The following is a 48408-nucleotide window of genomic DNA, read 5'->3' as shown; positions in this document are numbered from 1 at the left end:
TCGAGCCGCGTCGGCGCCGAGCCGGCTGGAAAGCCGGCGATCCCGGTCAGCCGCGGACTGGGAGCGCCGGCTTTCAGCCGGCTTCGCGTGCCGGGGGCTCGATGCCCCCGGCGCGCGATCTGCGGCGCGGGAGCCGGGCGGTTGGCCGTGCCGCGCCGCCGGGGTAGGCGAGCGCGCATGTGCCCGCTTATCAGCACAGACGCCGCCGATGCGGCATCGAGCCGCGTCGGCGCCGAGCCGGCAGGAAAGCCGGCGATCCCGGTCAGCCGCGGACTGGGAGCGCCGGCTTTCAGCCGGCTTCGCGTGCCGGGGGCTCGATGCCCCCGGCGCGCGATCTGCGGCGCGGGAGCCGGGCGGTTGGCCGTGCCGAGCCGCCGGGGTAGGCGAGCGCGCATGTGCCCGCTTATCAGCACAGACGCCGCCGACGCGGCATTGAGCCGCGTCGGCGCCGAGCCGGCTGGAAAGCCGGCGGTCCCGGTCAGCCGCGTCGGCGCCGCTCCTAGCCCCTAGCTCCTAGCTCCTAGCTCCTAGCTCCTAGCTCCTAGCTCCTAGCTCCTAGCTCCTAGCTCCTTCCTATTTGATGCGGCGCAGCAAAATTGTGATCCAGGCGGTTTCTCTCGGCCCAGTTCGTCAGTATCATCAAGTACTAATGCAAACGTCGTGGGCCGCTTCGATGCGGCCCGGCCGTTCCGGTGTCGCGGCGTCCCGCCGCCAACACCGTCCCCAACAATGAGTCAGCTCCGATGACGCAAGCCGTGCCGTACCAGTTGTCCCCCGTTCTCATCCGTGCCGGCGTCTGGAGCCTGATCGGCATGATCTACGCGCCGCTCTACCTGGTGCTGAGCGAGCTGTTGAGCGCACCGCTCGGCGTCGTCGCGATGCCGGCCGCAGCGGGCATCGCGGGCGGCATCGGCGCGGCCTTCTACGGCGCGCGCCAGCTCGCGCTCACCGCCAGCGTTATCGGCACGGGGCTGGCCGTGCTGGGCATGGCGATGGTCGGCCCGAACGTCTCGCCCTGGCTCTTGAGCCTCGCCGCGTTGGTGGTAAGTCTGGCCGTGGGGTTTCTCGTGCGCTTTCCGTGCCGCTGCACCGCGAACGTCGGGCTCAAGGTCGCGGCAGGGCTGTCCATGGGCGCACTCGCCGGCGGACTCCTGCTCACGGCAGACCTGCTCGCGGGCGTTCGGCTGCCGGCGCCGGCGGCCGTGGCCTTCCTGGTCTCCGTGACCGGCGTGCTCTACGTCAGCGTGCTCCTTGCGCGGCCGGCGCGGCCCACGCAGCGCGGGCGCTTCTGCGACCTGAACGAGGGCCTCATCATCGCGATCATCGCGGCGGTGGCCGCGAACGGGCTCACGGCCTTCGCCGGTATCTTCGCCATCGGTGAGGCCAGTGTGCTGACCATGCCGCTGCTGCGCGCGAGCGAGCTGCTGCCGGCGGCGCTGCTCGCGGCGATGTTCGCCGGGGCCGTCGCCGGAGGGTTGTTGGAGGTCTTCGAGTTCGACTGGGTGGACCGGGTTTAGGACGGCGAAGGCGCGGACCGACAAGGCCTTGAACCAAGGGCCAAGGGCCGAGGCGGGCGCCCCCGGGCCTGAATCCCTTGCTCTTGCGTCCGGCCGCGCGCACGCGCAACCTAAGCGCCCGTGACACCCGCCCTAATCGATCATCATCCCTCGTGAAGCGTTCCGGCAGCAGCCAGCGCTGGCTCGCCCGGCAGGCGAGCGACCCCTACGTGCGCCGCGCCAAGGCCGAGGGCTATCGTTCCCGCGCCGCCTACAAGCTGCTGGAGCTCCAAGAGAAGGACCGGCTCCTGCGCCCCGGCCTGTGCGTCGTGGACTTGGGCGCCGCGCCGGGCGGCTGGACGCAGGTGGCGGCGCAGGCAGTGGGGCGGCACGGGCGCGTGCTGGCGCTGGACCTGCTGCCGATGGCGCCGGTCCCCGGCGCCGACATCCTCACCGGCGACTTCAACGACCAAGCCCTCCTTGAGGCCGCGCTCGCCTGGCTCGGCGACGCGCCCGCGGATCTTGTGCTTTCCGACATGGCCCCAAACGTGTCGGGCATGAAGGCGGTGGACCAGCCGCGGTCCATGCTGCTCGTGGAGGTCGCGATCGACTTTGCCCGGCGGGTGCTGAAACCCGGGGGCAGTGTGGTCGTCAAAGCCTTCCAGGGAGCAGGCTTCGACGAGGCGCTGCGCGATTTGCGCGGCAGCTTCGACAAGGTGGTCTGCCGCAAGCCCGAGGCGTCCCGCAGCCAGAGCCGCGAATCCTATTTTGTGGCAAAAGGCCTTCGGGTCGGTTAGGGTTCCGCACCATCGCAACGCAACCAAGCCGTCGCCGGGCTACCACATGCCCGCGCCGGCGACTGATGAGGCACGCGCCGTGAGTGACATGGCAAAAAATCTGATTCTCTGGGTGGTCATCGCCATCGTGCTGATGTCCGTCTTCAACAACTTCACCGCGACGCAGTCCCAACCGCGCAGCGAGTCCTATTCGGACTTCATCGATCAGGTGCGCCAGGGCCAAGTCAGAGAAGTGACCATCTCCGGTCGGACCATCGAGGGCCTGACGGCGGGTGGCCAGCGCTTTACCACGTACAGTCCGGGCGACGATGGCTTGGTGGGCGACCTGCTCGACAACAACGTCGAGATCAAGGCCGCACCGCCGGAGAAGCCCTCCGTGCTCATGCAGATCCTGATCAACTGGTTCCCGCTGTTCATCCTGATCGGGCTCTGGATCTTCTTCATGCGCCAGATGCAGGGCGGGGCCGGTGGCCGTGGCGCCATGTCCTTCGCCAAGAGCAAGGCGCGCATGCTGAGCGAGGATCAGGTCAAGGTGACCTTCGCCGACATGGCCGGCGCCGAAGAGGCCAAAGAAGAAGTCGTTGAGGTGGTGGACTTCCTGAAGGATCCGTCCAAGTTCCAGAAGCTCGGCGGCAAGATCCCGAAGGGCGTGCTCATGGTCGGCCCTCCGGGCACCGGCAAGACGCTGCTCGCCCGCGCTATTGCCGGCGAGGCCAAGGTGCCGTTCTTCACCATCTCGGGCTCGGACTTCGTCGAGATGTTCGTCGGCGTCGGCGCCTCGCGCGTGCGCGACATGTTCGAGCAGGCCAAGAAGCACGCGCCCTGCATCATCTTCATCGATGAGATTGACGCGGTCGGTCGCCATCGCGGTGCCGGCCTGGGCGGCGGTCACGACGAGCGCGAGCAGACGCTGAACCAGCTTCTTGTGGAAATGGACGGTTTTGAGGGCAACGAGGGCGTCATCGTCATCGCCGCCACCAACCGGCCGGACGTGCTTGACCCGGCGCTGCTGCGCCCGGGCCGCTTCGACCGCCAGGTGGTCGTGCCGCTGCCGGATGTGCGCGGACGCGAGCAGATCCTGAAGGTGCACATGCGCAAGGTGCCGACGGCCGATGACGTGATCGCGTCCGTGATCGCCCGCGGCACGCCGGGCTTCTCCGGTGCGGATCTCGCCAACCTGGTCAATGAGGCGGCCCTGTTCGCGGCGCGCGCCAACAAGCGCCTGGTGGACATGGAGGATATGGAAAAGGCCAAGGACAAGATCATGATGGGCACCGAGCGGCGCTCCATGGTCATGTCCGACGACGAGAAGAAACTGACCGCCTACCACGAGTCCGGCCACGCCATCGTCGGCCGGATCGTGCCGGAGCACGACCCGGTGCACAAGGTGAGCATCATCCCGCGCGGCCGGGCGCTCGGCGTGACCCTGTTCCTGCCGGAGGACGACCGCTTCAGCTACAGCAAGCAGCGCTTAGAGAGCCAGATCTCGTCGCTGTTCGGCGGGCGCCTGGCCGAAGAGCTCATTTTCGGCGCGGAGAAGGTCACCACTGGCGCGTCGAACGACATCCAGCGTGCGACGGAGCTGGCGCGCAACATGGTCACGAAGTGGGGGCTGTCGGACAAGCTCGGCCCGCTCACCTACAGCGAAGATGAGCAAGAGGTCTTCCTCGGCCACTCGGTGACGCAGCACAAGACCGTGTCGGACGAGACCACGCACCTGATCGACAAGGAAGTGCGCAACTTCATCGACCGCAACTACGAGCGGGCGAAGAACATCCTGCTGGAGAACATGGACAAGCTCCACGCAATGGCGCAGGCGTTGATCAAGTACGAGACCATCGACGCCTTCCAGATCGGCGACATCATGGAGGGCCGCGAGCCGCGCCCGCCGAAGCAGTGGTCCGAGGACGCCTCGCCGCCGCCGAGTGGCAGCGCTGATGCGCCGACCGGGGCCAAGCCCGACACGGATCCGCGGCCGTCCGGTGGTCCCATCGGCGGTCCCGCCGGCGAGCATTGATCCCGTCTGAGATCGCGCCAGCCGCCGCAGCCGCGGTGGCCGGGCGCAGGGTGCTCGTCTGCGGTCCGCACCAGCTCGATCTCAGCACGCCCCGCGTCATGGGCGTGCTGAACCTCACCCCCGATTCCTTCTCGGACGGGGGTGTTTTTTTTGCCCCGGATGCGGCGCTGCGCCGGGCCGAGCGCATGCTGGAGGAGGGCGTCGACATCATCGATATCGGCGGCGAGTCCACGCGGCCCGGCGCGGCGGACGTATCGGCAGAGGACGAGATCGCCCGCGTGGTGCCGGTCGTCCGGGCGCTGGCCCGGCGTCTGCCGGTGCCGATCTCGGTGGATACCTCGAAGCCGGAGGTCATGCGCGCCGCGGCGGAGGCCGGGGCGACGCTGATCAACGACGTCCGCGCGCTGCGGGCGCCGGGTGCGCTCGGGACGGCGGCGGCGCTCGGCTTGCCGGTGTGCTTGATGCACATGCAGGGCGAGCCGCGCACGATGCAGGCGGAGCCGAGCTACGGCGACGTCGTGGCCGAGGTGAGGGCCTTCCTGGCGGAGCGCATCGCCGCCGCCGTCGCCGCAGGCGTGCCCGCGGAGTCGCTGCTGATCGACCCCGGCTTTGGCTTTGGCAAGCGCTTGCCGCATAATCTCGGCCTTTTGGCGCGCCTGCGCGAGCTCTGCGATCTGGACGTGCCGTTGCTGGTGGGCCTGTCGCGGAAATCCATGCTGGGCACGCTGACCGGCCGCGATGTCAGCGAGCGGCTGCCGGCCAGTCTTGCCGCGGCCGTCATCGCCGCCGAGCGCGGGGCGAAACTGCTGCGGGTGCATGACGTGGCCGCGACAGTGGATGCCGTGAAGGTGGTCGTGGCCGTGGCGGCGGCACAGGCCAACGCGTAAATAAGCTCCGCCTGCCGTGCGAGGGGAATCCGGTTGAAGCGCAAATACTTCGGCACTGATGGCATCCGTGGGCGCGTCGGCGACCCTTTCATCAGCCCGGATTTCGTTGTCAAGCTCGGTTGGGCGGCGGGGCGGGTGCTTGGCAATTCGTCCAAGGGCACGGTGCTGATCGGCAAGGACACACGGATCTCGGGCTATATGTTCGAGTCCGCGCTGGAGGCGGGCCTTGTCGCCGCGGGCATGGACATCCGGTTGCTCGGGCCCATGCCGACACCGGGTGTTGCCTACCTGACACGGACCTTCCGCGCCGCCGCCGGCATTGTCATCACGGCCTCCCACAATCCGTACGACGACAACGGCATCAAATTCTTCTCCGGCGACGGCGATAAGCTGCCGGACGCCGCGGAGCTCGCCATCGAGGCAGAGATCGACCGGCCGCTCGTCACCGTGCCGGCGGCAGAGCTCGGCAAGGTTAGGCGCGTCGATGACGCCGCCGGGCGCTACATCGAGTTCTGCAAAGGCAGCTTTCCGCAGGCGCTGTCGTTGAAGGGCTTGAAGATCGTCATCGACTGCGCCCATGGCGCCACCTACAACATTGCGCCCTACGTGTTCGAGGAGCTCGGCGCCCGGGTCAGCGCCATCGGCACCGCGCCGGACGGGCTCAATATCAATCGCGATGTCGGCTCCACCAAGCCCGAAGCGCTGGCGAGCCGGGTGCTCGAGGCGGGTGCTGACTTGGGCATCGCCTTCGACGGCGACGGCGACCGGCTCATGATGGTGGACGGGCACGGAGCCATCATCGACGGCGACGCGCTGATCTACATCATCGCCAAGTCGCGCCAGGCGGCGGGCTGCCTCGCCGGGCCTGTGGTGGGCACGCTGATGAGCAATCTTGGGCTTGAGCTCGCGCTGCGCCGGCTGGAGGTTCCGTTCGAGCGGACCCAGGTTGGCGACCGCTACATTATGGAGCACTTGAAGCGGACCGGCGGTGTGCTGGGCGGCGAGCCCTCGGGCCATATCATCTGCCGCGACCGCACCACCACCGGCGACGGCATCGTCGCCGCACTGCAGGTGCTGGCGGCCCTGGCGCAGCAGGACTGTTCCCTCGCCGAGGCGGCGGCGGCTGTTGAGCGCTACCCGCAGGTGCTGATCAACGTCCGCCTGGAGCGGCGCATGGACCCGAGCACGCTGCCCTCCGTGCAGGCCGCGGTGGCCGCGGCCGAGGCGGAGCTTGCCGATCAGGGGCGCGTGCTGCTGCGCCCGTCCGGCACCGAGCCCGTGGTGCGGGTCATGGTCGAGGGCATGGACCCCGAACAGGTGCAGGCGGTGGCGGAGCGGCTCGCCGACGTGGTGCGTGCCGAGGTCGGCGCCTGAGGGCGCACTGCGGCAGGCCGCCCCCGGCACGGCGAACGACAAGATCAGCACGCGCGGCCTCGCCCGTTGGGCCGGCGCGCAGTCCTCCGACAGGAGCTTTCGATGTCATCGACGACCTCCATCCATGGCATGTGGTCCTCGCGGCTGGCGTTCATCCTCGCCGCGACCGGGTCCGCCGTGGGTCTCGGCAACATCTGGAGGTTCCCCTACACCGCGGGGGAGTACGGTGGCGGTGCCTTCGTGCTGGTCTATCTGTTGTGTGTCGCCGCCATCGGCGTGCCGATCATGATGGCCGAGATCATGCTCGGCCGGCGCGGCCGCCAGAGCCCGATCAACAGCATGCGTGCGCTGGCGCGGGAGGAGGGCGCGAGTCCGTTCTGGCAGTTGCTCGGCTGGGTGGGCATCCTGTCCGGGTTTCTGATCCTGTCCTTCTACAGCGTCATCGCCGGCTGGACGCTGGCCTATGTGTTCCGTGCCGCGGGGGGGCTCTTTTCCGGCGTTGACGCCGCGGGCTCCGAGGCGATGTTCAACGCCTTGGTGGCCGATCCCGAGCGCCTGCTCGCCTGGCACACGGTCTTCATGGTCATGACCGCGCTCATCGTCGCCCGCGGCGTGTCGAGTGGGCTCGAGCAGGCCGTGCGCTGGTTGATGCCGGCACTTTTCGTGCTGCTGGTGGTGATGGTGCTGTACGCCGCGCAGGCCGGGGAGTTCCGGGCCGGGCTCGCGTACCTCTTCTATCCGGATTTCGCCAAGCTCGGCGCCCGTTTCGGCGAGGCTGTCCTGAGCGCCATGGGGCAGGCGTTTTTCAGCCTGAGCCTGGGGATGGGGGCCATCATGATCTACGGCTCCTATCTGAACAGCCGCGCTTCCATCGGCCAGAACGTGGGCATCATCGCGGGCATGGACACGCTGGTCGCGCTGCTTGCCGGCATGGCGATCTTTCCCATCGTTTTCGCGAACGGGCTGGAGCCTGGGAGCGGTCCGGGGCTGATCTTCCAGACCCTGCCCATCGCCTTCGGGCAGATGCCGGGGGGCAGCCTGTTCGGGGCGCTGTTCTTCGTGCTGCTGGTGTTCGCGGCGTGGACATCGGCGATCTCGCTGCTGGAGCCGATGGTGGCCTGGCTGGTGGAGAACCGCGGCCTCAGCCGCCCGCGGGCGGCAGCGCTCGCCGCTGCCGCGGTCTGGCTGCTCGGCATCGCCTGCCTCTTGTCGCTGAACCTGTGGTCGGATATCACGATCTTGGGCAGGGGCTTCCTGGTCTTGTTCAACGACCTGACCGCGAACGTGCTGCTGCCCCTCGGTGGCGTGGCCATCGCGATCTTCGCCGGCTGGATCATGCGCCGCGCCTCGAGCGCCGACGAGCTCGGCCTCGCGGGCGATGGCTTGTGGTACCTTGTCTGGCTGGTCCTGGTGCAGTTCGTCGCGCCCGCCTGCGTCGTGCTCGTATTCTTGAACGCGATCGGATTGTTCTGACGTGCCCGTCATCAAAAAAAGTGCTCTGGTGCGGCATTCCGCACAGCGAATGTTCGATCTCGTCGCCGACGTCGAGGGCTATCCGGACTTCCTGCCCTGGTGTCAGGCGGCAAAGCTGTTGTCGAAGACGGATGAGCAGATCTGCGGTCGCATCGAAGTGGCCCGGCTCGGCGTGCGGCAGCGGTTCTCCACCTGCAATCGCCTCGAGCCGCCGCATCGAATGCAGATCGACCTCATCGATGGTCCGTTTCGCAAGCTGACCGGCGCCTGGACCTTCAAGGAGCTGCGGGACGACGCGTGCAAGGTCGAGCTGGAAATGGACTTCGAGTTCTCCGGCCGACTGATCGACAAGGCCTTCGGCGGGGTGTTCGGGCAAATCGCGAACTCCCTCGTGGATGCTTTCTGCAAACGAGCAGACGAGGTGTACGGTGACTGACGAAACGCTGCGTGTCGAGGTGGCCTATGCGCGGGAGCACGCACAGGCATTGCTGCCGGTGCAGGGCGCGCCGGGTCTGACCATTCGCGAAGCCATCGAGCGTTCCGGCATGCTTGAGCGATTCCCTGAAATCGACCTTGCCACGAACAAGGTCGGCGTGTTCGGGAAGGTGGCGAAATTGGACATGGCGCTCGCCGATGGCGACCGTGTCGAGATCTACCCGCCGCTCATCGCGGACCCGAAGCAGGCGCGCAAGACGCGTGCGGCGGAGACCGCGGCGGGCGGGGACGACGGCTGAGCCGCGGCGCCCGCGCCGGGCCGGCCTGGCCCCCAAGCAAAGGGCCGAGGGCCAAGGGCCCAGGCGGGCTCCTCGGCCCTCGGCCCTTTTGCCTCACATTCGGCGCCATCAAGGGCCGGGTCCGCTCAGTTCCTCTTGTCCAGCCCCACCGCATCCAATGCGCGGCCGAACAGTCCGCGCCGCGCCTCCCAGTCGGGCACCTTGACGATGATCTCTGGGTTGTCCTCGCCAGGAATGCCCTCACCTCGGCCGACGGGAACGAAGCCCTGGATGCGCACCAATGCGTCGTCCTCAAAAAACAGCGTCAGCGGTCGCTTCTCTAGCGGCGCGTTGCCCCGCTTCATCGTGTAGGTATAGTCCCAGCGATTGGCGTGGAACATGTCGGTGAGCATCGGCGTGCCCAACAGGTAGCGCACTTGCGCGCTCGTCATGCCCAGTTCCAACTGGTCGAGCATCTCCTTGGTGACGATGTTCCCCTGCTGGACCGGCATCTTGTACACGAAAGGCAGGTCCGACAGCATGGAGCCACGGTACTCGTCCTGCTGCGTGTTGCGCGCGCAACCGAATTGTGCGGCAATACTAAGAATAAGGAAGATAGTAGAAATAATTCTCATCGGGTTGGTTCATCTGCTGCGGCTAGCTGCCAGCGTGCAAGCGCTCGGCCAGTTCAGGGCCGGCTTTGCGCGGGCCGCGGCAGCCGAGCCGCTGTGGGCGGGCGGAATGGATGGCCTGGAACGATTCACCAAGTCTATCGCAGGCGACGGGGCCCCAGCACGGGTCGCCGCCTCTTGCCGAGGTGCGATGCGATGATGGAGAACCAGCAGATCAAGCAGGCCGGGCTCAAGGTTACCCTGCCGCGGATCAAGATTCTGAACGTGCTCGAGACGAGCGAGCTCCGGCACCTGAGCGCCGAAGACGTCTACAAGGAACTGCTCGCGGCGGGTGAGGACATCGGGCTCGCGACGATTTATCGGGTGTTGACGCAGTTCGAGGGTGCGGGGCTCGTCTGCCGGCACCACTTTGAGGGTGGCCAGTCGGTGTTCGAGCTGAACCGTGGCGGCCATCACGACCACCTCGTCTGCGTCAAATGCGGTGCCGTTGTCGAGTTCATGTCCGAGATCATCGAGGAGCGTCAGCGGGCCATTGCCGCCGAGCACGGCTTCGAGATTCAGGACCATTCGCTGATCATCTACGGCATCTGCGGCAGTTGCCGCGCGCAGGCGTCGTGATGGCGCCATCGTTGCGCGTTCGCTGACGCAGCGCCGCGTAGGCAGCAGGCGAGCGTCGGTGCCAAGCCTCCCCGACATCCGTATCGACCTTGCCACGCAGACCTTGCGGTTGCGCCATGGCGCGGTGGAGCGCTGCTGCGAGGTCTCTACCGGGGCGAACGGCCCGGGCGAGTGCCGGGGCAGCGGCTGCACGCCACGCGGGCGACACCGGGTGCGGCTCAAGATCGGTGCCGGCTGCCCGCCGGGGGCGGTGTTCCGCGGGCGCCGCTGGACGGGCGAGGTGTACTCGGCCCGGCTCGCGGCGGCTGCGCCGGGGCGCGACTGGATACTGACCCGCATCCTGTGGCTCACCGGCACCGAGTCCGGCCGCAACCGCGGCGGCGACGTGGACAGTCTGCGCCGCTTCATCTATATCCACGGCTGCCCGCCGACGGAGCCGATGGGCGTGCCGCGTTCCCACGGCTGCATCCGGATGCGTGACGATGACCTGCTCGCGCTGTTCGACTCGGTGCTCGTCGGTACGCCGGTGGACATCTGCTGAGCACCCGTGCCCGCGGCCGTATTCACCCGCGCCGGTGCCGCCCTGCTGGTGGTTCTCGGCGTCTCGACGCTGGTGTTTCTGCTCATTCACCTGGTGCCCGGCGACCCGGTGGAGGCGATGCTTGGCGAGCGTGCGCAGGCCTCCGACCGGGCGGCGCTGCGCGCCGCGCTGGGCCTCGACCTGCCGCTCTGGGAGCAATATCTGCGCTATCTCGGCGGGCTCGCGCAGCTCGATCTGGGGGCGTCGCTCATCGACCAGCGGCCGGTGGCGGAGATCCTGGCGGAGCGCCTGCCGGCGACGCTCAGGCTCAGCGCCGCGGCGCTCGGGACGGCGCTCGTCATCGGTCTGCCGCTCGGGGTGCTCGCGGCGCGCTGGCGCGGCAGCGCGCTCGACGCCGGTGCGATGACCGCATCGCTGCTCGGTATCTCGATGCCGAACTTCTGGCTCGGCCCGCTCCTGATCCTGGTCTTCTCGCTGTGGCTCGGCTGGACCCCGGTGAGCGGGGCGGATGCGCCCGGGGCCATCATCCTGCCCGCGCTGACGCTGGGCACCGCGCTGGCCGCGATCCTCGCCCGCATGGTGCGCGCGAGTGTGCTGGAGGTGCTCGGCGAGGACTATGTGCGCACGGCGCGCGCCAAGGGCCTCGGCGAGCCGGCGGTGCTCTGGCGACATGCGCTGCGCAACGCCTGGCTGCCGGTGCTCACGGTCATCGGCATGCAGCTCGGTGGCCTGCTGGCCGGGGCCGTGATTACCGAGACCGTGTTCGCCTGGCCCGGCATCGGCAGCCTGCTGGTGGAGGCCATCAAGGCGCGTGACTTCCCGGTGGTGCAGGGCTGCGTGCTCCTGATCAGCGTCTGCTATGTGCTCGTCAACGCGCTCACAGACACCGCCTATGCCTGGATCGATCCTCGCGTCGGTGCGCGCTGAGCGTGCGGCGCCGTCGCTGCTGCGCCGGCTCCTGCGGGCGGCCCCTTGGCTGGTGCTAGCGGCCTGGCTGGCCGCGGCGCTCGCCGGACCCTTCGCGACGAGCAGCGCCAACGCCATCGACCTGCCGCGTATCCTGGCGCCGCCGTCGGCCGATCTGCTGCTGGGCGCGGACGATCTGGGCCGGCCCGTGCTGGCGCGGCTCCTGGCGGGGGCGGGGACATCCTTTGCGGTGGGACTCGGCGTCGTGCTCGTATCGGCGACCATCGGCGCGCTGATCGGCGGTGTGGCCGGATTTGCCGGCGGCTGGGTGGACCTCGTCGTCGTGCGCGTCATCGATGTCTTCCTCGCCTTCCCGGGCATCCTGCTCGCCATTGCGCTCGCGGGCATCCTCGGACCCGGGCTCGGCAACGTCGTCATTGCGCTCGCGGTGGTGAGCTGGGTGGGCTACGCGCGGCTCGCGCGCGCGCAGGTGCTGTCGCTGCGCATGCGCGATCACGTGCTCGCGGCGGTCGCCCTCGGCGTCGGCCCCGCGCGCATCCTGCTGCGGCATCTGCTCCCGCTCGCCGCGGCGCCGCTGATCGTCGAGGCGACCTTCGGCATCGCCGCTGCCGTGGTCGCCGAGGCCGGGTTGTCCTTCCTCGGGCTCGGCGTGCAGCCACCCGCCGCGTCCTGGGGCAGCATGATCCGCGACGGCGTCGCGCAGATGCTCATCGCCCCGCATCTGGTCGCCGCCCCCGGCCTGGCGCTGATGCTGGTCGTGCTCGCGGTGAACCTGCTCGGGGACCGGCTGCGCGACCGCCTGGACGTGCGCACGGCGCCGCGCTGACGTTCAACGCCCCGCCCCTCCAGCGTCCTTTGGAGATGACATCCAAGACCCCCGCGAGTGGGACGGCGCATGCGATGCGCCCCGCCAGGGTCCTGCCGCACCGCACAATCGGCGCACGCGGGCGCTTCGCGGCGCAACAGGATGGGCTCGGGTGATCTCGTCCGTTACTGCGCCGCGCCTGCATTCGGGCCAGCGATTGGAGCTTGCAGCCAAATGTGCCGGACCATGATGGGCCCTGGATCGTCCTTCGGGGCCGTGCGCCCAGGATAGCGGAACGACCTCTGATGCGTTGACTCGGCCTGATCGGCGCCAATGCCGGCGGCCCGGGGAAGGTGCCGGGTTCCGAGACCATCCGGCTGCCGGCTCGACGACTGCTTGAGAAAAGGCGTCAGATCGTCGGCGATGGTCGATCCGTCGCGCACGTAGGCGAGCATCAACGCCTCTTGCCTGGCCCAGGCATAGTCTCCTTCAACGAAGCGCAGGAGACCTTTACTGCAATACTTCGCCACCGTTTTCTCGCTGAGCGCAGCTATGATCTTGCACTCGATCGTCAACGGGTGAAGGAAACTGTCGCCGCGGGCGTTGAGCAGCACCGATATGTCGGGCCTCAGTTCCAACCGATCGCTTTTGTAGTTCAATGTTTCCACGCCGCGCTCGGCCCGATGGGCCAAAGCCGCGAAGCGCCGCAGGTACGGATCTTCATCCGCCAGTTGGCGATTGATCGCATTCACTATTGTTGCGTTGACCAACGGTTCGTCCGCGCCGGCTATCGTCTCCAGTTCAGTTTCCGAAAGGCCCTGCCAAACATACAGGAGCGCCTCCGCGATCGCCTCCAAATGCAGCCGGTGCAGTGGCCGAAGGGGCAGTTCTATCCCATCCGTAAGCTGACGCCAGGCTGCATTCTGCTCGGCTATTCTCGCCTTCTTCAAGTCCTAGACCCTCCACCGAGGTCGTCGAGGTGCTCCCACACGATTCTCTCGGCGAGCAGCCGGGCCTGGCTTGAGGTCCAGTAGCGACGCTGCTGTAGGCGTGCGATCAGGATCGATCTTGCCGCCGGTACCGGTGCAACGATCTCGGATGCCGCCATGCGGTCGGCAAGCCGGATGACCTGCTCCCAGTCTTTCCTGTCGTCGGTTGGCGGGGCCTGTCCCCCGGCCTCGACAGCCGATACCCGAAGGACGTTCCAAGGTCCCAACCCTTGCTGCGAAGGGATCGCCGCGACCACCAGATCGGCACCCAAGGGCTCCGCCCAGGGCCGGAGCTCCTCCTCCAACATCCGGGAGAAGGTCGAGACCTCGTCGGCGCTCGCCTGCTCCTGCGCCAGCTTTTGGTTTGCCGAGAACGGGAGATTGCAGGCCAAGGTGTCTTCGATGGACTGCACGTTGCGCTGCTGCAGGCCGAACAGGGAGAAAACCCAGGTATCCAGATTCGACCAGGACTCGTCACGGTTGTCCGCGGCGAGTTCTTCAAAAAGCAAGTCGATCCGCTTCATGTCTTCGGGCTGAAATCCGGCTAAGGGCGGAATCGGGATCTGATCGATGGTCGTCTCCTTCTCGATGGCGTCTCGTTCTACTGCAAACTTGCCGCTTGTGACAAGTGCGTGCCAAAGGGAGAAGTTGCTTTGCAGGAAAAGTGCGACGTATCTGGTAAGCTGCTGCGCAAGCGGATGTCCATGAGCACTGTATCCGTAATAGCTTTCGTTGTACACGATGTCCCGAGTTGAGACGGCCGCAGATATGCGGCGACGGGCCACGGGAGGTGCCTCTTGCACGATTGCCAGGGGAGCACGAAATAGCGAGCGCGGCCGAGGATCATGGAGACGGGCGAGCCGAAAGGGCTTAAGCATACTGACATCGATGGCAAGGCTGCGGATGCCGCCAACGCCGAGGTCCGGAAGACCATTTAAGTAGTCGGCGGGCACCCCAGGTAAGCCGTCTCCGCCCTTTCGAATACGGCTGCTCGGGCGTAGTCTTTGATAGCCATTTCTCGTAGAAGGGCTACCCCCCCGATCCGACGGGAATAGTTCGCGCCAATACTGTTTGAGCGTTGGATAGCCCTTGGCCTCGATGCGCGAAATCAGTTCCAAGTCCAGCCGCGTGCCGCGGAACAGGGTCTTGAGGATCGTCGGTCGCTCGACGATCTGTCGGGCGGAAACGATCTCGGCACTCGTCGGATCGACCCGCATAACTCCCGCACGGTTCAAACCTTGTTCAAGGCGCGGGCTCAGGAACCGAAAGCCCGAGCCAGGCGGGGGCACCCGGTTGCGCGCAAACAGCAGACAGAAGGGCGCGGAAATGCCGGGCCAGACATTGGTCTTGCGCAGATCTGCTCCGTTGACGACCCCGGTGATGTCGAGGGCAGAAAAGATGGCGGCGCGCGCCTCGGGCATACCGTCCCCTTGCTGGAATAGCATCCGAGCGGACAGGGCAAGGGCAATGCGACCATCGTCGCAGCACCATTCCATCGCGCGCCAGAGAAACGCCAGGTCCGGGACCTCATTGGGGAGCGGCGGCGACGGGTAGTTTGGACCAAGCCGTTCTTTCGCGATGTGTGCGATTCGATCGAGGACCTTCGGCCAGCCTTTCAGGCGTCCGGCGCCTGTCCATGGGGGATTGCCTACCACCACATCGTAACGACCGGCATGCTCCTCGCCGACCGCTGGCCCGAGGCTCCCCAGCCGAGCGTCCGAGTTGGTTTCTCCAAGGTCGCCAACCTTCCACAGAACGCGATCCCTGAGGTTGTCATCGAAACGCAACTTCGTCACCGGCTCGGGGCTTGGGTCCAGTTCGATCGCGCTGAGATAAAGCCCGAGTGCCGCGAATCGCAGGGCCGCCTCGTCGATGTCGAAACCGGTGAGCTGGGTATAGAGAATGTCCCGTAGCGTGCGGGTGTTCGGTCGTTCCCCGCTTGCCGCCCAGCGTTCGGCCACAAGCTGGCGAAAGGCGGTGATCAGGAAGACGCCGCCGCCGACCGCGGGGTCGAGCACCCGCGGGGGGCGAGTCCGGTCGACCGGTTCCTGTGCGGCCAGGGCACCGCGGACCAGTACCTCGGCGATGGGTCGTGGCGTGTAATAGCCGCTCTGCTTCTTCTGCTCCCCGGCGCGATGGCGGCGCAGGTAGCCCTCATAGGCCTGGCTCAGGACGCCGACCGGGATCTGCGAGAAGTCCAGATAGTCCCACTTTTGCTCCCAGCCGAGATAAAGCCGCCCCGCGGGCGCACGGCGCATGATGTCGGCCAGCGGTTTGCAGGCTTGCGCAGACATACGCTCCGGGAGGCCCGGGGTCAGCGGCAGGAAGTCCCCGTTGAAGGTCGTGTCCAGCCACGCGGAGGTTCTCGCTGCTTTGTGTGGATCGTCGAAGAGGCGGTGTTGTTCGCCGGGTTCGAAGACACCGGGAGGCATGAGATCGCGGTCGCAGAGAAAACGCGCAAACAGGGCGCGCCCGGCCAGCGAGATCGCGTCGCCGTGGTCAAGTTCAGCCGCGATGAGTTCCCTCAGCGCCGCGTTGAGCAGTGCGAGAATGACTTCACTGATCCAGTGCTTTTGAGCAACCAGGGCACGGGGGCGCTCGTTTGCGAGATAGGGCAGCACGATACCCTCCGCGACCGGCGCATCGATTCGGCTTCCATCAATCGGCCCGGACTCCAGCGCAACCTGGTGGACGATGAGACGCCCGGCCTGGATTACGCCGAGGTAATGGGCATCCCCGCGCAGGGCGATGCGGCGACGCATGCGGCTTAGGCGCGTCTGGTCGCCATCAATCATGTCCCCGTCCACGAGGAACATGAGCGGATTGCTCTGCCATTCGTAAACGCCGACGAGCGCGCTCAGGTCGGCGGTCGAATCCCTCCGGCGCGCGTCGGTGAGGGTGGCATAGGGCAGCAGCGCCGGATTGTCGTCGCCGTCGAAGGGGATGAGACCAGCCGGGTTGGCCCCGTAGCGGTCGGTGAGGATGTCCAGCCCGTTCATGATGGGCATGACTCGCGGGAGTCGGGAGCCCGGGGGCTCATCGGACCGCCCCCAGCGGCAGTTTGAGGGAAGCCTGCGAAGGCTGCGGTCGCGGCTCCGCGGAGACCCGGGCGCACAGCGGCCCCAGATCGAGCGTGAAGCCGGCCAGGTCGGACGGGGTGGGGTCCCCGGCACGTTGGAAGCGCGCCTGGGAAGGGGTCAGGAACACGCGCGAGCGCGGCCAGTCCAGGCTGGAGCGGGCACGCAGCCAGGTGTGAAGCTCCGCGAAAGCGGCGGCATAGCGTGAGGCAGTGACGCCCATGTACTTCATTTCCAATGCAATCAGGGCCGCGATCAGGTTCGCGTCGTCGTACTGGGCATGAACCCCGGTGCCGCCGGCCGGGCGCAACGCGACCAGTACCCCGGCCCGATCCCAAGCCTTGCGGTCGGTTTCCGAGCAGCCGACACGCTCGCGCAGCTGTAGCGCCTGCATAGACCTAGAGGGGAAAAATCTCGCTTACGGGACAGCATAGACCGTGGCGGACTGTCATTCCAGACGGCAAGGCGATGCTTTCGCGCTCGGCGATGTGCGAAAGCGCGAATCACCTGATCTTGTCGGGGGCGTCGCGTCACCTCGCCACAGGGCAAGCATGAGCCCGTGGACTGCTTGTCCGCGTCCCCGTCTGCGCCCCTGTGATAACCTCCGTATCACTGTTTGTGATACGGAGAGAGGTGCATGGGTTCAGTCAGTCTGCGTCTACCCGATGAGCTGGAGCAGAAGCTGGACGCCGAGGCAGACCGCTCCGGCCAGCCCCGTTCGCAGTTGATCCGCGATGCCATCGCCGAGCTGATCGCCCGGCGCGAGCGGGAACGAGTCCTGGCCGAAGTGACCGCCGCGGCGCGCGTGCTGGCGTCCGACCCCACGGCCTTGGCCGAGGCACGTCAGATCGCCGAGGACTTCGTCGAGGCGGAGAACGACGCCCTCGATGTTGCCGAGGGGCGCCGGCCTGGCCAGCCCTGGCGCGAGGAGCTCGGCGAGCGGTGGTGGAAATAGAGCGGTGGTGGAGATAGAGCGGCGCGGCGACATTTGGGTCGCCCGTTTGAACCCGAACCGAGATGGCGAGATAGGCAAGGTCCGCCCCGTGGTGGTGATCCAGTCCGATGCGCTCAGCGCGGCAGGCCTTGCCACCGTCTTGGTTGTTCCTCTGACCACGCAGCATCGGCCGGGCAGCGAGGCGCTGCGTGTCCACATCTCCGCCCGCGGCCGCCTGCGGCGAGACTGCTGGGCCATGGCGGAGCAGGTGCGCGCACTCGACCGCTCCCGCTTCGGCGATGGCCCGCTTGCAACCCTCACTGCCGATGAGCTTGCTGCCCTCGAACGTGCGCTGCAGGCGGCGCTCGGGATGTGGTGAGCGCCGCAGCCCCGGCTTTTCTGCTGATGGGAGATGCACGAAAAAGCCGGCCCGAGGGCCGGCTCAATGGGGCTGCGCGGGGTCGGTGGGCGGCAGGCCCATGACCGGGCCGGCCCCGACCGGCCCCAAGCCGATCGGGTATCGCGGTTATTCGCTGTCAGGCGGCGGCGCCGACCCCTGCACCTCATAGACCGCGATGGTCTGGCTGACCTCGTTGGCGGTGACGAAGAGCGGCGTGCCGGTCGGGCTCTGCGCGACGCTGACGAAGGCCGTACCCTCGACCGAGATGTCGCCAGCCGGCGCCCCCGGCGTGTAGGACACGAAGCGCGGCAGGTGCGGGTTGTCCACGTCGTAGACCATGACGCCGCCGCCGGCGCGCTCCAGGCCGATGAAGGCGTAGGGGCGGCCATCGACGACGCCGACGATCACCGACTCGGGCTCCGCGCCCTTGTTGTCGGAACGCCCGTCGAGCTTGGCCGGATCGCCCTTGTTGGCGTTGAACAGCGTCGGCGTCTGCTGCGCGGTGACCCGCGCGAAGTCGTCGTTGCTGTCGGCCATGGTGCCCATCTCGACATCCCAGATCGAGAACGAGCGGGCGCCGTAGGAGAACAGCGCCTCATGCTCGCCGTTGGCGTTCAGGCCATCGTTGCGCGAGATGTCGAGCCGACCGAGGTTCTGTGGGAGTTTCAGCGTGGCACCGTCGGGGAAGGCGACCGGATCGAGCTTGGTGTTGTTGCTGCCGACGCGGCGCTCCTCATTGCGTGCGTCGCCCTCGTTCGCGGTCAGCACGAAGGTACGGCCCAGGCCCGGATCATAGGTTGCGATACCGTCGGGCATGTACATCCCCCGCACCGGCCACGGCTGGATGTTGATGCCGCCGTCCTGATCGCTCGCATCGAGCGCGTTCTCCAACCGGCTGTGGTCCTTGGTGCCGAGCGGGATCAGGTTCGGTTCGATCGCGTAGGGCGTCGCCGTCAGGTCGACGACGGCAAGGGTGTTGGCCTCCTGTAACGCGATGTACGCCTTACTATCATCGGCGGCGAACGCGACGTACTCGGGCTCGAAGTCGTTGGCGGCTGCCTTACCTGGGAAGATGCGCACGCCGTCGAGCCGCAGGTCATCCTCCAGCCCGTTGAACTGCTGGAAGTCGAGCTGCGTCACCACCGCCGCCGCGACGCGCCCGGCTGGCGTTCCGTCCGTGGGCACGTCGATGACCGTCACCGAGCCCTCCGGATCGACCCCGCTGTCGAGATCGATCTCGCCTTCGTTCGCGACCACGACCCGATTGCCGGCGTTGTCCCAGGCGAGCATGTCTGGCAGCGCCCCGGCCGGATGGGAGCCGAGGAAGACGCCGTTGGCGTCGTAGAACGCGACATAGCCTTGATCGGTCTTCGGGTCGGCGGCCACGGCGGCGGCGAGCAGGCCGTTCTTGTAGCCGACGCTGGTCACGTCACCGCCGATGAAGCCCGTGACGTCGTTGGCCACATCGGTCTTCGGGTCCAGCGAGGCCAGCACGTCGCCGTCGTCCAGGTTATGCGGATCGCTGAAGTCCACGATGTGGACCTGTTTGCCGGTCGCATCCGGAGCACCGGCGACATACAGGCGTTGCTGGTCCGGGTCGTAGTTGACGATCTCGGCGCCACCGAGCTGGAGCCCGCCAATCTTGACCAGGTTCAGGGCGCCGGGCGGAATGTCGAGCACGGTATCGGCCTTACCGGCGACGGCCAGGTTCTGGATGCGCAGGTCGTCGATCGGCGCGGTCTCTGGCAGGTCGAACGGGACCTCGGCGAAGAAGGTGCCCAGGTACTCGGCGAGGGCGCTCTGCTCGCTGCCGGGGGCCGCGAAGGTGAAGATCCCGTCCGGGAGCAGGCCGCTGCCCACCAGGTCCACGCGATCGGTCTGCGGGAACGGGTAGCCGTCGCCGCCGGGCGGCGGGGATTTCGCCGGGTCGCCGGCCAGGAAGTCCAGCGTCACGGTGCGGAAGGTGCGGTCGGGATCGCCGACCAGCACGCCGCCGTCGACAACGACATCGACCACGGCGCCGCTGTCATCGACGATCGCGAGCGTCTGCACGCGGCTGCCGGGGGGCTGGGTGAGGTCCCAACTGAAGCGAATGCCGCCGACCTGCGGGAACCTACCCTGGGTGTTGGTGCCGTCCGACGCGGCCACACCGTGCTCGATGACCGCGACCAGTTCTGCCGCGGTCAGCGTCAGCAGCGTCAGGCCGTTGTTGAAAGAGAGCGCCGATTGCACGTCGAGTTGGCTGACGAGGTTGCCCTCGCGCGGTCGTAATTCGACCTCGCTCGGGTCGGTGGAGCCGGGCGGAACGAGCTCGTCGCCGATCCTGGAACGGATACCACCGCCGTTCTTGATGGACACGACCACGGTGTGATCGGCCTGGCGCGCCATCCAGAGATTGGCGTCGGCGGTCAGGTTGCCGAGGTTCGACTCCTCGGTGCGCACCGTGCCGCGGCGACCGTCCAGATAGACCTCGCTCAGGCCCAGGATGTTGAAGTCCTTCTCCAGGACGATGGCGAGCATCTGGTCGGCGAGCGCGGCGACGGTCGGGTCGGCGTTGGCCGTGCTCAGGCCGAAGACGGCGAGGCGCGTGTCGGTGGTGGCATAGACGCCGTTGACGCTGTCATCCAGGCTGGCCAGGTCGATCAGGCCGTCCACGCTGAAGTCCGACACCAGTCGGCCCAGGTATTTGTAATCGCCGTCGGTGTTGACGATCAGCACCGGCTCGCCGTCGGCGGAGGTGAGCGCGATCGGATAGGTTCCCGCGGCGACATCACCTGGCCACAGCACATCGTTGGCGTCCGCCAGCAGCGTGTTGGAGCCGCCGGCGATGATGATGTCAACGTCCGCGAGCCGCTCGGCCAGCGCCTGCTCGATGGCGATCTGCTGCATGTGCGCGAGCAGGATGACCTTGTTGATGCCGCGGGCGGTCAGCGCGTCTACGGCTGGCTGGATCTCCGCGGCGAGCGCGTCGAGGTCCGCCGGATCGGCGGCGTCGAAGTCGATCGGGTAGATGCCGATGTTGCCCGGGCTGGTGATATTGCCGAGCGACGGCGTCGTCGCACCCACCACGCCGATGGTCTCGCCGTTCACGTCCACCGTCGCCCAGCCGGCCAGGCTGTTCGGGATGCTTCCCGCGTCGAGTCCGTCGGCGACGACGCGGGGCGCCGTGTTGGAATCGGCGGTGAAGTCCAGATTGGTGCTCAGATACGGGAACTGCGCGCCGGGCCAGCTCTTGTCCACGCCGATGATGTCCACGAAGGCGGACGTGCCCTGGTCCAGCTCATGGTTGCCGAGCGCCGAGGCCTGAAAGCCCATGGCGTTCAACAGGGCCGCATCGCCGCGGCCAACGCCGGGCACGCCGAGCAGCGACGCCATCCGATCATCGTCGGCGACGCTGTGGCGCGGGCCGGGAATCCAGTTGTCGCCGGAGCTGAGCGTGATGCTGTTCGGAAAGCTCGGATCAGCGCGGAAAGCGTCCAGGAAGGCGGAGAAGCCCTTGACGTTCTCCAGCGCCGCGGTGGCCCCGGTGCTGTCGATGTCGGCGACGTGCAGCAGTTGGAGCTGGAAGGGTTCGTCGTCGATCTGCCCGGCCAGGCTGAGCTGCGGGCGCACGCGGCCGGCGCGTTGCAGCAGGATGCGGACCGGGGCGGTGGTCTCGCCCGGTGCGAGGCCGGGGCCATCGACGTCGACCTCGAAGTAAGGCAAGCCACTATCCGTGCCGTCGGCGCCCACAACGGGCAGGCTCGCGCTTTCCACCAGGATGCGCAGCGGCCCGGTGAGGGCGTTGGTGCCGCTGTTCGAGAGCCGGGCTTCGACGAACCAAGCCTGCTGCACGCGGTTGTAGAACAGGCTGCTCTGGACGACTTCGAGATCGCCGCGGGCGATCCATTCGGCGTTAGCCGCAGCCGGCAGCACGCCGGCCAGGACGAGCGCGATGGCGCCGGCAAGGGGGGTCTTCTTGGTCGGTTGCATGGCGGTACTACTCCTGGTTGGCGACTTGACGAGACAGGAACCGGCCGCGACCGGCCAGCAGGCCTAGGCCCAGCGTCAGCAGCGCGAGCGGCGCCGGTACCGGCACCTGCTCGATGCGGATGTTGCCGACGGTCAGGGTCTCGGCGATGTCGTCGAAGTCCGCGACCTGGAACAGGATCTCCGCCATGCGCCCGGCGTACTCGGTGATGTCCACGGGGCCGCCGCCAAGCAGGTCCTTGGTGGCCAGGACGCCGTTGGGGTCGAACAACTGCGCGATGACCGTGTCATCCGGGTCGGATAGGAAATAGGTGATGTCCAACAGCAGCGCGAGGCCGGTAAAGCCGGGCGCCAGCGTGTCGACGACGAACCGCTGATACATGATCACGTCATAGACTTCGTCGACGCCGTAGCTGGTGGTCAGCGTCGCGCCGGCGGGGCCGGTGCTGAAGTTGCCGCTGTAGGCGCCGGGCAGCGGGTCGACGGCCACGGGACCCGACAGGTCGAAGACCTCCCCGGACCAGCCATCAAAGCCGGCACTGAAATCGCCATTGGTCAACGGCCCGGCTGACGCCGAACCGGTGCCGAGCAGCGCGGCGAGGGTGATGACAGGGAGGATTGCCGCGCCGCCGGCGCGTCGGTGGGCAGGGAAGCAGGGGAAGAACATGGGGTCGCATCTCCAGGTCGAAGGGTCAGACCCCCCGGTACGCCTGAGCAGGGACGCCGGGGGTCGGCAATTTGCACCCGGCATTGAACAGGCATTTCGTTACCGTGCGATGGCGGGAACATGATCATTGTGTGATCGTGAGGTCTGACCCCGGAGGTCCCGTCGCCGGTCGGTTGGGCGCACGCATAGACTGCTTGACGGCGCAAGATGCGTGAGGCTCCGCGTCGTTGGGGGTGCCGCTGCCGCTGCCGTTCCCGCGGTCGGCAGCGCTGGGTTATCCTTGCCCGGGATCGGGGTGTTGCCGCCTGCCGCGTCTCGGGGCAGCGTGCGCGCGACCTGGACGAACCCGCGGCCCCGCGCTGAGTCTCCCCACACCGTCCCGCCGTCGCTCTCCCGGAGGAAACCCCATGTCCAAAATGCCTGCCGAGCGCTACTCGGCCGTGCTGTCACGCGCCGACTGCCTGGCGGATCAGGCCGCCGTCGAGGCCGCCCTCGACGACATGGCCGAGCGCATCAGCGCGACGTTGGCCGACAAGGACCCGCTCGTGCTCTCCGTAGTCACCGGCGGCATCGTCGTCACCGGGCTCCTGCTGCCGCGGCTCGGCTTTCAGTTACGGCTGGATTACGTGCATGCCACGCGCTATCGCGGCGAGCTGAGCGGTGCGGACCTGCACTGGCAGCACCGGCCGAGCGACGCCATCCGCGGCGAGCACGTGCTGGTTGTGGACGACATCTTCGATCGCGGGCACACCATGGAGGACATCGTGCGCGCCTGCCACGATGACGGTGCCGCGAGCGTCACCGCTGCCGTGCTGGCGCTGAAGGATGGGGCGGCCGAGACCGACTACCGCCCGGACGTGGTGGGCCTTGCGCTGCCGAACCGCTACGTCATGGGCTATGGGCTGGACTACAAGCGCTATTTTCGCAACCTCTCCGGCATCTATGCCGCTGCGAATGAGGACTGCTGAGGACGGCCAAGGACCGCTGATGATCTGTTCGCGCGTGCTCGGAGCAAGCACCGCCACCGGCAAGCCGGCCACGATCGCATTCAAGAAAACGCTAATATAATCAGGCGCTTTTTGACATTAAGCCGATTGTGCGTTAAATCATAAGGCACACGCTGCCTGCGTTTTTTTGGCGCGGGCGCTTGGAGCCGTCTTGCCGGTGCCTTCACCGCAACGCCACGTCGCCGGCGCGCCGACACCGTCGCCCGCGGCACGGCGAATCCGTCGGCGGCTCACTGCACGTGAACGAGGAGGATGGGCAAATGCAATCACTCGATGGCTACCGCAATAGCCACGCTGAGCTCCGGCAGATGATCGATGACCTGCGCTCGATCATGACCGCGGACCAACTCAAGATCCGGCCGAATGCGAAGACCGCGTATGAGCTGATGTGCGACCTCGCCAAGAAGGTCAAGGCACACCTCGCCGAAGAGGATCGGCAGCTCTACCCGAACCTGTTGATTCACGAGGACCCAAAGGTCAAGTCCATCGCCTGGGGCTTCATCAGCGGCGAGAAGCCACTGCGGCGCACCTTTGATGAGTACTATCGCAAGTGGCTCAAGAACTGTGACTTCAACTTCAGCGAGGAGTTTTTGGAGGAGTCGCAGGAGATCTTCGACATGCTGAGCTACCGCATCGACCGCGAGGAGCAGGTCTTGTTCCCAAAGCTGGTCGAGATCGGCATGTTCCACGGCTACGCCGCGCAGCCGGCATAACCGAATCAGGCCCCGGAGCCTGTCTACGCACTGCCGTCGGCAGTGTACTTAGCGCCGGTGCCGTCCTGCACCGGCTTTTTTTTGTCCGACTTGTTGCGTCCGGTGGTTGTCTCGTGGTCGTCTGGCAGTCGTCTGGCTGCCAGCATTGCGGACACGGATGGCGGCGCGTAGACTTCGCCGGCTTTTCATGCGTGCGTGGCACGTCGGGCAGCGACCTCCGACAAAGCGAGGCAGCGATTAAGACATGGGTGTTCTCGGCATCATCGGCGGTTCCGGCTTCAGCGCATTGCCGGATACGGAGCTGGTCCAGCGGCAGTGGCTGGATACGCCCTACGGCGCCCCCTCCGCCGATCTCCTGACCCTGCGCCACGCGGGCCGGGAGTTTCTGTTCCTGCCGCGCCATGGCGAGGGGCACAGCATTCCGCCGCATGCTATCAACTACCGGGCCAACATCCACGCCTTGAGCGATGCCGGCGCCACCGACGTGGTCGCCCTGGGCGCGGTCGGCGGCATCGCCGATGATTGCGGGCCCCTGCGGCTGTGCATCCCCGACCAGCTCATCGACTACACCTGGGGCAGGCTCGGCACCTATTACGACGGTGCCGACGGCGAGGTCGTGCATGTCGATATCACGGCGCCGTTCACGTCTGCCTTGCGTGCGCGGCTCCTGGCCGCCGGGGCCGGGATCGGTCTCAGTCTGCGTGACGGCGGCACCTACGGCGTCACCCAGGGTCCGCGGCTGGAGACCGCGGCCGAGATCCGACGCATGGAGCGGGACGGCTGCGACCTGGTCGGCATGACGGCGATGCCTGAGGCGTCGCTCGCACGCGAGCGCGGGCTCCACTATGCGCTGCTTGCCTTCGTCGTGAACTGGGCCGCGGGCAAGGGCGATGGCGGCGAGGTCGGCATGGACGAGATCCGCGCCAACCTGGCGGGCTGCGGTGACGCCGTCCGCAGCCTGCTGCTTGCGCTGCTGGCGGAGGCCTGACAGAACCCCGCACGGCTTACCGGGCGCCACACCCCTGCAACGGGTATTATTGGCGCCCTAGCTTTCGACTCAAGAGGTGAACATCATGGCGGATTCAGGCGATAAGGCATCCGACACCAAAGCATCCGACACCAAAGCATCCGACACCAAAGCATCCGACAGCAAAGCATCCGACAGCAAAGCATCCGACAGCCGGCTCAGTTTCATGCCCAAACTCCTGCTGTGGGGCCTGGTGCTGCTGTTCGGCTATCTGTATCTCGGCGCTGTGGAGCGCAGCGAGGAACTGACGCAGCCGCAGGCGAGCGCCGGTGACAGTGCTGCCGAGGCCCCTGCGGCGCAGCCCCAACCTGAAGCCGCGCAGTCGGCGCCTGCCCAGGCTGCCGCTGAGTCCAAGCCCGCCCCGGCGGCCCCGACGCCCGCGCCCGCGCAGTCGCCGGCCTTCGCCACGTCGCCGATGCCGGCTCAGCAGCCGCCGCGGGCCTTCATGCAGGTCCCGCCGGTAGCCGAGCCGAGCCCGAGCCTGAGCAAGACCCCGGCCCAGTCCACCCAGGCGCCGGCGAGCGCACCGCCCGCAGCCGCCGAAAGCCAGTCGGTCAGCAAGGCCGAGGCCGAGGCCTTCGCGCAGGCCATCATGGACGACGCCGACGCGGCCAAGCCCGCGCCCGCAACCGCTCCGGCGCAGGCGGCGCCCAGCGTGCCCGCGCCCGCCGCCACCGCCGCGAGCACGCCGGCAGCTCCGCAGCAGCAGCCGTCAACGCCGGCCGCAGGCCCGACACAGCAGATGCCGGAGCCCGGCGCGATGTCGCGCGCGCCGAGCGCAGCAGCGCAGCAGCCCGCCCAGGACCGCCGCGACGAGATGATCAATCAGTACGAGGCGATGCGCAGGCAGGCCATGGAGGATGCGCAGAAGCGTTGGCAGCAGTACTACGGCAGCCGTCCCCCGATGCCCATGGGTGCCCCGCCCATGCCGATGTATCCGGGCTATGCGCCGCCGGGCCAGTACCCGATGCGCCCGCCGATGCAGCAGGCACCCGCTCCGGGGGCCGCCGCGCAGTAACGACAGTCCGGCGCCGCGACAGCCGCCGCGCGGCAGTTCCCGGCGCTGCTTCGTCGATCCGACTACGCAACGGCCTCACCGCGCGTCCCGCGGTGAGGCCGCTTGCCGATTCCGGCCTACCCCGCTTCTCAGCCACAGCGTCGGCGTCCGTTCGGCAGGCCAAGGGCCCGCGGGTCCCGGCCGTTACCGTTCCGTCTGCTCGGAACCGAGCCCCGATCCATCATGTTCCGACCCCTCCCGCTGTACGTCGGCCTGCGCTATACCCGCGCGAAGCGGCGCAATCACTTCATCTCGTTCATCTCGCTGATCTCGATGCTCGGCATCACGCTGGGCATCGTCGCCCTCATCGTTGTGCTGTCGGTGATGAACGGCTTTCACAAGGAGATCCAAGAACGCATCCTCGGCATGGCCTCCCACGCGACACTGAGCGTGCCGGACGGCGGTATCGCCGACTGGGAGACGCTGGTGGAGCGCGTCGAGCAGCATCCGGAGGTGCTCGGCGCGGCGCCCTTCGTCGAGCTCGAATCCATGCTGATGAACGCCGGGCGCACCAACGCCGCGTTGCTGCGGGGTATCGTGCCGGACCGCGAGGACGCCGTCTCCCTGCTGCGCTCGGACATGGTCATCGGCTCCGTGGATGACCTCACCGCCGGCAGCTTCAATATCATTCTGGGCAGCGAGCTCGCCGCGGTGCTCGGCGTCGGCGTCGGCGACAAGGTGACGGTGGTTACGCCGCAGTTGAACGCAACCCCCGTGGGCGTGATGCCGCGGCTCAAGGCCTTCAACGTGGTTGGCCTGTTCGAGGTCGGCATGTCCGACTACGATCGCGGCGCCGGCTTCATGCACATGACCGACGCGGCGCTGCTGATGCGGCTCGGCGATGCGGCCGAGGGCGTGCGGCTCAAGCTTGCCGAGATGTTCGACGCGCCGCTGGTGTCCCGGGAGATCGCCTACGCCCTCAGCACCGAGGCCATGCCGGCGGGCAGCACGCCGGCTGCTTACCGCGTCTCGGACTGGACGCAGGTCCATCGCAACTTCTTTGCGGCGCTGCGCACCGAGAAGCGCATGATGACCATCATCCTGTTCCTGATCGTTGCCGTCGCCGCCTTCAACATCGTCTCGACGCTGGTCATGGTGGTCACGGACAAGCGCGCGGACATCGCCGTGCTGCGCACGCTGGGCGCATCGCCGGGGCGAGTCATGGCCATCTTCATCGTCCAGGGCACCGCCATCGGCGTGGTGGGCACGCTGCTCGGCGTCGTCGGTGGGGTGCTGCTGGGCTGGAACGTGGAGCCCATCGTCGCGAGCATCGAGCGCGCCTTCGGCGTGCACTTCCTGGACCCCAGCATCTACTACATCAGCGCTTTGCCGTCGGACGTGCGCCTCGGCGACGTGGTGCGCGTCGGCGGCGGTGCCTTCCTGATGTCGGTGCTGGCCACGCTGTACCCGGCCTGGCGGGCGGCGCGCACGGACCCGGCGGAGGCGCTACGCTATGAATGATCTCGCACCCTTGCCTGGCGTCGCGGCGGCGCAAGCCGTTGACGCGCCGCCCGTCCTGGAGGCCCGCGGCGTCGGCAAGACCTTTCGGCAGGGGCCGCTTGAGGTGGAGGTGCTCCGCGGCGTGGACCTCGCCGTACGGCGCGGCGAGCGCATCGCCATCGTCGGCTCATCGGGCTGCGGCAAGAGCACCTTGCTGCATTGCCTAGGCGGCCTGGAGCGCCCGAGCGTCGGCGAGGTGCGCTGGAGCGGCGACGACCCGATGCGGCTGTCGGAGCGCAGGCGCGGGCAACTGCGCAACCGCAGGCTCGGCTTCATCTACCAGTTCCATCATCTGCTGCCGGAGTTCACGGCACTCGAGAACGTCGCGATGCCGCTCCTGATCGGCGGCGCGACGCCCGCCGAAGCAAGCGCGCGCGCGGCGGCACTGCTCGCGCGTGTCGGCCTCGACCATCGGCTTAGGCACCGGCCCGCGGAGCTCTCCGGCGGTGAGCGCCAGCGCGCCGCCATTGCGCGCGCGCTGGTGACGCGGCCCGACTGCGTGCTCGCGGACGAGCCCACGGGCAACCTCGATCGGCACACGGCGGGCGGCGTCTACGAGCTGATGCTGGAGCTGAACGCGGAGCAGGGCACGAGCTTCGTCATCGTGACGCACGATCTGGAGCTTGCCGCGCGAGCCGATCAGGTCTGGCGCTTGGACGACGGCGTGTTGACCGGGGCATCAGCGTAGCGGCGCTTGCGCGCGGCGATCTCGCGCCGCAGGCTCCGCCGCCACAAGAACTGCACGGTGAAATAGCCGATGGCCGCAGCAGCGCAGGCGCAGATCACGCAGCCGAGCGCGAGCGGCCCCAGCACGCCGAGCCAGTTGTGCCAGTCGAGCCAGAAATCCAGCTCGAAGGTATGGATGTGCTGGCCCAGCAGCCAGGCGCCGATGGCGTAGGCCGTGTAATACATCGGCGGGATCGTGAGCGGATTGGTGAGCCAGACCAGGGAGGCCGCAATGGGCAGATTCACCCGCAGCTTGATGGCCGCCGCCGCCGCCATGAACACCTGTCCGAAGGGCGGCATGTACATCATGAACAGCCCGACGGCGACGCCGCCCGCTGCGGAGCGGCGGTTCAGGTGCCAAAGGTTCGGGTCCTTGAGCAGCGTACCGAACATGCCGAGCCAGCGGCTCTGCAGGATCACGCGGGGGTCGGGCAGAACGCCCTTGAGCCAACGTCGCACGGTCGTACCCGGTGGCGTCACGGTTGGGGGAGCTGCACCGAGTATACGTCAGCGCCGACATGCCCAATCACGGCTTGATTCGCGCCGTTGCGCGCCGACGCCGTGGCCTGCGCGCGCGTGCCGTCGGCGCTGAGCCGAATCCGCATGCTCCGCCTCTCGCCGACGCCTGTTGCCATCGCCTTTGCCGCGGGCGTCGGTGCGCTGTTCGCGCTGCCGCGGCTACCGGTGCCCGACCCGTTACTCGCGCTGACCGGGGCACTGGTCGGCGTCGGGCTCGTGCTGCTTTGGTGGTGGCGGTTGCGTGCGCTCGCGCTGCTCGGGGCAGTTGCCATCGCCGGCGCGCTCTGGGCCTATGCCGATGCCTGCGGCGTGCTCTGCGAGCCCTTCCCGGAGGCGCTGGTCAAGCGCACGCTGGTGGCCGAGGGGCGCATCGTCGGGCTGCCGGAGCAGCTCGCCGGTGCCGAGCGCTTCCTGGTGCGGATCGAGGCGCTCAGCTTCGAGTCCAAGCCCGTGGATTTCCGCGGCTTGGCGCGCGTCAGTTGGTACCGCGACTCCCCCGGGCTCAAGGCCGGCGAGCGCTGGCGGCTCTCGGTGCGCCTCAAGCCGCCGCACGGCTTCCTGAATCCGGGGGGCTTCGATTACGAGCGCTGGCTGTTCGAGCAGGGCGTCGCCGCCACCGGCCATGTCGTGAACGCGGAGGACGCGCGGCTGCTCGCGGCCGGCCCCGGCGGTCAATGGCTGAACCGCTGGCGGCAGGCCCTGCGCGAGCGCCTGGGCGCCTTGCTGCCGGATGGGGTGTCGGCCGCGCTGGTGCGGGCACTGGTGCTCGGCGATCGCGGCGGGCTGACGCCCGAGCAATGGGAGGTCTTCGCGCGCACGGGCACTAGCCATCTGATCGCCATCTCCGGCCTGCACGTGGGCCTGGTGTCCGGTTTCGTATTCCTGCTGGTGCGCTTGGGCTGGGCGCAGTTGCCCGCGCTGGCCCGCCGCATTGCGGCGCCCCGGGCCGCGGCGGCCGCGGCACTGCTCGCGGCCACTGGCTACGCCGGGCTCGCGGGCTTCTCGGTGTCGACGCAGCGGGCGCTGGCGATGCTGGCGGTCCTGCTGATCGCGACCATGGCCGGGCGCACGCTGCGGCCGTTGGCCGGGCTCAGCCTGGCGCTGCTCGCGGTGCTGCTGGTGGACCCCTCCAGCGTGCTGTCCTATGGCTTCTGGCTCTCCTTCGGCGCCGTCGCGATGCTGTTCTACGCCCTCGGCCAGCGTCTGGCCCCGCCAATGGCCGTGATCCGCTGGGGCAGGGCGCAGTGGGCCGTGGGGCTCGGGCTGCTGCCGCTGCTGCTGTTCTTCTTCGGCCGCGCGTCGGTGGTGGCACCGGCGGTGAACTTGGTGCTGGTGCCTTTGTTCGGCCTGGTGCTGCCGGTGGTACTGGTGTCCACGCTCGTGGCGTTGGTCGGCGACTGGGCGCTCGCGCTGTGGCCGGTGGCGATGCTGCTCGATGCGGGCTACGCAATCCTTGCGCGCATCGCGGACTGGGACGTCGCCGGGGCGACGCTGCGCGGGCGGGCAGTCTGGGTCTGGCTGGCCGCCGCGGCGGGCGTGCTGCTGCTGCTCGCCCCGCGCGGGCTGCCGGCGCGCTGGCTCGGGCTCGTGCTGCTGTTGCCGCTGGTGCTCGCGCGAGCGCCGACGCCGCGCACCGGCGAGGCGCTGCTGACCATGCTGGACGTGGGGCAGGGGCTCGCGGTGGTGGTGCAGACGTCCGGCCACACGCTCGTCTACGACATGGGGCCGCGCTATCCGAGCGGCTTCAACACGGGCTCCGCCGCCGTCGCGCCCTATCTGCGCCATCATGGCGTGAATGCCGTGGACCTCGCGGTGGTGAGTCACGCCGATCAAGACCACGCGGGTGGCCTGGCGGGCCTGCTGGACAGTATCCCGGTGCGGCGCATCCTAAGCGGCGAGCCGCAGGAGCTCGATGCTGCGGCGGAGCCCTGCAGCGCCGGGATGCGCTGGCGCTGGGATGGCGTGGACTTCAGCATCCTGCACCCGCCGGGTCCGGGGCTGTCGGGCAACGACGCCTCCTGCGTGCTCCGCGTCGAGAGCGCCGGTGCGAGCGTGCTGCTCCCCGGCGACATCGAGGCGGGCGTCGAGGCCGAGCTGGTCGCGACCCTGGGCGCCGCGCTGCGGGCGGACGTCCTGGTCGCCGCCCATCACGGCAGCAACAGCTCCAGCACGGCGGCCTTCCTCGCGGCCGTGGCGCCGGAGTGGGTCTGGTTCTCCGCCGGCTATGCGAATCGCTTCGGCTTTCCGAATGCACCGGTGGTCGCGCGCGTCGCCGCGCAAGGCAGCGCGACGGTCGCGACGCCCGCGGACGGAGCGGTCAGCCTGCTGCTGCCAGGCGCGCCTGCCGAGCTGGTGCCGGAGCGGCACCGGCGCGTAGACCGGCGCCTGTGGCGGCATCGGCCCGATGAGCTCGGCCCCCGTTAGTGCTCGGGCGCCTGGAACGGCTCGACGCTGAACGCGTCCTCTATCGGTTACGCAAGCCCCAGCGCGATGCCACCACGGCGCTGACGCTCACGCAGCCACGGGTGACGGCAAGACGCAACAAGGGGTAGCCGATGCCCCGACCCCACGCACTCGTCGCCACGGCCAGCCGCGCTACGCGCAGCACGGGCAACGGATAGCGCGACAGGCGCTTCGCAACTTGCGGGGGACGCCCGGACCCTGGACCTCGGCCCCGGAGAGACGCAGAGCCTGATGTGGTTCGTGCAGTTCACGCCCAATGGCCAGGTGGCCACGGCGGTCGGCAACGCCGACGTCGTCGCGAACCTGCAGACCCTGGCCGACGCGGACCTGCTGGCCGCGGTCGGCGGCGGCAGCAACGAAACGGCCAACATCGTCAACTGGACGCCCGCTGGCCTGGCGTCGGTCCCGATCCCCGGCACGCTGTTGTTGATCGGCGCCGCGCTGCTCGGCGCCCTGGCCGCGCGGCGACTGCGCCGCGGCTGAGCTGCACCGTGCCGGTCGGCTCGGGGCCTCATCCGCTTCGCGCCGGCATCTGTGCTGCTGCCCACCCCGCGCGAGCGCGGGGCGGGCCAGGCTTGCGCCGCCCTGTTCGTCGGGCCGCGCTGTCTGTGCCGGACGTTGGTGTCCTCTCGACGCGGAGGCGCAGCAGGCCTTGCGAACGGCGCTGGCTAGTGGGTTGTTGAACTTGTACCATCAGCGCGTACAAGTTCGCGATGGTGTCATGATGTCCGAAACCACAACTTACTCCGCCGCTCGTGCCAATTTTGCGTCGCTGTGCGATCGGGTCACGGCTTCCCGTGAGCCGGTCATCATTCGCCGCCGCAATGCGGCGGATGTGGTCCTGATTGCTGCCGATGAGCTGGCCGGTCTCATGGAGACAGCGCACCTGCTGCGCTCCCCGCGCAATGCGGAAAGGCTGCTCGCGGCACTCGCTCGGGCAGAGGCCGGCGGCGGCGCCCCATCGTCTCCCGCCGAGCTGCGCGAGCGCCTGGGTCTTGGTCAAGCGGCGGACTGAGCATCCGGTTGGCCCGGCGGACAGCGAGCGCTCTGCGGTCCTCCAGCGGGAATTCGTCGAGGATCTGCGTTTCTGGGTGGAAACGAACCGCAAGACCGCGCTGCGGGTGCTTGATCTTGTGGATGCCGCCCTGCGCGATCCGTTTCGGGGCATCGGCAAGCCCGAGCCGCTCAAGTATCTCGGCCCGGGTTGCTGGTCGCGTCGCCTGACGCAGGAGCACCGGTTCGTCTATCGGGTCGCCGCGGACCGCATCGACTTTCTTCAGGCGCGTTATCACTATTGAGCCGGTTGATTGAGCCGGTTGATTGAGCCGATTGTTTGAGCCGGTTGGCACAGACGGAGCTGCGCATCGAGCGGTTCCCGGCGTACTGCCCGTTCGCGCTTCGAGGAGGTGCTGAGCAAGGACTGGCTGCCCGACGACCACGCCAGAGGCGATTGCCTTACGCTTTTCCACCAGATAACGCTGGCCATTCGACGCACGCGGGAACGCAACCCGCGCCTTGCTCTCATGGCGGTGCGCGACCCCCGCAGATGAAGCGGCGGACTGGGATCGCCGGCTTTCCAGCCGGCTCGCCGCCGACGCGGCTCGATGCCGCGTCGGCGGCGTCTGAGCTGATTAAGATGGCACACGCGCAGTCGCCCGCCCCGCGACGCGGCATGGGCAACCGCCCGGCTCCCGCGCCGCAGATCGCGCGCCGGGGGCATCGAGCCCCCGGCACGCGAAGCCGGCTGAAAGCCGGCGCTCCCAGTCCGTGCCGGCGCGGTGTCGAGCCCGCTTGTTGGGCATACCTCAGTTGGAGACCACTTGTCGCGGTCCATCAGCAGCTTGCGGTGATCCGACCCCGAACTTTGCCTGTCCATCCGCAAAGCTACGAGCCGTTGATCCGCTCGCTACTGTCTCCGGCCTCAAAGGGCCGAGGGCTAAGGGCCAAGGCAGACCTCCTCGGCCCTTGGCCCTTTGCGCTTGCGCCAACGAGCGGGCGGCGCAAGACGACGCTCCGTGCCCTGGTTGGTCTGAGGCTCTGCCTCGCTAGGCGTCAGGTGCGCGGCCGATCGGGGCGGGCACCGCGTGCCGAGGGTCGGACTCGCGCGGCTGCGGGCCGTCACGGGCGAGCTGGTATGATGCGCGGCTTTGGGGCGGGGCGACGTCGCCGCTTGCGCGAAGCCCAACGCCGAGGAACTACGGAGTAAAGCCCAACGTGTTCGAGCTGTTCCAGGCGGGTGGTTGGCTGATGCTGCCCATTCTGCTCTGCTCCATCGCCGCGCTGGCGATCGTCATCGAGCGGCTCTGGGCGCTGCGCCGTTCCGTGATCATGCCGGACGACCTCGTGAGCCGCATCTGGCAGATGGATCGTCGGCGGCTGCTCAACGATGACCGCATCGCCGAGATTCGCGAGGGCTCGGCGCTGGGGCGCATGCTCGCGGCCGGGCTGGTCAATCGCTTCCATTCGCGGGAGGTGATGAAGGAGTCCATCCAGGACACCGGGCGCCAGGTGGTGGCGGACCTGGAGCGCTACCTCAACGCGCTCGGGACGATTGCTGCCGTGACGCCGCTGCTCGGGCTGCTCGGCACGGTGCTCGGCATGATCGAGGTCTTCGGCGTCATCATGGAGGCCGGCGTCGGCAACCCCGGCGTGCTCGCTGGCGGCATCTCCCAGGCGCTGATCACCACCGCGGCGGGGCTGTCCGTGGCGATTCCGGCGCTGATGTTCTACCGCTATTTCAACAATCGCGTGGACAAGATCGTCATCGCCATGGAGGAGCAGGCGCTGCGCCTCATCGAGGTGATGCAGGGCGAGCGCGAGGCCGCGAGCACCGACGGGAGCGTTGCGTGAACCTGCGGCCGCGGCGGCGCGATGACCCGGACATCAACCTGACGCCGCTCATCGACGTCGTGTTCCTGCTGCTCATCTTCTTCATGGTGTCCACGACCTTCAACGACGACGCCAGGCTGCGGCTGGAGCTGCCGCAGGCGGACGGCGAGCCGGCCGGGGCCGCGGAGCTTGAGCTCCTGACCATTGTCATCGACCTGTCCGGTCGCTTCTACGTGAACGATGGGCAGGTGCTCGGCACCGACGCCGGCACGCTGATGCGCGCCCTGCGCGAGGTCACAGACACCGACCGCGAGCTTCCGGTGCTGATCAAGGCGGATGCGAAGACGCCGCACCAGGCCGTGATGACGGCGCTGGATGCGCTCGGGCAGCTCGGCCTGAGCCGTGTGGCCTTCGCCGCGAGCCGCATGGACGAGGCGCCGTGACCGCGCCCGCGCGAGTGAACGTGCAGGACAGCGGGCGCGAGGTCTACGCCCGACTCCTCGGCTACGTGAAGCCCTACTGGCGCATGTTTGCGCTGTCCATCGGCGGCATGCTCGTGTTCGCATCCACCGAGCCCGTGTTCGCGGCCATGATCAAGCCGCTCTTGGACGGCAGCTTCGTCGAGCGCGATCCGAACATAGTGCGGCTGATGCCGATCCTGCTCGTGGCCGTGTTCGTGGTGCGCGGCATCGCTGGCTTTGTGAACAACTACTGCCTCAAGTGGGTGGGGCGGCGCGTGGTGGCGGACCTGCGCCAGCAGATGTTCGACCACCTGCTGCGCGCGCCGACGCGCTACTACGACACCCACGGCACCGGCCAGCTCCTGGCCAAGCTCACCTACAACGTCGAGAACGTCGCGACCGCCGCGACCTCGGCCATCACGACCCTGGTGCGCGACGGCTTCACGGCGCTGGCGCTGCTCGCGTACATGCTCTATCTAGACGCGGCGCTGTCGGCGATCTTCCTGCTCATCGGCCCGGTGATGGCCTTCTCGATGAAGTACGCAACGCGCCGCTTCCGCCGCTACGGCGCGCGCATCCAGGACCGCGTCGGCTCGCTGACGCATGTGGCACAGGAGGTCATCGACGGGCACCGGGTCGTGAAGGCCTTTGGCGGCGAGCGCCGCGAGTCCGACACCTTCTCGGCCATCAACGAGAAGACGCGCTCGCTGCAGATGAAGATCATCGCCGTGGAGTCCGTCAGCGTGCCGGTGGTGCAGTTGCTGTCCGCCGTCGCCATCGGTGTCATCGTGTATCTGTCTACGCTGCAAGGGCTGCGCGAGGACATCACGGTGGGCACCTTCATGTCCTTCGTCGTCGCCATGGGCCTGATGCTGCCGCCGGTGAAGCGGCTCACGGCCGTGAATTCCGAGCTCCAGCGTGGCATCGTCGCCGCCGACAGCCTGTTCGAGCTGCTCGACAGCGAGACCGAGCAGGACACCGGCAAGCAGACGCTGACGCGCGTGCAGGGCGAGATCGAGCTCTGCGGCGTCACGCACGTGTATGACCCGGCCAAGGGGGCGGTGCTGCACGCGCTGGATCTGCACGTGTGCGCCGGCGAGAGCGTGGCGCTGGTGGGGCGCTCCGGCAGCGGCAAGTCGACCCTGGTGAGCCTGCTGCCGCGCTTCTACGACCAGACCGAGGGGCAGATCCTGATCGACGGCATCGACCATCGCGAGGTGACGCTGGCGAGCCTGCGCGCGCAGATCTCGTTGGTGACGCAGGACATCGTGCTGTTCAACGCGAGCGTCGCCGACAACATCGCCTACGGCGCGTCGGCCGCGGCGTCGCGGGCCGACATCGAGCGCGCCGCCGAGGCCGCCCATGCGCTCGAATTCATCAACGCGTTGCCGCAGGGTTTCGACACGCTGGTCGGGGACCGCGGCGTGCTCCTGTCCGGCGGGCAGCGGCAGCGGCTCGCCATCGCGCGGGCCATGCTCAAGGACGCGCCGATCCTGATTTTGGACGAGGCCACCTCGGCGCTGGACACCGAGGCGGAGCGGCACATCCAGCAGGCGCTCGCGGCGCTGATGGCAAACCGTACCACGCTGGTCATCGCCCACCGGCTCTCCACCATCGAGCACGTGGACCGCGTCGTGGTGTTGGAGCAGGGGCGCATCATCGAGCAGGGCAGCCATCGGGAGCTGCTCGCGGCCGGCGGCACCTATGCGCGGCTGCAGCGTGCGCAGCTCGTGGTGCCGCTGCCGGAGCCGGCGCGCGACGGCGCGGCTAGCGCCGGCGCGGGCGCGTGACCCCGCAGGACGTCTGGTATGGCGATGCGCCCGCGGCACGACTCGCCTCTGCCGCGCTGGCGCCGCTTGGCTGGGCCTACTGCGGGATTGCGGCGCTGCGGGCGGCGCTGTATCGGCGTGGCTGGCTCGAGAGCTTCGCGGTGGGCGCGCCGGTGCTCGTGGTCGGCAACCTCACCGTCGGCGGCACGGGCAAGACGCCGCTGGTGCGCTGGCTGGGGGCACGTCTCCGCGAGCGCGGCCTGCGGCCCGGCATCGCGGCGCGGGGCTACCGCGGCAGCGGCGAGCGGGCTCCGGCCGTGCGTCCAACCGTGCGCCCAACCGTGCGACTGGTGCCGCCGGACGGCGACCCGGCGCTGTTCGGCGACGAGCCCGTGCTGCTCGCGGCGGACGGCAACGTGCCGGTGGCGGTGGGCGCGGACCGCGTCGCCGTTGCCCGGGCACTGATCCGCGAGCACGGCTGCGACGTCGTGGTCACCGATGATGGACTCCAGCACTACCGGCTGCGGCGCTGCTGCGAGATCCTGGTGCAGGACGGCGCGCGCGGGCACGGCAACGGCCGCTGTCTGCCGGCGGGGCCGCTGCGCGAGCCCGAGCGGCGCGCGGCGCGGGCAGACCTCTGCATCGCCACCGGCGGCCGGCCCGGCCTGCTCGGCATGGCATTGGTGCCGGGTGCGGCGGTGAGCCTGGCGGAGCCGGACCGTACCTTGCCGCTGGCCGGGCTCGCGGGCCGGCGCGTCACCGCCGTGGCCGGCATCGGCAACCCGGCGCGGTTCTTTGGCATGCTGGAGCAGCACGGCATCGGCGTTGATGCCAGGCCCTATCCAGACCATCACCGCTTCACGGCGGCGGACATGGCAAGCTGGGGCAGCGGCCCGGTGCTGATGACCGAGAAGGACGCGGTCAAGTGCCGGCGGCTCGGGCCGGGCGCGGAGCACTGGCTGGTGCCGGTGCGTGCGGTGCCCGACGTGGCCTTTATCGACGCGCTTGATGCGCTGCTCGCCCGGCGCGGCGTGCTTGGTCAGGGACCGGCACCCGGGCGTCCCGCGGGGCCTGCCTGAGGCGACGCTCGGGTGCCTTGTCCCGTGCCGACCTGGCAGCATGGGCGATTACTGGCTTTCATCGCCGAACGCCGCAGCCTGACGGCGCGGCAAGCAAGGCCCCAGCGGGCGCCGCCCGCCGGCGCCTGCCTCAACCATCGGAGTGCAAGAGCATGCCGGAGAGCTTTCGCATCGTCATCCCCGCGCGCTACGGTGCCAGTCGCCTGCCTGGCAAGCCGCTCGTGGACATCGGCGGCAAGACCCTCATCGCGCGGGTCTGGGAGCAGGCCGGCGCCAGCGCGGCGGCGGAGGTCGTCGTCGCCACGGACGACCAGCGCGTGGTCGATCACTGCCGAGCCATCGGCGCCGACGCGGCACTGACGGGCGCCCATCTGCAGAGCGGCACCGACCGCGTCGCCGAGCTGGCGGCGGCACGCGGCTGGGCGCCGGATGACATCGTCGTCAACCTGCAGGGCGACGAGCCCTTGATGCCGCCCGCGCTCATCGACCAGGTGGCCGCAGCGCTGATGGGGGCCGACGGGGCGCCGATGGCGACCCTGGCCGCGCCCATCACGGAGGCCGCGGCGCTGTTCGACCCGCACGTCGTCAAGGTGGTCACGGATGCCGCAGGCAGCGCGCTGTACTTCTCGCGCGCGCCGATCCCTTGGCATCGGGATGAGTTCCTGCGCGGGCGCGCACGCCTGCCGCAGGGCACGCACTTTCTGCGGCACATCGGGCTCTACGCCTATCGCGTGGGCTTCCTCGCACGCTTCGTGGCCTGGCCGCCGGCCCCGCTGGAGGTTGCGGAGTCGCTGGAGCAACTGCGCGCGCTCTGGCACGGGGAGCGGATTCACGTCGCCATCGCCGACGTCGAGCCGGGACCCGGCGTCGACACGGCCGACGATGTGCGGGCCGTGCTGAGCCGGCTCGCGAGCATTTGACGTCAGCTTGAAGCTGCGGCGGCGTTCAATGCCGCGAGCAGGCGGGTCGCGTCCTCGGTGGGCTCGCCCTCGGTCGTCAGCAGGGCGAGCTCCAGGTGCTCCTGCCCCCGGCCCGCGGCGTTGCCGTACTGATCCGGCTGGATCGGCGGTTCCGCGTCCTGGCTTTCCAGCACCAGCCGGCCGTCCGCCACCAGCACGTCGACGATGCGCCAGGGGCGCCCGGCCAGGATCACGCGGCGGCCAACGTGGCCCCGCAGGTCGGTCATCAGGTTCTCGGAGGCAGGCATCAGGCTGTCGTCCCGTCGTTGCAGTGGCCGCCAAGATGGGGCCTGGTTGCCACTTTCGCACGCGGCGCGACGGCTTCGCCCGGTGTCGGAGCTCGGCAGCGAAGCAGTTGCCAGGCCGGTGTCGGGACCGGGCCGGACCGGGCCGGGCCGGAGCGGGCCGGAGCGGGCCGGAGCGGGCCGGAGCGGGCCGGAGCGGGCCGGAGCGGGCCGGAGAGCCGACCTCCAGGTCGGCTCGGCTGGTGTGTTGACCTGGAGGTCAACACTCCCGAGAACGCTCCAGCCAACACGCCAGACAACGGGCGACTCGGGTCGATTTCGACTTCGATTTCGACTTCGATTTCGACTTCGATAGCGATTTCGATAGCAATGGAGCTCGCTGGAGCAAGTAGCCGTGAAGGAACTCGGACAGTTCTGCTCTGTCGGTTTACAGAGGCCCAAAAAAAGAGCCCCGCGAGGTCGCGGGGCCAATTCACCACTGAGGAGGTCAGAGAGCGGAAACGGCAGAGAGGGAATTTCCGCCTCTGACCCCTAGTAAGCAGGTTCGATGCCAACCTTGCGAGAGCGCCGCCGATCAAGCCCCCGAGCAGCCATGCAACCCCGCGACGGCGTTCCGGCGCGGCAAGACTGTGCGATTCTAGGCCACGCTGGGCCCATTTTGCACCGGATGAGTGCGTTCACGTCCTCGGTGTTGCGCATAAGCTTCTGCCTAAGTTGCGTTCTCGCGACACTCGGCCCGGCGGCGGCCGAGCAGCGGACGGCTTCGGGCTGGCTGCAGTTGGAGCGCGATCAGCGCACCTATCGCGAGCGCGTGGCGCCACTCGATCTGCAAGAGCAGCGCGAGCTCGGCGTCATAGAGCGCAGCCAGCGGAACGATCTGCGCGCGCTGGAGCAGCGGGTGGACCGCGCCGAGCAGCTCGATCGGCGCCGCGAGGCCGGGCCGGACCGGGCGCGACCCGTGCCGCGCCGCGACTACGCCACGCAGCGGCGCCGTGCCCTCGAGCAGCAGCGGCTCGACGTGCAGACCCAGCAGCAGGGCCTGCCCTACGGCCGACGCCCCGCGCCGCCGACGCCGGGCCGGCCGGTGTGGCGATGGTAGAATCCATGGCTTTCAGCCGACACCGAGCAACCGAGGAGACATGACGGCGCACGCAAAGGTCAGGGTCCTATTCGTCTGTATGGGCAATATCTGCCGATCGCCGACGGCGCAGGGGGTGTTTCGCAAGCTGGTGGAGGATGCCGGGCTGGTCGATCGCATCGAGATCGACTCCGCCGGCACGCACGCGTACCACGTCGGGGAGCCGCCGGACGCGCGGGCGCAGGCGACGGCGCTGCGCCGTGGCATTGATCTGTCGGATCTGCGCGCCCGGCGGGCCGTGCCGGCGGACTTTGAGGCGTATCACTACGTGTTGGCCATGGACCAGGAGAACTACCATGCGCTGTCCGACCTGTGCCCGCCGGGGCGCGGCCTGGAGCGGCGTCTGACGCTGTTGATGGACTACGCGCCGGCGGCGCGCCTGCGCGAGGTGCCGGACCCCTACTACGGCAGCTCCGGCGGCTTCGAGGCGGTGTTCGACATGGTGGAGGAGGCGGCGCGGGGGCTGCTGGAGGATATTCGGCGCCGGCATCTGTGACCGGGGTCAAGCAGGCAGTCGCATCGCAAGCCGACTGTCGATGCGGTATCAAGCGCAGCGCCGAGAGCAGTGCTTCATGCTCCGTTTCGCCAACAGGGTCTCCACTGCGACATCGATCTGCAGCGAGACCGTAACCATCCGGTGCGTCGTCGCGTTTATGGACGATACCGCTTGCCGAAGGCTCGCATCGCGCGGACGCCGCGGCTCCTTGCCCGCCAGGTGCCGGGCCTGCGCCAGTAGCTCAGTGGGCAGACTCATGCGCCGACGCGTCCTCGTCGGATTTGATCTCCGAGACCCCGCGGTAGCGCAGATAGGGCCAGCGCTCGATTCCCTCGGTCGCCAGGGCCTCGGTCGCCAGGGCCTCGGTGATCCATCGGCGCGCCGCGTCTCTTTGCTTGAAGAAGTCCGGGCGCTCAAACGCGTCATCGTCGATGACCAGCCACAGGAAGACCGCAGGATCATCGTCTAGGTCGTGGTCCAGAGTGAGGCTGAAGTCCCTGACGAACCTTGGTGGATGCTTGCGCAGCTCGGATGCGAGACGCTCGCTTTCAGTCATGATCGGGTCTACTGCCTGAGTAAGGAGGGAGCCGGCAGGGGATACGACATTGTCTAGCGAGGCAGAGCCTCAGACCGACAAGGATGCCGTCTGGCGCAGCCCGCTCGTTGGCGCATTGAATCAAGGGCCGAGGGCCGAGGGCCGAGGGCCGAGGAGGGTTCCCTCGGGCCTCAGCCCTCAGCCCTATCCCCAGGTGTCCTCGCCCGACGCGCTCCCGCGTCAACGCGCCGGCTTGACGTCGCCGTCGACGGCGGCACCGTGGTCCCTGGCGGCCATCGAGGTCGGATAGTCGGTCCGCGCCGGGTAGCGGGCAAGGTCGGCAAGGATGTCGTGGCGCAGCGGGTGGTCGATGTCCTGCGGATGCAGCCCGATGCGCACGAGCCCCGCGCGTTGCGCCCGGTGCCGCCCGAGCGCGTTCCAGAGCTTGAGCACCGGCACGCGCAGCGCGGCGTCGGCCTCGTAGCCGAGCACCGGTGAGCGGCGGACCTGCCCGCTGGCGCAATCCATCACGCCGTCGAAGCGCTCCAGCCAGCGAAAGCCGGCCGCCCGGACCCCGGCCGCGTCGATGTCGCCGACGGCCCAGGCGGGCGGGACGTAGACCTCGGGCGGTGCCAGGCCATTCGACTCGAACCAAGTGCGGCAGCGGCGGAGCAGGGCGGAGATGCCGTCGCGGTCCAGGGCCAGGTGCTCGGCGACGTTGCGCGACAAGAGCAGGCTGTGCAGGCGATGCCGCAGGCCGCGGATCTGTTCCACATGGTGCTGCCAGCCATGCCCCGCGAGGCGATACCCGGCCCGCTCCAGCGCGCGCAGCTCATCGATGCCGGCGGTATCCCAGCCGGTGCCGGGCACCACCAGCAGCGTCACCGGGGCGACGGCGTGGCGCTCCAGCAGCGCGAGCGTGCGCCGCACGGCGGGCATGGTCTCGGGCATCAGGTCATGCACGGACACCAGTGCCAGCGGTGATGCCGCTGGGGCGGGTAGGGTGGCCGCGTCAGATGGAGACATCGTCGGCGCCGCCCGCGTCCTCGTCCCGCAGGAGGCGCAGCCAGTGGCGCAGGTTGCGGTCGTTGATCTCGCGCGCGGCCTCGCGGGCGATGTCGGCCTTGCGTTGGAGCAGTGCGTGGTCCAGCGCCTGGACGCGGGCCAAGGTCTGCCCCAGGTCCTCGTTGGCGTGGATCTGGAACAGCCCGCGCCGCAGCGAGTCCCAGCTCAGGATGCCGCACTCGGAGGACACCACCACCAGGCGGGAGCGCGCCATGGCCTCCAGTGCGATGGTGCCGAACGACTCCACGGTGGAGGGCAGCACCACGGCGTCGGCGCTGTCGAGCAGCGGCAGGATCTGCTGGCGCTTGACCCAGCCGACGTAGTGCAGGTTCGGCAGCCGGTCGGCATGGTCGAGCAGCCACTGCCGCAGCGGGCCGTCGCCCGCCACCTGGAATTGGAGATCCGGCAGCGCCGCCGCCGCGTCCACGACGGCGCCCAGGTTCTTCTCCGGCGCCAGACGGCCGGCGAACAGCACCCGCCGCAGCCCGTCGCGTAGCGGCTGCGCCGGCGTGTCGAGGAAGGCCTTCGGGATGGGTGTGCCCATGAGGCCGACGCGCTTGGCGCCGATGCCGCGGGCAATCTCGACCATCTCCTCGGAGTTCGCGAGCACCAGCGCGCCCTCGCGGAATAGCGCGCGGTTGCAGGCGTTGAGGTAGGCCTGGGCGACGCGCCCGCGCGCCAGCCAGTCGTCGTTGATCTGGGCGAGGCGCTCGAAGTGGGTATGGAAGCCGACGACGAGCCGCGCATGCCAGCGCTTGGCGAGCACCATGCCGAGCATGCCGAAGGGGCCCGGCGTCGGCACGATGACGACGTCCGGTCGCAGCCGGCCCATGCGGCGCATCACCAGCGGCAGCGACGGCAGCACGAAGCGCTGGGTGGAGTCCCCTGGCAGCGGCAGCGAGAGCCCGCCGTACCAGTGCCCGGCGCGAAAGCGCGGCGAGATCAGATCCACCCGCGCGCCGACGGCCTTCAGGTGCTCGGCGAGGTCCCGATAGTAGGCGCCGACGCCGTTTCGCTCCGGCGCCGCGTCGGACACGATGGCGATGCGCAGTCCCGCGCCGTTGAGCTCGGTGGCCGCCGCCGCGGCCTCGGTGTTGTCCTGGGCATCTTCGCCCTGCGAATAGATCAGCATCGCTGCGCTTACCCGGCCTCGGTGGCCATTGCTGCGGCGCCCGCGGCGTCGCGGGCGCCCTCGACATTGGCCTCGGCCCCGGCCGGCGCCGTGCCGGCGACGCCCCCCTCAGGCGCTGCGCGGCACAGCACCGGGTGGCGGTAGGCGCCGGCGAAGCGGCGCGCAAGCGCGTCGGCGTCGAGCCCAAGCTCGGCGAGCCCGTAGCGATGACCGCTGCGATAGGCCCGTGCTGGTGCCGCGGCCTGCTCCAGCACCGTGGCGAAGGCGTCGTCCAGTGGTAGTCCTAAGCGGGCGTAGGCGTCGTGAACCGTGCCCGCGAGATCGCGCTTGAGGTCCGGCAGCGCCGCGGTGACGGTGCGCTCCGCGGCGGGGCCGTTGGCGAGCCGCAGCAGGTTGTCGTAGTAGAACGCGAGTTGCGCAATGAAGCGCTCGCGGATCAGGGGGCTGTCCGGCGGCACGCCGAAGAAGGCGAGCCCGGAGCGGATGGAGCTGAGCTGCGAAGGCACGGTCTCCGTCGGGTCGCGCAGGCAGATCAGAAAGCGCGCGTCCGGAAAGGTTTCGGCGAGGCCGTTGGCCAGCGACGCGAAGGCCGCGTTCTTGGACAGGAGCCGCTTGTCCGGCCCATGCACGTACAGGTGCCGGCGCAGCGCGTCCGCGTAGAAGCGGAGCAGTCGGCGGCGCTCCGCCGCCGGCATGTCGCGGTCGAAGCTGCCCATGCGCCAGAGGTGCGCGCTGTTGGGAAAGGGCAGCGCCAGGATGAAGCAGCTCAACACCGGCATCAGCGCGAAGTAGTCCTCCTCCGGCGTGTCCAGGCTCATGGCGTGCACGTCATCCAGGGCGGTGAAGATGCGCCGCTCCGCGAGCGTCATGAGGCCCCGCAGCGGCCCCCCGATCCGGGCATCGAGTCGGCCCACCGCACGCCAGAAGAGCCGCTGCGAGACCGATGGCGCAAACAGGCACTCCCAGGTGGCGAAGGTCGTGAACTGCGGGTCGCGCGCCAGGACGGCGTGCAGGTTGGTGGTGCCGCTGCGGGGCACGCCGAGCACGAACAGCGGGGCGCGGATCTCGACCTGCCGGTAGCCGCGGAAGAACAGGTCGTCCAGCAGGAAGCCGAGCCAGTGCAGACCCTGCACCAGCGCAAACAGCGGAAAAAAGCCGAGCATCACCCACACGCGGCGCGCGGAGATGCGACTCGTGCCGTCCGGGGAACGGAACAGCGCGCCGACCGCCATCCCGATGAACCGCGTTGTGCTGGTCAGAAACAGATGAAGCATCCGCCTGGAACATCCGCCTGCGCGTCGGGCCGAGCGGCCGGTTTAGGTTGACTCTCGGCGGCGCGCCCCGAACAGGGCTGCCCCGCCGTCAGCCCGCCATACTACCCTAGGCGCCGTGGAAACCGAAACCGAGCCGGTGCGGCCCGGTGCGGCCCGGTGCGGCCGCCCCATCGCGCTGCACCGAATGGGCGCGGGCCGCAGGCGCCGTGCGGGCTGTCGGCAGTGCTTAGCCCGGTCCGGAGCGATCGGCCGCCGCGAGCCGGTCCGAGAAGGCCGCGATGGTGTCGGCGGCAGGCACCTCCGCTGCTGTTGCTGTCCCCTCTGGTGCAGATGCAGCAACCGCGGTCGGATCGATGCCCTGCGGCTTCGGCGGTGTGTCGCCGTCGTGGCGCGGCAGCGGTGCGACGTTCGCCGGCGGCTCCAGCTCCGGTACTCCCTGCGGCTCAGGTGCGCTGGGGGCCGTCTCCGCAGGGTCGTGATCGCCGATCGCGAAGCCGTCGCTCATGCCGTCGTGGCGTGGGCCGTCGTCGGCAGTGACCGGCGCCTGCGTGGCGCGCGCGGGTGGCGGCGGGGCCAGGTCCGCGGCTGCATCGTGCTCCGCGCGCGGGGGGCCGCTCGCGTCGCTCGGCAGCCGGTCCATGGCGGCTTCCCCGGGCTCGGCGCGCGCCGGGGCGACCTGCGCTGGAGATGGGTCGGCGGCCGTGGCCTGCGCGTCGGCTCCGGACTGTGCTGGCGCGGACGGCGTCGGCGTATCGGGCGCGGCGTCGAATGCCTGCGCCGGCGCCACGTCCTGCTCGGCAACAGGGGCGCGGGCGCGACGCTCGGGGCGTGGCGAGTCCTCGAGGGCGGCAGGCGCCGTCGGCGTGCCGGCGCTGTCGGGCGCATCGCCGGCTGTCTCGGCGCTGTCGACTGCCGCGGCCTCGCCCTCGCGCGTGCCGCTGCCGCGCCGCCGACGGCCGCCCCGGCGCCGGCGGCTGGAGCGGCTGCGGGGCGTGGCTTGCTCCTCGCCGCCCGCGGCCGCGTCGGCTGGTGCAGCGAGCGCCTCGGTGTCGATTGCGGGTGCGCCGTCCTCGGCGTTGCGGTCATGGCGGGTGTGCGGATGCTGGCGCCGGGCTGGCTGGCCGTCGACGGCCATGGGCAGCGTCGCGCCGCGGGCCATCAACTGCTTGCCGGCGGCAGCCTCGGGCACATCCGGCGTGCCCGCTGCCGACCGGCTTTGGTCATCGGCGCTCACCTGTGCCGGATCGCGCTGCCCGCCGCGGCGCGGGCGCCGGTCGCGGCTGTTGCGCGCGCGCTCGCTGCCGTCGCGGCGCTCATGCGTGTGCTGACGCGCGTTCGGCTGCTGACCGTCGCTTGGCTGCTGCTGATTGTTGCTTGGCTGCTGCTGACGCTCGTTCGGCTGCTGACGCTCGTTCGGCTGCCGGCGCTCGTTCGGTTGGCGGCCCCGACGGCCCTGCGCCGGCTCGCCGGCGCCTTGCGCTGGCTGACGCTGGTGGCGTTGCTCGCGACCGGGCTCGCCGGCCGGCCGCGGCCCGCGGGCCTCGGCGCCCGTAGCCGGCGACGCCTGCTCGGGCGGCCGCGGCACGCCGGGGTGCTCGGTGCCGTGCGTGCCGCCGCCGTCCTCGGGCGGCGCGAAGATCCGCCAGAGCTTCTTCAGCATGCTCTCCTGGTGCGCGCGGACGTGGGCGTCGGCCTCCTCGTCCATGGCCTCGTCCATGGCCTCGTCCATGGCCTCGTCCGCTGCCGACTCCGGTTCCGACGGAGTCGAGGCCGGTCGCTGTGGCGCCGGCAGCGCGGGCCGCACGCCCTTGACGGCCGGCTCCTCGGGCTTTGCTTCCGGCCGGGTGCTGGCGAACTGGGGCACGGCGAGCTCGGGACGTACGGCGAGCGTGTAGCTCGGCTCATCTTCGTTCAACCGCTCGACATCCTGCACGCGCACGCGCTCAATGGTGAAGTCCGGGGTCTCCATGTGCTTGTTCGGGATCAGCACGATGCCCACCTGATGGCGCTGCTCGATCTCCAGGATCTTGCGGCGCTTCTCGTTCAGCAGGAAGGCGGCGACATCCACCGGCAGTTGCGCGTGGATGCGCGCGGTGCTGTCCTTCATGCCTTCTTCCTCGATGATGCGCAGCACCGACAGCGCCAGCGATTCCACGCCCCGAATGCTGCCCTGGCCCTTGCAGCGCGGGCAGACGTGCTGGCTCGACTCGCCGAGGGACGGCCGCAGCCGCTGGCGCGACATCTCCAGCAGCCCGAAGCGCGAGATGCGGGCCACCTGGACGCGGGCGCGGTCTTGCTTGAGCGCATCACGCAGCCGGTTCTCGACCTCGCGCTGGTGCTTGGCGGGGGTCATGTCGATGAAGTCGATGACGAAGAGCCCACCCAAGTCCCGCAGGCGCAGTTGGCGGGCGATCTCGTCCGCGGCCTCCAGGTTGGTGTTGAAGGCCGTCTCCTCGATGTCCGCGCCCTTGGTGGCGCGGGCGGAGTTGATGTCGATGGAGGTGAGCGCCTCGGTGTGGTCGATGACCAGCGAGCCGCCGGAGGGCAAGCGCACTTCGCGCTGGAAGGCCGATTCGATCTGGCTCTCGATCTGGTAGCGGGTGAAGAGCGGCACCTCGTCCCGGTAGAGCCGCAGCTTCTTGTTGCTCTGCGGCATCACCTGTTGCAGGAATTCCTCCGCGCGGCGGTAGACCTCGGCGTCGTCGACGACGATCTCGCCGATATCTGCGCGCATGTGATCGCGGATGCTGCGGATGATGATGTCGCTTTCCTGGTAGATCAGGAACGGTGCCTTGCGGCCTTCACCGGAGGTCTTGATGGCGTCCCAGAGCTGGAGCAGGTAGTCGAGGTCCCACTGGAGCTCCTCGGTGTTCTTGCCGACCCCGGCGGTGCGCACGATGAGGCCCATGTCCTCCGGGATCTCGAGCTGGCTCAAGACCTCGCGCAGCTCGGAGCGATCGGCACCGTCGATGCGCCGCGACACGCCGCCGGCGCGCGGGTTGTTCGGCATCAGCACCAGGTAGCGCCCGGCGAGCGAGATGAACGTGGTGAGCGCCGCGCCCTTGCTGCCGCGCTCTTCCTTGTCGATCTGGACGACGACCTCGCGCCCTTCCTTGATGAGCTCCTTGATGTTGGCCTTGCTGCCGGGCTTGAGCTCCTGGCTGAAATAGGCGCGGGAGATCTCCTTCAGCGGCAGGAAGCCGTGGCGCTCGGAGCCGTAGTCTACAAATGCCGCCTCGAGGCTCGGCTCGACGCGGGTGATGAGGCCCTTGTAGATGTTGGCTTTCTTCTGTTCCCGCCCGGGGCTTTCGATATCCAGGTTAAAAAGTTTCTGGCCGTCCACGATCGCGACGCGCAGCTCTTCCGGCTGCGTGGCGTTGATCAGCATTCTCTTCATGTTCTTTGCGCACTCTTGCCGTGGCGCGCGGCGTGATGCCGTTGCCCGACGCGACCTTTTCGGCCGGGCCCGGGGATCCCGCTCGCAGTCGGCTCCCCATGCCGACGGGCTCGATGTTCGTGGTCGTCGCGCCGCGGTATTGCGCGGCGACCGGCGGCCAGGCAAGCGTCGAGCACGCGCCTGTGTTCACTTCGCGCGGCCGGCTAGGGTGGGCCGGGGCGCTGGTTCGGGCGGCGACTGCATCGCTGCCCGGAAAAATCGGATGCGACAGCCGCCACAGCCCGGGTATCGGGCGCGGCTTGCGGTTGTCGCGGTGCTGGCAGCAACGGCTGCCCCGAGGCGGCGGCTCTGCACTGTGACGGCGCGCCGGTGGGTGTACCATGGGCGGCGGGCTACCGGCGCACTGTTGCATCCGGGTTGTCACTGGTGCCGTGGGCCGGGGTCTGGATCGCACTGGATCTCTGTGCTGATGCCGGTGGCGTGCCCGGCTGGTTGTTGTGGACGCAGGTCCGTTGCCGAGCTGCGCCGTGTAGTGTCGATCCCGGGGGCACCGACGCTCTCGCGTCGCTTTCGCGGACGCGCATAAGTGGCTAAGGCTAGCAAGGTTTTCGAGGGTCGGCAATTGACCGAGTCGAACAGTTCCGCCGGACAGAGCCGCCGGCAGACCGCACCGGACGTGCGTCACCTACAGGTCGGGCCCC

Annotated in this window: 45 protein-coding genes; 31 read left to right on the top strand and 14 right to left on the bottom strand. The window is 68.9% G+C overall.

Annotation, left to right across the window (positions count from 1 at the left end; all coding sequences use genetic code 11):
• Positions 1-743: 743 nt before the first annotated feature.
• The 8 genes from ML01_RS21885 to ML01_RS21850 all read left to right on the top strand — a co-directional run bounded on the left by ML01_RS21885 (position 744) and on the right by ML01_RS21850 (position 8778).
• Positions 744-1517: a hypothetical protein gene (locus ML01_RS21885; protein ID WP_058557517.1), complete on the top strand. Its 774-nt coding sequence runs from the start codon at positions 744-746 to the stop codon at positions 1515-1517.
• A gap of 152 nt (positions 1518-1669) precedes the next feature.
• Positions 1670-2293 (top strand): 23S rRNA (uridine(2552)-2'-O)-methyltransferase RlmE, encoded by a 624-nt coding sequence (rlmE, locus tag ML01_RS21880; protein ID WP_058557516.1) that lies wholly within the window; start codon positions 1670-1672, stop codon positions 2291-2293.
• A gap of 88 nt (positions 2294-2381) precedes the next feature.
• Positions 2382-4310: an ATP-dependent zinc metalloprotease FtsH gene (gene ftsH, locus ML01_RS21875; protein WP_173865209.1), complete on the top strand. Its 1929-nt coding sequence runs from the start codon at positions 2382-2384 to the stop codon at positions 4308-4310.
• Positions 4311-4408: 98 nt separating this feature from the next.
• Positions 4409-5197, top strand: coding sequence for a dihydropteroate synthase (gene folP / locus ML01_RS21870; protein WP_058557522.1), 789 nt, complete (start codon positions 4409-4411; stop codon positions 5195-5197).
• A 33-nt stretch (positions 5198-5230) separates the two neighbouring features.
• Positions 5231-6571: a phosphoglucosamine mutase gene (gene glmM, locus ML01_RS21865; protein WP_058557515.1), complete on the top strand. Its 1341-nt coding sequence runs from the start codon at positions 5231-5233 to the stop codon at positions 6569-6571.
• A gap of 102 nt (positions 6572-6673) precedes the next feature.
• On the top strand, positions 6674-8044 hold the full coding sequence (locus ML01_RS21860) for a sodium-dependent transporter (RefSeq protein ID WP_058557514.1): 1371 nt from the start codon (positions 6674-6676) through the stop codon (positions 8042-8044).
• 1 nt (position 8045) lies between these two features.
• The gene (locus ML01_RS21855) at positions 8046-8480 is read left to right on the top strand and encodes a type II toxin-antitoxin system RatA family toxin (protein WP_058557513.1); all 435 of its coding nucleotides are present in this window, start codon (positions 8046-8048) and stop codon (positions 8478-8480) included.
• Positions 8473-8778 (top strand): RnfH family protein, encoded by a 306-nt coding sequence (locus tag ML01_RS21850; RefSeq protein WP_082674533.1) that lies wholly within the window; start codon positions 8473-8475, stop codon positions 8776-8778. The genes ML01_RS21855 and ML01_RS21850 overlap by 8 nt, the downstream gene beginning before the upstream one ends.
• Before the next feature lie 125 nt (positions 8779-8903).
• Here ML01_RS21850 and ML01_RS21845 read toward each other — a convergent pair whose 3' ends face one another.
• Entirely contained in the window at positions 8904-9392 is a 489-nt protein-coding gene (locus ML01_RS21845) for an outer membrane protein assembly factor BamE (RefSeq protein ID WP_058557511.1), read from the bottom strand.
• Positions 9393-9587: 195 nt separating this feature from the next.
• On the opposite strand from ML01_RS21845, the gene fur reads away from it, so the two are divergent.
• The 4 genes from fur to ML01_RS21825 are packed head-to-tail and all read left to right on the top strand — an operon-like array spanning position 9588 to position 12301.
• Positions 9588-10007, top strand: a complete 420-nt coding sequence (fur, locus tag ML01_RS21840) for a ferric iron uptake transcriptional regulator (RefSeq protein ID WP_058557521.1) — start codon at positions 9588-9590, stop codon at positions 10005-10007.
• Between the two features lie 58 nt (positions 10008-10065).
• Positions 10066-10548 carry a L,D-transpeptidase gene (locus ML01_RS21835; RefSeq protein ID WP_156427904.1) on the top strand — a complete coding sequence of 161 codons (483 nt, stop codon included), beginning with the start codon at positions 10066-10068 and terminating at the stop codon, positions 10546-10548.
• Positions 10549-10554: 6 nt separating this feature from the next.
• On the top strand, positions 10555-11475 hold the full coding sequence (gene nikB, locus ML01_RS21830) for a nickel ABC transporter permease (protein ID WP_058557510.1): 921 nt from the start codon (positions 10555-10557) through the stop codon (positions 11473-11475).
• On the top strand, positions 11441-12301 hold the full coding sequence (locus ML01_RS21825; RefSeq protein ID WP_082674531.1) for an ABC transporter permease: 861 nt from the start codon (positions 11441-11443) through the stop codon (positions 12299-12301). The genes nikB and ML01_RS21825 overlap by 35 nt, the downstream gene beginning before the upstream one ends.
• Before the next feature lie 164 nt (positions 12302-12465).
• On the opposite strand, the gene ML01_RS21820 is transcribed toward ML01_RS21825, so the two are convergent.
• Genes ML01_RS21820 through ML01_RS21810 form a run of 3 tightly spaced genes read right to left on the bottom strand, consistent with a single transcriptional unit; the run spans position 12466 to position 16740 of the window.
• Positions 12466-13230, bottom strand: coding sequence for a hypothetical protein (locus ML01_RS21820; RefSeq protein WP_156427903.1), 765 nt, complete (start codon positions 13228-13230; stop codon positions 12466-12468).
• Entirely contained in the window at positions 13227-16268 is a 3042-nt protein-coding gene (locus ML01_RS21815; protein ID WP_156427906.1) for a class I SAM-dependent DNA methyltransferase, read from the bottom strand. The genes ML01_RS21820 and ML01_RS21815 overlap by 4 nt, the downstream gene beginning before the upstream one ends.
• Before the next feature lie 37 nt (positions 16269-16305).
• Positions 16306-16740: a hypothetical protein gene (locus ML01_RS21810; protein WP_058557507.1), complete on the bottom strand. Its 435-nt coding sequence runs from the start codon at positions 16738-16740 to the stop codon at positions 16306-16308.
• Positions 16741-16983: 243 nt separating this feature from the next.
• Between ML01_RS21810 and ML01_RS21805 the strand changes: the two genes are divergently transcribed.
• Entirely contained in the window at positions 16984-17301 is a 318-nt protein-coding gene (locus tag ML01_RS21805) for a ribbon-helix-helix protein, CopG family (RefSeq protein WP_058557506.1), read from the top strand.
• Positions 17234-17659: a type II toxin-antitoxin system PemK/MazF family toxin gene (locus ML01_RS21800; RefSeq protein WP_173865208.1), complete on the top strand. Its 426-nt coding sequence runs from the start codon at positions 17234-17236 to the stop codon at positions 17657-17659. Before ML01_RS21805 ends, ML01_RS21800 begins: the two co-directional genes overlap by 68 nt.
• 147 nt (positions 17660-17806) lie before the next feature.
• On the opposite strand, the gene ML01_RS21795 is transcribed toward ML01_RS21800, so the two are convergent.
• Both ML01_RS21795 and ML01_RS21790 read right to left on the bottom strand, forming a co-directional pair.
• Positions 17807-21652: a choice-of-anchor I family protein gene (locus tag ML01_RS21795; protein ID WP_058557504.1), complete on the bottom strand. Its 3846-nt coding sequence runs from the start codon at positions 21650-21652 to the stop codon at positions 17807-17809.
• A gap of 7 nt (positions 21653-21659) precedes the next feature.
• Entirely contained in the window at positions 21660-22316 is a 657-nt protein-coding gene (locus ML01_RS21790) for a hypothetical protein (RefSeq protein ID WP_058557503.1), read from the bottom strand.
• 407 nt (positions 22317-22723) lie between these two features.
• On the opposite strand from ML01_RS21790, the gene ML01_RS21785 reads away from it, so the two are divergent.
• The 3 genes from ML01_RS21785 (at position 22724) to ML01_RS21775 (ending at position 25024) form a co-directional block, all read left to right on the top strand.
• Entirely contained in the window at positions 22724-23284 is a 561-nt protein-coding gene (locus tag ML01_RS21785) for a hypoxanthine-guanine phosphoribosyltransferase (RefSeq protein ID WP_058557502.1), read from the top strand.
• 299 nt (positions 23285-23583) lie between these two features.
• Positions 23584-24036 (top strand): hemerythrin domain-containing protein, encoded by a 453-nt coding sequence (locus ML01_RS21780; RefSeq protein WP_058557501.1) that lies wholly within the window; start codon positions 23584-23586, stop codon positions 24034-24036.
• A 244-nt stretch (positions 24037-24280) separates the two neighbouring features.
• The gene (locus tag ML01_RS21775) at positions 24281-25024 is read left to right on the top strand and encodes an S-methyl-5'-thioinosine phosphorylase (protein WP_058557500.1); all 744 of its coding nucleotides are present in this window, start codon (positions 24281-24283) and stop codon (positions 25022-25024) included.
• Between the two features lie 69 nt (positions 25025-25093).
• Here ML01_RS21775 and ML01_RS29170 read toward each other — a convergent pair whose 3' ends face one another.
• Positions 25094-25231: a hypothetical protein gene (locus ML01_RS29170; protein ID WP_156427902.1), complete on the bottom strand. Its 138-nt coding sequence runs from the start codon at positions 25229-25231 to the stop codon at positions 25094-25096.
• Here ML01_RS29170 and ML01_RS21770 point away from each other — a divergent pair.
• The 3 genes from ML01_RS21770 to lolD all read left to right on the top strand — a co-directional run bounded on the left by ML01_RS21770 (position 25230) and on the right by lolD (position 28308).
• On the top strand, positions 25230-26081 hold the full coding sequence (locus ML01_RS21770; protein ID WP_156427901.1) for a hypothetical protein: 852 nt from the start codon (positions 25230-25232) through the stop codon (positions 26079-26081). The genes ML01_RS29170 and ML01_RS21770 overlap by 2 nt on opposite strands.
• Positions 26082-26303: 222 nt before the next feature.
• The gene (locus ML01_RS21765; RefSeq protein WP_058557498.1) at positions 26304-27581 is read left to right on the top strand and encodes a lipoprotein-releasing ABC transporter permease subunit; all 1278 of its coding nucleotides are present in this window, start codon (positions 26304-26306) and stop codon (positions 27579-27581) included.
• Entirely contained in the window at positions 27574-28308 is a 735-nt protein-coding gene (lolD, locus tag ML01_RS21760) for a lipoprotein-releasing ABC transporter ATP-binding protein LolD (RefSeq protein WP_058557497.1), read from the top strand. The genes ML01_RS21765 and lolD overlap by 8 nt, the downstream gene beginning before the upstream one ends.
• Here lolD and ML01_RS21755 read toward each other — a convergent pair.
• Positions 28260-28805, bottom strand: a complete 546-nt coding sequence (locus ML01_RS21755; protein WP_058557496.1) for a DUF2062 domain-containing protein — start codon at positions 28803-28805, stop codon at positions 28260-28262. The genes lolD and ML01_RS21755 overlap by 49 nt on opposite strands.
• Before the next feature lie 144 nt (positions 28806-28949).
• On the opposite strand from ML01_RS21755, the gene ML01_RS21750 reads away from it, so the two are divergent.
• From ML01_RS21750 to kdsB, 9 genes are all read left to right on the top strand, one after another.
• Entirely contained in the window at positions 28950-31289 is a 2340-nt protein-coding gene (locus ML01_RS21750; protein ID WP_156427900.1) for a DNA internalization-related competence protein ComEC/Rec2, read from the top strand.
• A 270-nt stretch (positions 31290-31559) separates the two neighbouring features.
• Complete coding sequence (locus ML01_RS21745; RefSeq protein WP_058557494.1) at positions 31560-31811, top strand: hypothetical protein; 252 nt, start codon at positions 31560-31562, stop codon at positions 31809-31811.
• 202 nt (positions 31812-32013) lie between these two features.
• The gene (locus ML01_RS21740) at positions 32014-32343 is read left to right on the top strand and encodes a type II toxin-antitoxin system Phd/YefM family antitoxin (RefSeq protein WP_254045352.1); all 330 of its coding nucleotides are present in this window, start codon (positions 32014-32016) and stop codon (positions 32341-32343) included.
• On the top strand, positions 32234-32626 hold the full coding sequence (locus ML01_RS31105) for a Txe/YoeB family addiction module toxin (RefSeq protein WP_082674530.1): 393 nt from the start codon (positions 32234-32236) through the stop codon (positions 32624-32626). The genes ML01_RS21740 and ML01_RS31105 overlap by 110 nt, the downstream gene beginning before the upstream one ends.
• A 916-nt stretch (positions 32627-33542) precedes the next feature.
• Positions 33543-34178: a MotA/TolQ/ExbB proton channel family protein gene (locus ML01_RS21730; RefSeq protein ID WP_058557492.1), complete on the top strand. Its 636-nt coding sequence runs from the start codon at positions 33543-33545 to the stop codon at positions 34176-34178.
• Complete coding sequence (locus ML01_RS21725) at positions 34175-34600, top strand: biopolymer transporter ExbD (RefSeq protein WP_058557491.1); 426 nt, start codon at positions 34175-34177, stop codon at positions 34598-34600. Before ML01_RS21730 ends, ML01_RS21725 begins: the two co-directional genes overlap by 4 nt.
• Positions 34597-36408: a lipid A export permease/ATP-binding protein MsbA gene (gene msbA / locus ML01_RS21720; RefSeq protein ID WP_058557490.1), complete on the top strand. Its 1812-nt coding sequence runs from the start codon at positions 34597-34599 to the stop codon at positions 36406-36408. The genes ML01_RS21725 and msbA overlap by 4 nt, the downstream gene beginning before the upstream one ends.
• Complete coding sequence (gene lpxK / locus ML01_RS21715; protein ID WP_058557489.1) at positions 36405-37466, top strand: tetraacyldisaccharide 4'-kinase; 1062 nt, start codon at positions 36405-36407, stop codon at positions 37464-37466. The genes msbA and lpxK overlap by 4 nt, the downstream gene beginning before the upstream one ends.
• A gap of 152 nt (positions 37467-37618) precedes the next feature.
• Positions 37619-38386: a 3-deoxy-manno-octulosonate cytidylyltransferase gene (kdsB, locus tag ML01_RS21710; RefSeq protein WP_058557488.1), complete on the top strand. Its 768-nt coding sequence runs from the start codon at positions 37619-37621 to the stop codon at positions 38384-38386.
• Positions 38387-38388: 2 nt separating this feature from the next.
• Here kdsB and ML01_RS21705 read toward each other — a convergent pair whose 3' ends face one another.
• Positions 38389-38673, bottom strand: coding sequence for a hypothetical protein (locus tag ML01_RS21705; RefSeq protein WP_058557487.1), 285 nt, complete (start codon positions 38671-38673; stop codon positions 38389-38391).
• 775 nt (positions 38674-39448) lie between these two features.
• Here ML01_RS21705 and ML01_RS21700 point away from each other — a divergent pair.
• Positions 39449-39769, top strand: a complete 321-nt coding sequence (locus tag ML01_RS21700; protein WP_058557486.1) for a hypothetical protein — start codon at positions 39449-39451, stop codon at positions 39767-39769.
• Between the two features lie 40 nt (positions 39770-39809).
• Positions 39810-40304 carry a low molecular weight protein-tyrosine-phosphatase gene (locus tag ML01_RS21695; protein ID WP_058557485.1) on the top strand — a complete coding sequence of 165 codons (495 nt, stop codon included), beginning with the start codon at positions 39810-39812 and terminating at the stop codon, positions 40302-40304.
• A 241-nt stretch (positions 40305-40545) separates the two neighbouring features.
• Here ML01_RS21695 and ML01_RS21685 read toward each other — a convergent pair whose 3' ends face one another.
• The 5 genes from ML01_RS21685 to rne form a co-directional block, all read right to left on the bottom strand.
• On the bottom strand, positions 40546-40860 hold the full coding sequence (locus tag ML01_RS21685; RefSeq protein WP_058557483.1) for a hypothetical protein: 315 nt from the start codon (positions 40858-40860) through the stop codon (positions 40546-40548).
• A gap of 219 nt (positions 40861-41079) precedes the next feature.
• Positions 41080-41865 (bottom strand): polysaccharide deacetylase family protein, encoded by a 786-nt coding sequence (locus ML01_RS21680; protein WP_058557482.1) that lies wholly within the window; start codon positions 41863-41865, stop codon positions 41080-41082.
• The gene (locus ML01_RS21675) at positions 41852-43036 is read right to left on the bottom strand and encodes a glycosyltransferase (protein WP_058557481.1); all 1185 of its coding nucleotides are present in this window, start codon (positions 43034-43036) and stop codon (positions 41852-41854) included. The genes ML01_RS21680 and ML01_RS21675 overlap by 14 nt, the downstream gene beginning before the upstream one ends.
• 8 nt (positions 43037-43044) lie before the next feature.
• A complete protein-coding gene (locus ML01_RS21670; RefSeq protein WP_058557480.1) occupies positions 43045-44310 on the bottom strand; it encodes a sulfotransferase in 1266 nt (421 codons plus the stop codon).
• A 226-nt stretch (positions 44311-44536) separates the two neighbouring features.
• Positions 44537-47707: a ribonuclease E gene (gene rne / locus ML01_RS27790; protein ID WP_082674529.1), complete on the bottom strand. Its 3171-nt coding sequence runs from the start codon at positions 47705-47707 to the stop codon at positions 44537-44539.
• Positions 47708-48408: the final 701 nt, after the last annotated feature.

Origin of the sequence: Thiohalocapsa sp. ML1, from assembly GCF_001469165.1 — a bacterium.
In the GTDB taxonomy this organism is placed as follows: Bacteria; Pseudomonadota; Gammaproteobacteria; order Chromatiales; family Chromatiaceae; genus Thiohalocapsa.
The sequence above is the reverse complement of the archived record's forward strand: the minus strand, read 5'-3'. Positions and strand labels throughout refer to the sequence as shown.

Excerpts from the sequence above, each read along its gene's own strand:
- ML01_RS21885 (WP_058557517.1), top strand. The coding sequence starts at position 744 with ATGACGCAAGCCGTGCCGTACCAGTTGTCCCCCGTTCTCATCCGTGCC.
- ftsH (WP_173865209.1), top strand. The coding sequence starts at position 2,382 with ATGGCAAAAAATCTGATTCTCTGGGTGGTCATCGCCATCGTGCTGATG.
- folP (WP_058557522.1), top strand. The coding sequence starts at position 4,409 with ATGGGCGTGCTGAACCTCACCCCCGATTCCTTCTCGGACGGGGGTGTT.
- ML01_RS21860 (WP_058557514.1), top strand. The coding sequence starts at position 6,674 with ATGTCATCGACGACCTCCATCCATGGCATGTGGTCCTCGCGGCTGGCG.
- ML01_RS21845 (WP_058557511.1), bottom strand. The coding sequence starts at position 9,392 with ATGAGAATTATTTCTACTATCTTCCTTATTCTTAGTATTGCCGCACAA.
- fur (WP_058557521.1), top strand. The coding sequence starts at position 9,588 with ATGGAGAACCAGCAGATCAAGCAGGCCGGGCTCAAGGTTACCCTGCCG.
- ML01_RS21825 (WP_082674531.1), top strand. The coding sequence starts at position 11,441 with ATGCCTGGATCGATCCTCGCGTCGGTGCGCGCTGAGCGTGCGGCGCCG.
- ML01_RS21815 (WP_156427906.1), bottom strand. The coding sequence starts at position 16,268 with ATGAACGGGCTGGACATCCTCACCGACCGCTACGGGGCCAACCCGGCT.
- ML01_RS21810 (WP_058557507.1), bottom strand. The coding sequence starts at position 16,740 with ATGCAGGCGCTACAGCTGCGCGAGCGTGTCGGCTGCTCGGAAACCGAC.
- ML01_RS21805 (WP_058557506.1), top strand. The coding sequence starts at position 16,984 with ATGGGTTCAGTCAGTCTGCGTCTACCCGATGAGCTGGAGCAGAAGCTG.
- ML01_RS21800 (WP_173865208.1), top strand. The coding sequence starts at position 17,234 with ATGTTGCCGAGGGGCGCCGGCCTGGCCAGCCCTGGCGCGAGGAGCTCG.
- ML01_RS21795 (WP_058557504.1), bottom strand. The coding sequence starts at position 21,652 with ATGCAACCGACCAAGAAGACCCCCCTTGCCGGCGCCATCGCGCTCGTC.
- ML01_RS21790 (WP_058557503.1), bottom strand. The coding sequence starts at position 22,316 with ATGTTCTTCCCCTGCTTCCCTGCCCACCGACGCGCCGGCGGCGCGGCA.
- ML01_RS21785 (WP_058557502.1), top strand. The coding sequence starts at position 22,724 with ATGTCCAAAATGCCTGCCGAGCGCTACTCGGCCGTGCTGTCACGCGCC.
- ML01_RS21780 (WP_058557501.1), top strand. The coding sequence starts at position 23,584 with ATGCAATCACTCGATGGCTACCGCAATAGCCACGCTGAGCTCCGGCAG.
- ML01_RS21775 (WP_058557500.1), top strand. The coding sequence starts at position 24,281 with ATGGGTGTTCTCGGCATCATCGGCGGTTCCGGCTTCAGCGCATTGCCG.
- ML01_RS21770 (WP_156427901.1), top strand. The coding sequence starts at position 25,230 with ATGCCCAAACTCCTGCTGTGGGGCCTGGTGCTGCTGTTCGGCTATCTG.
- ML01_RS29170 (WP_156427902.1), bottom strand. The coding sequence starts at position 25,231 with ATGAAACTGAGCCGGCTGTCGGATGCTTTGCTGTCGGATGCTTTGCTG.
- ML01_RS21765 (WP_058557498.1), top strand. The coding sequence starts at position 26,304 with ATGTTCCGACCCCTCCCGCTGTACGTCGGCCTGCGCTATACCCGCGCG.
- lolD (WP_058557497.1), top strand. The coding sequence starts at position 27,574 with ATGAATGATCTCGCACCCTTGCCTGGCGTCGCGGCGGCGCAAGCCGTT.
- ML01_RS21750 (WP_156427900.1), top strand. The coding sequence starts at position 28,950 with ATGCTCCGCCTCTCGCCGACGCCTGTTGCCATCGCCTTTGCCGCGGGC.
- ML01_RS21745 (WP_058557494.1), top strand. The coding sequence starts at position 31,560 with ATGTGGTTCGTGCAGTTCACGCCCAATGGCCAGGTGGCCACGGCGGTC.
- ML01_RS31105 (WP_082674530.1), top strand. The coding sequence starts at position 32,234 with ATGCGGAAAGGCTGCTCGCGGCACTCGCTCGGGCAGAGGCCGGCGGCG.
- kdsB (WP_058557488.1), top strand. The coding sequence starts at position 37,619 with ATGCCGGAGAGCTTTCGCATCGTCATCCCCGCGCGCTACGGTGCCAGT.
- ML01_RS21705 (WP_058557487.1), bottom strand. The coding sequence starts at position 38,673 with ATGCCTGCCTCCGAGAACCTGATGACCGACCTGCGGGGCCACGTTGGC.
- ML01_RS21695 (WP_058557485.1), top strand. The coding sequence starts at position 39,810 with ATGACGGCGCACGCAAAGGTCAGGGTCCTATTCGTCTGTATGGGCAAT.
- ML01_RS21685 (WP_058557483.1), bottom strand. The coding sequence starts at position 40,860 with ATGACTGAAAGCGAGCGTCTCGCATCCGAGCTGCGCAAGCATCCACCA.
- ML01_RS21680 (WP_058557482.1), bottom strand. The coding sequence starts at position 41,865 with ATGTCTCCATCTGACGCGGCCACCCTACCCGCCCCAGCGGCATCACCG.
- ML01_RS21675 (WP_058557481.1), bottom strand. The coding sequence starts at position 43,036 with ATGCTGATCTATTCGCAGGGCGAAGATGCCCAGGACAACACCGAGGCC.
- ML01_RS21670 (WP_058557480.1), bottom strand. The coding sequence starts at position 44,310 with ATGCTTCATCTGTTTCTGACCAGCACAACGCGGTTCATCGGGATGGCG.
- rne (WP_082674529.1), bottom strand. The coding sequence starts at position 47,707 with ATGAAGAGAATGCTGATCAACGCCACGCAGCCGGAAGAGCTGCGCGTC.